The organism is Reyranella sp. CPCC 100927, from assembly GCF_007859315.1.
In the GTDB taxonomy this organism is placed as follows: domain Bacteria; phylum Pseudomonadota; class Alphaproteobacteria; order Reyranellales; family Reyranellaceae; genus Vineibacter.
Window position 1 is genome coordinate 624142 of the sequence record NZ_VOHA01000002.1, and the last position, 57671, is coordinate 681812.

The window sequence follows — 57671 nt, forward strand, 5'->3', positions numbered from 1 at the left end:
ATGCAGGAGCTGGCCTACGCACTGGCCGACGCCATTGCCGTGCTCGATACGGTGAAGGCGCGCGGCCAGCTGGCGCCCGAGGAGTTCCCGCAGGTGGTGGGTCGCATCAGCTTCTTCTGCAATGCCGGTGTGCGCTTCGTCACCGAGCTCTGCAAGATGCGCGCGTTCTGCGAGCTGTGGGATGAACTGACGCGTGACCGCTACGGCGTCGCCGATCCCAAGATGCGGCTGTTCCGCTACGGCGTGCAGGTGAACTCGCTGGGTCTCACCGAACAGCAACCGGAGAACAACGTCTACCGCATCCTGCTGGAGATGCTGGCGGTGGTGTTGTCGAAGAATGCCCGCGCCCGCTCGGTGCAGTTGCCGGCATGGAACGAGGCACTGGGCCTGCCGCGGCCGTGGGACCAGCAATGGTCGCTGCGCCTGCAGCAGATCGTGGCGCACGAGACCGACCTGTTGGAGTTCGGTGACATCTTCGACGGCAGCAAAGAGATCGAGCGCAAGGTCGCCGAGCTGAAGGCCGAGACCACAGCCGAACTGGCCCGCATCGATGACATGGGTGGCGCCATCGCCGCCGTCGAGGCCGGCTACATGAAGCAGCGCCTGGTCGAGTCGAACCTCAAGCGCATCGCGGCGATCGAAAGCGGCGCGCAGACGGTGATCGGCGTCAACGCCTTCACCGAGGGCGAGCCCAGCCCCCTCTCGGCCGGCGAAGCGGCGATCCAGACCGTCGATGCCGACGTCGAGCGCGAACAGATCGAACAGCTGCAGGCGTGGCGCGCCAAACGCGATGCGGCGACGGTCGACGCGGCGCTGGCGGACCTGTGCACCGCGGCCAAGGAAGGCCGCAACATCATGGAACCGTCGATCGCCTGTGCCCATGCCGGCGTGACAACAGGCGAATGGGGCCAGGCCCTGCGCGAGATCTTCGGCGAGTACCGCGCGCCCACGGGTGTCGGTCGCGCCGCCGGCGTCGGCAGCGATCGGCTGGAGCCGGTACGGCGCGAGGTCGAGCGCGTGTCGCGCAAGCTCGGGCGGCGGCTCAAGATGCTGGTCGGCAAGCCCGGGCTCGACGGCCACAGCAACGGCGCCGAGCAGATCGCCGTGCGCGCCCGCGACTGCGGCATGGAAGTCGTCTACGAAGGCATCCGCCTGACACCGGCCCGCATCGTCAATGCCGCACTCGAAGAGGGCGTGCACGTCGTGGGCCTGTCGATCCTGTCGGGCAGCCACGTGCCGCTGGTGACGGAAGTGATGGCCGGCATGCGCAGCGCCGGCATGACCGACGTGCCCGTCGTGGTCGGCGGCATCATCCCGCCTGAGGACGCCGAGATCCTGCTCAAGGCGGGCGTGGCACGTGTCTACACACCCAAGGACTTCGACATCACCGCGATCATGAGCGACGTTGTGACGGTGGTCGACGACGCGTGGAAGGAAGCGGCGTAGTCTTCCGACCGCCACCGTCGCTGCGCTCAGGACGACGAGTCATTCGGCCGCCGGTTACTTGCGGGACGGCGCCTCGCGGTCCCACGCCTCCTGCGATCCCTTCTTGCGCAGGACGGCACGCTGTACCTTGCCGGTCGCCGTCTTCGGCAGTTCGGACACGAACGCGACATACCGCGGCGCGGCATAGCGCGGCAGCACCTTGTCCGCGTGCCGGATCACGGCTTCGGCTGTCAGCGTCGCACCGGCGGCCGGGACGATCGCCAGCATCAGCTCGTCCTCGCCACCAGGTATGCTTGACGGCACGGCAAAGGCAGCGACCTCTTCCGCGCCCGCCAGTTGGCTGATCGCCGATTCGACTTCGGTGGCCGCTATGTTTTCACCGCGGCGCCGGATGGTGTCCTTGATCCGATCGACGAACGTCACCAGTCCGTCGGCATCCATCGTGGCGGCATCGCCGGTGTGAAACCACAGGTTCCGCCATGCCTCGACCGTGCGGTCCGGCATGTTGTGATAGCCGACCATGAAGCAGAACGGGATTTTCGGCCGCACCAGGATCTCGCCGAGCTGGCCCGGCGGCATCGGCTGATCGGTTTCCGTATCCGCCACAATCACCTCGAAGTGCGCGCGATCGACCCAGCCTGCAGCGCCAGGCCGCGACTCCCCGACCCGTCCCCAGACCGGGATGTTCACCTCGGTCATGCCGAAGCCGGAGAACACATCACGGATCCCGAAACGTTCGCGAAAGGCGGCTTCGTGCTCCGGCAGATTGGGGGCGTTGCAGAGCGCCCGCAATCCGTGCTGCGCGTCATCGTCGCGCCGCGGCTGCGCCAGCACGAAAGCGGCCAGTGCACCCAGCGCGTTGGTGACGGTGCAGCGGTGCCGGCGAATGTCGTTCAGCCATTCCGAGGCACTGAAGCGCTGACGGACGACAGCCGGGATGCCGAGCTGGAGCGTGGCCCCCAGTTGCATCAGCAGACCGTTGGCGTGGAACAGCGGCAGCGTGATGTAGAAGCGATCGTCGTGGGTCAGCTGCGTCGCCCGGATCTGGCCCATGCCATAGAGCGCGCAATGGGCATGCGGCATCAGCACGCCCTTGGACGGGCCGCTGGTGCCCGACGTGTACATCACGCAGGCGATGTCCTGGCCGCGCGGCAGTGGTCCGTCGTACGGTGGTGCCGTTCGCCAGCCCTCCCAGCTCAGAAGCTGCGGCCGGGCTGGTGTCGGGCCTGATGCACTGCCAGGAACCAGAAGCCGCTGGAGCGTATCCACGTGCGGCGCCGCCTCCATGATCGCATCCACGAAGGATGCATCGGCGATCACCAGGTCGGCACCGCAATTGCGCAACTGGTGTTGCAGGAACGCGCCCCGCAGTTCCGTGTTCAGCATCACGGCAACTGCGCCCAGCGTGCCGACCCCGAGCCACGCGCGCACGAGGTCGATCCCGTTGGGCATCATCACCCCGACCATGTCGCCGGGCTTGATGCCCAGGCTGGCCAGGTAACTCGCCACCCGGCGAACATCCTCGGCGGCCTCGCCGAATGTCAGGCTGTCGCCGCCCACCACGGTGATCCAGGGTGCCGCTGGCCGCAGCCGCCCCTGCTCGGCCAGGATCTGCGGCAGCACCCAATCGGTGGGGTTCGTCGATCGGTTCTGTGTCATCGCCTGCCTCCCTGGCCGTTCTCCACTGTGTTTACGCGACAAGGGCGGGCACAGCTACTGGTCCGCAGATCGGACGAAGCGTCGTAGACCGTCGCTCCGGGCGCGTTACAGTCGACGCGACCCATCGCATGGACCGCTACGGCTGGAGGTCGAGGCCCTTGTAGAGGGCAGCGGCGTAGTTTCCATGCGCGCGGGCGCCCTTGATGCTCTTCTTGGCCACGAGATACAGCCGGCTATGCACGGTGGGCAGCATCAAGGCCTCGTCGTGCACGAGCTGCTGAACCTTGTAGAAATTGTCGCGCCTGTCGGCGTCGCTGACCGCCGTGCGGCCGGCGTCAAGCAGCTTGTCCGTCACGGGATCGGCCCACATCGTGCGGTTGGGCGCCGGCCGGTTGTTCGAATGGTAGTAGAGGTACATCTGATCGCCCGCCGATGTGTACGGTACCGACAGGGTCCAGATGTCGTAGTCCTGCTGCGCGATCTTTTGGAAGAAGGCGGTCGGATCCCACATCTGGACCTTGATGTCGATGCCGATCTTGCGCGCGGCGCCCTGCAGCACCTCGGAAAGCTTCGGGTTCTCGCCCACTGTATAGGAGTAGAGCAGCAGCTCCAGCTTCTTGCCGTCCTTGTAGCGGAAACCGTCGGACCGCAGTTCCCAGCCCGCCTCGTCCAGCAGCTTGCGCGACGCCGCCGGATCGAACCGGGTCAACCCGTCGAGGGTGGCGGGATTGAAATCCTGCGCTTTCTCGTGAACCAGCGAGCGCGCGGGCTGGGCTTGGCCGAAGAACAGTGCCTTGTTGATCTCGTCGCGGTCCAGCACGTGGCTGAGGGCGGCGCGCACGCGTCGATCGCGCATGTATTCGCGCGTGGACTTCATGCCGAAGTAGTACATCCCGAAATAGGCGTCAGGCTCGTAGACCGCGAGATGCGGCGCCTTTCTGAAGGCATCGATCGCCTGCAGCGGATTCCAATGGCAGAAATCCGCCTGGCCCGCCAGCATCGCTGCCATGCGGGTCGTCTCCTCTGGCACGATACGCCAGATCATGCGCTCGTATTTGACCGGACCGGGATTCTTGTAGACGCCGGTGGGCCCCCATTTGTAGGCGCCATGCCGCTTGAGCACGAGCTCCTTGCGTGGTTCCCACGCCTCCCAGCACAAAGGTCCCGTGCCGTCGAATCCCTTGACGCCGAAATCCGCGCCCAGGGCCTCTACATTCTCCTTGTTGATGATGGTCGCGGCAAAGTTGGTCAGGTCGACCAGCAATTCCGCGTGCGGCCGCTTGAGCTTGTAGATGACTGTGTAGGGATCGGGCGCGGTAAGGGCGTCGATCTCGCCCAGTCGCCAGTGAAACGGATACTTCGCGGCAGGATCGGCCAGACGGGTGAAGGAGTAGATCACATCGTCCGCCGTGAGCTTCTTGCCACTGCAGAACGTGACATCGTCGCGCAGCTTGAACGTATAGGTCAGGCCGTCGGCTGACATCGTCCACGACGTCGCCAGCAGCGGCTTGACGGTCTTCAGGTCCCAGTCGAGCGCCACCAGCGTGTCGCCCATCATGAACATCGGGTGGCCCATGCCGCTCGAGGTGTTGTGGTGCGGGTCGTATCGCGGCGCGTCCTGGGTCCGGATATTGATGAGCGTCTGGGCGCGGATCGGCAGGCTCGCGAGGCCTGCCGCCGCGGCAAGGAGAAAAGCGACGGCGACACGTACAGCGGTCATGTTTCCCTCCCTCGTTCCGTCGATTGCTCACGCGACGGATTTTCCCCAGCCTAGGCGGCGTCAAGCGCCACCGCAATCGGCCGCGCCTCCTTCCGCACACACGGCAGGGACGCCGATTCTTCGATTGAGACTGCCTGTCACGCACCCTAGCCTTGCTGCAACGAAGGAAGGATTCGCCGATGCCCGAAACGTTCGACTACATCATCGTGGGTGCCGGTGCGGCGGGCTGCGTGCTGGCCAACAGGCTGAGCGCCTCGGGCCAGCACCGCGTCGCGGTACTCGAGGCCGGCGGACCGGATCGGCACATCTGGATCAAGGTGCCGGCGGGTTTCAACAAGACGGTCTACGACCCCAAGCTCAACTGGGGCTATGAGACAGCGCCCGGTCCGCACATCGACGGCCGCAAGATCATGTTCCCGCGCGGCAAGGTGCTGGGCGGCTCTGGCTCGATCAACGGCCACCTCTACGTACGCGGCCAGGCCGCCGACTATGACACCTGGGCCCAGCTCGGCTGCCGCGGCTGGTCGTGGACCGACGTGCTGCCCTACTTCAAGCGCGCCGAGCGTCGGGTCGGCGGCGAGGATGCCGTACGCGGTCGCGACGGTCTGCTCTACATCGAAGACCAGCGCGATCCACACCTGTTGAGCGATGCCTATGTCGCGGCCAACGAGGCGCTCGGCCTGAAGCGCACAGCGGACTACAACTGCGGTGACCAGGAAGGTACGTTCCTCTATCAGCAGATGATGCGTGGCGGCCGGCGCTGGAGCCCGGTCGATGCCTATCTGCGCCCGATCCTGTCGCGGCCCAATCTGCGCGTCATTCCGTGGGTACTGGCCGAGCGCGTCGTGTTCGACGGCAAGCGCGCCACCGGTGTCCGCTATCGCCGCCGCGACGGCGGCGCGGAGACACTGAACGCCAGCCGCGACGTGATCCTGTGCGGTGGCAGCATCAACACACCGCATCTGCTGCAGCTGTCCGGCGTCGGCGATCCCGCATGGCTCAACGATCTCGGCGTCGATGTCGTGCACGCCCTGCCCGGCGTCGGCCGCAATTTCCGCGACCACTACGCGGTGCGCGTCTCGGCCCTGGTCAAAGGTGCCGGATCGCTCAACGAGCGCTCGCACGGGCTGCGCCTGGTCGGCGAGGTCATCCGCTACGCCATCAATCGCAAGGGCCTGCTGGCGGCGAGCCCCTCGCATGCCGGCGGCTACGTCAAGACGCGGCCGGGGCTCGAGACGCCAGATATGCAACTCTACTTCGCACCCGCCAGCTATGCCGGTGGTCGCTACGGCACTGCGGTGCTGGACACGCGGCCGGGCATGACCTTGGGCGCCTCGCAGCTGCGCCCGGAGAGCACCGGCCATGTCAAGGCGCTGAGCGCCGACGCCGCCGCCAAGCCGGAGATCCAGCCCAACTACCTCGCCGACCAGATCGACCGCGACGCTCTGCTGGCGGCGATGAAGTACCTACGCAAGCTGCTGGCGACAAAGCCGCTGGTCGACTATGTCGACCACGAGAACTTCCCCGGGCCACAGATCAAGAGCGACGACGAACTGATGGCGCATGCGCGCGCCACCGGCTCGACGACCTATCACCCGGTCGGTACGTGCAAGATCGGCACCGATCCCATGGCGGTGGTCGACCCGCTGTCGATGAAGGTGATCGGATTGCAGGGCCTGCGCGTGGCCGACGCCTCGGTGATGCCGACCATGGTGTCGGGCAACACCTACGCCGCTACCAACATGATCGCCGAAAAGGCGTCGGACCTGATCCCGGCAGGATGACCCTGACAGCGCCACGCTTGCGCGGCGTGGCGTTCCGTGGCATCTGCCTTTGCCATGGCTGACGTCGTTGCCCTGACAATGCTTCGTTGGTGGCGCTCCTCGTAGGAGCGGCACGTCAGCCCTTGTGTGCGACCGTTGCCGCCGTGATCAGGCAGGCACAGGTCGTTTTCCCCGACAGTACTTCCGTTCGCGGCGGCTCCCTTTCCTTGGAGACGTCACGATGTCCTTCAATACCCGACCCGTCATCCTGACCGGCGACCGGACCACCGGTCCGCTGCACCTGGGCCATTACGTCGGCTCGCTGAAGAACCGGGTTGCCCTGCAGGAGTCGCATCGCCAGTTCCTGCTGCTGGCCGACACCCAGGCCCTGACCGACAATGCCCACGACCCCGGCAAGGTGCGCAGCAATGTGCTGGAGGTGGCGCTCGACTATCTTGCTGTCGGCATTGATCCGGCGAAGACGACCATCTGCGTGCAATCCGGCCTGCCGGCGCTGGCCGAGCTCACCACGCTCTACATGAACTTCGTCACCGTGGCGCGCCTGGAGCGCAACCCGACCATCAAGGACGAGATCCACGCCCGCGGCTTTGGCCGCGACATCCCGGCCGGCTTTCTCTGTTATCCCGTCTCCCAGGCTGCGGACATCACGGCCTTCAAGGCCACCGTCGTGCCGGTCGGCGAGGACCAGCTGCCCCTGATCGAGCAGACGAACGAGATCGCGCGCCGCATCAACCGCCAGATCGGTCGCGATGTGCTGCCGGAGGCCTGCGCCTTGATTCCCGAGATCGGCCGACTGCCGGGCATCGACGGCACCGCCAAGATGAGCAAATCGCAAGGCAACGCGATCCCCCTGTCGGCCTCACCCGATCTGATCCGCGAGTCGGTGCGTCGCATGTACACCGATCCCAACCACCTGCGGGTTTCCGATCCGGGGACCGTCGAGGGCAATGTCGTCTTCACCTACCTCGACGCGTTCGATGCCGACCGCTCCGCCGTCGACGCGCTCAAGGCGCACTACCGCCGCGGCGGCTTGGCGGACATGGCGGTGAAGCGGCGGCTGGAGGACATACTGCAGGCTCTCCTCGAGCCGATCCGCGCGCGCCGCGCGGCACTCGCCCGTGAGCCTGGCTACGTGCTGGACGTGCTGCGCCAGGGTACGTCGCGGGCCCGGCAGGCGACGCAGGCGACCCTGGACGAGATCCGGCACGGCCTGGGCCTGTTCACGTTCGAATTCGACGCCGTCCCGCGGAGTGCCGCCGACGGATCGCCCCTCTATCCATCGTCGCGCCCGTGACCGCGATGGATACCCGCCATGTCCCTGTCTCCCTTCCTGCGCCTGCAGGCAGCCACCGTCGGCGTTCACGCCGCCGACCAGCTGGCGCTGGCGGCGCTGCCGCTGACCGCCGTCCTGCTGCTCGACGCCGGGCCGGGGCTCGTCGGCATCCTGGTCGCAATCCAGGGTGCAGCGTGGCTGCTGGCATCGATGCCGGCGGGGATCATCGTCGATCGCCTGACGGCACCCGTGGTGCTGCTCGCCGCACCCGTGCTGTCGCTGGCCGCCGCCGTGGTCGCCCTGACCGCCGCCGTCGCCGATCTGCTGTGGCCGCTGGCTGGTGCCGCCTTCATCGGCGCGGCCGGTACGGTGTCGTTCGTGCTGGCGGCGACCGCCGTGGTCCCGCGCCTGGTGTCACCGCAACAGCTGCCGGCCGGCAACGCACGCCTGGAGCTTGGACGTGCCGCAGCGACCCTGGCGGCCCCCTTCATCGTCGGCGAACTGGCGACGCGCCTGTCGCCGACCTGGGGCTACGCACTCGCCATCGTGGCTGCGCTGTTCGCCGTCGTCTGGCTTGCAGGGCTCGACCGGCGCGCCATCGCCATCCCGCCGTCGACGCGCCAACCGATCCTCGCCGCCATCCGTGAAGGCGCCGCGTTCGTCCTGCGCCAGCGCCTGCTGCGCGGCATCGCGCTCTGCGCCATCTTCTGGAACATGGCGTTCTTCGCGCTGTGGGCCATCTTCGTACCGTTCGCCCTGAAGGTGCTCGCGCTTGACCCGCGCCAGACCGGCGCCGTGCAGATGGCCTACGGCGCCGGCCTGATCGTGGGCGCACTATCGGGTGGTGCGCTGCTGACCCGCCTGCCACCGAACGTGACCCTGCTGTTCGGCCCCGGCGTGTCGGCCATCGCCGGCATCCTGCTTCTGCTGTCGGTCCAGACGCACGGAACGATCCTGCCGGCAATCGCGTACTTCCTGGTCGGCTTCGGTCCCATGCTGTGGCTGATCTGCCAGACCACGGTGCGCCAGCTCGTCACGCCGCCCGAACTGCTGGGCCGCGTCAATGCCACGATCCAGGTCGCGATTTACGGCATGCGTCCGATCGGCGCCCTGTTGGGCGGCTGGCTGAGCGCCACGTTCGGCTACGAGGTGGCACTTTTCACTGTCGCGGTGGGCTTCGCTGCCTCGTTCAGTGTCGTGCTGCTGACACCATTGGTGAGGCTGCGCACCATGCCGACCCAGGTTGCCTCGCCCTGCTAGCACCCGCTATCGATCGAGCGTGACTCGGGAGCGTCATCCCGAGCGCAGCGAGGGATCTTTTGATGCAGGCGCACCCGTGCATCACTTGCAGAAGATCCCTCGCTGTGCTCGGGATGACAGCTGTATCAGTGACGCGTGATTCCGAGTACTAGGTCGCGCGCGGCGTCAGCACCAGGCTGGCCGTGGCGTGCAGCACCGCTTCGACCGGCGTGTGATCGAACAACCAGGCCTCGGCATGGGCCATGCGCTTGCCACGGCGGATGACGCGGGCGATGGCGACCACATCGGTCGCCGGCATGGGGCGCAGGAACGTCGTGGTCATCGTCGCCACCATGCCGAGCGAGCGACCGCTGCTGGCCGCCAGGACCGCGGCGAAGATCGCGGTATCGGCGAAACCCAGCAGTGCCGGACCGGAGAAGATGTCGCCCGGCCCCAGCAGCGCCGGCCGGAACGGAAAGCGCAGCCGCACATCCTGGTCCTGCGCTTCCTCGACAACCACGCCATGCTGGTCGATCGCCGGCAGGATGGCCGCGATCAGTCCCTGAAGCTCGTCCTCCGTCATCGGCTGCGGCCGCGGCCGGCAATGGGCCAGATGTCGACCAGGGTATGGCCCTTCACCACGTGGTAGGCGTCGTAGAGGTTCACCGTCGGATCACAGTGCGGCGGCACCAAAGTGACGACGGCGTCAATGCCCGGCCCCGACGCACCGTCGGGAAAGGTGATGCGGGCGTGCTCATCACCGGCGAAGCGGAAGCTGGTGCCCTCGGGCACGCCGGCCAGGATCGGCGGCGCGCCGGCCTCGGTCGCCATCGACTTCAGGCCGGAGTCGATGGTTGCCATGCCCGGCGTGTTGGCGCTGACCACACGCGCATCGATCTGCAGCGCCTGTTCGAACGGCAAGCCGCCGTCACCACGCAGGTCGCAGACGTTGTACTGATGGTCCATGAAGACGTAGGAGCCGACCTGCAGCTCGGTGAAGACACCCAGCGCCGCGTCGATGGCATGCGTGCCGGTGCCGCCGCCGGTCACGATTCCCGGTTTCAGGCCGGCTGCCGTGAGCTGCTCGACGATGCCCTTGAGGTAGGCCGTGCGCTCGGTGATTTCGTCACGGCGTTGGGCATAGGACTCGATATGCTGATGCCGACCGCAATAGAACTGCACGCCGGCGTAGCGCAGCGACGGCTGCGCCGCGATCTGTCGCGCCAACGCCACGGTCGCTTCCGGCGAGGCGACCCCGGTGCGGTGCAGGCCAGGGTCGATATCGACCACGACCGACAACACCACGCCGGTAGTGGCGGCAGCACGCGCCAATGCGGCGACGTTGTCGGGATGATCGGCCGTCACCATCAGGTCGGGGCTGCGCGCCGCCAGCGCCACCAGGCGCTCGATACCCGGCGCCGAGACGACGGGCGATGTGATCAGCAGCCCGCCGATGCCGGCATCGACCATGGCCTCGGCCTCGCCGAGCTTGGCGCAGCAATTGCCCAGCGCGCCGGCGGCGATCTGGCGCCGCGCGATCTCCGGGCTCTTGTGGGTCTTGGAATGCGGTCGCAGCGATATCCGGCTGTCGCGCGCGAACGATGCCATGGCGGCGATGTTGCGCTCGAGCATCTCCAGGTCAAGCACCAGAGCCGGCGTGTTCAGCAGCCCACGCGACCCCTGGCGGTCGATCAGGTGGGCATGCAGGCGGTGGGAATCGGTGGGATGCACGGCGGACTCGCAAGGATGGTTGCAGGACGAATGCCGCAGTCTAGGCTGATGATGCCGGCTCTCCAACACCTGGGAGTGCGGACGCGCCGTCCGCACCGGCGCGTGGTGCCCGGGCATGAGCGGGCCGGTGGCCCGCGTTCCCAGGTCAATAACCCTGCGCCGGCGGGTGCCCCAGGGCGCGGCGGATCCGTCGCGCCAGTTCTCGGCTGCGGAAAGGCTTCTGCAGCAGCTCGATATCGGGTGGGCGGCCGTAGCGCTCGATCGCGCTCTCGGCGTAGCCTGACGCGCACAATACCTTCAGGTCGGGTCGCAGGCGGCGGCTTTCGTCGGCAAGTTGAAAGCCGTCCATGCCGCCCGGCATCACCACGTCGGTGAACAACAGATCGATCGGCTGCGGGCCGGCGATGATCTGGAGTGCCTCGTGGCCACTGGCGGCTTCGATGACGTGGTATCCCAGATTGCGCAACAAGGTGCTGACGGTGTCGCGCACCGCCCAGTCGTCCTCGACCAGCAGGATCACCTCCGAACCGCGCGGCTGCTCACTGGGCATCGCGCTGTCGTTGTCGATGACACCGCCGCCGCCGACCTGCGGCAACAGCAACCGGACCGTCGTGCCTTCGCCGGGCACGCTGTCGATGGTCATGTGGCCGCCAGACTGCTTGACGAAGCCGAAGACCATGCTCAAGCCGAGGCCGGTTCCCTTGCCGACCGGCTTGGTCGTGAAGAACGGCTCGATGGCACGCGAGGCGGTCTCCGCCGCCATGCCGCGTCCGGTATCGACGACCCGGATCAGGATGTAGCGTCCGGGCCTGACGTCACCGATGTCTGCCGCCTGTCGCTTGTCGATGCGGCCGTTGCCGGTCTCGATCCGCAGGCGTCCGCCGCCGGGCATGGCATCGCGGGCATTGACGGCGAGATTGATGATCGCGTTCTGCAGCTGGTGCGCGTCGATATGGGCGACGGGCGGATCGGCACGCAGGTCGATCCGCAGGTCGATATCCTCGCCGAGCGGGCCTGCCAGCAGCGGCCGCAATTCCTCGATGAGCTGATTGACATCGACGGCGCGCGGCTGCAGCGGCTGCTTGCGCGCGAAGGCCAACAGCTGATGGGTCAGTTCCGAGCCCCGGTTGCTGGCCGTGAGGATGTTACGGACCAGCTCCTTGTTGGCGAGGTCGACCTCGGCCAGCTCCTCGTTCAGCAGTTCGGCGCACCCCATGATGACGGTCAGCAGGTTGTTGAAATCATGCGCCACGCCGCCGGTGAGCTGGCCGATCGCCTCCGTCTTCTGTGCCTGATGCAGTCGCTCCTCGGCCGCCTTGCGGTCGGTGACATCGATGCCGATGCCGTCCCACTGCAGGGCATCGTCGGGCAGTTTCTTGGCCGTCGTATGCAGGCGCAGCCAGCGGATCTCGCCGCCAGGACGCGTGATCAGTCGCACTTCGATCAATGCCGGACCGGGCTGTGCATTCGACGCCAGCAGCGAACGAACCAGGCGCTCGCGGTCGTCGGCGTGGACGTGATCGAGCAGGGTACCGTGGCCGCTGCTGATCTCCTCGGCCGGAACCCCGATCATCTCCTTCAACCGGTCGCTGAAGTAGGCGTTGCCGAACCTGCCGTCGACGGTCACGACCTGCCTGAAGATGAAGCCGGGCAGGTTCCCTGCGATCGCCCGCAGCCGCTCCTCGCGATCCTGCAGGGCAAGCTCGCGTTCGATCAGGTCGGTGACGTCGGTGCGGATGATCACGGTGCTGCCGTCCGGCATGCGATGATCACGGGCTCGGCACCAGCGGTTGCCGATCGCGCGCACCAACCGCGCGCCACGGCCCTCGCGATGCTCGCGCAGCCGCTCGGCGACGAAACTCTCCTCGTTGCCGATCGCCTCGACATAGTGACCGCTGGCGACGCCCGTGCGCAGGATCTCCTCGAAGGTCTGGCCCGGCTGTACCCAGTCGGTATCCGGCGGCAGCGATTCGCGATAGCGGCGGTTCATCAGGACCAGGCGGTCCTCGGCGTCGAACACGGCAAAGCCGTCCGACATGCCCTCGATGGCCATCGTCAGCAGGCCTTCGGTGGCATTGGCCTGGGCGCGCGCCTCGATTTCGGCCGTCTCGTCGCTGGCAACACAGCGATAGCCGATGAAACGCCCTTCATCGTCGAATACCGGCACACCGCTGGCGCGCCTGTAATGCGTGCGTCCCTGCGGATCGACCAGCGTGTAGCGGATGTCACGGAACGGCTGGCGCGCCTGCATCAAGGTCAGGACATCGCGCCACGTGGGATCGAGGTTGGGGTCGCTCACGCCGGCGGCTTGCCACACCGGGCGGCCCACCATCTCGTCCATCGTGCGAACGGATTTGGCGTCGGAGGCCAGAGCGGCCTGAGCGATACGCAGGTCGGCATCGGTCTCGACCCAAAGGCTGCATGCCGCCTCGATGAAATCCCGGAACCGCGCCTCGGCGTTCTGCAAAGCCCGCTCGGTTTCGCGTTGCTGCGTGATGTCATTGACGACCAGGAGGAAGGCCCGTGCCTGGTCCTCGCCATGGCCAATGACCGAAATCGTGTTGCGGACCCAGGCGACGGTGCCGTCCTTGCGCAGATAGCGCTTGTCGACGGTGGCGCTGGTACCGTCCGTTGCCGACAGACGCTCCAGCAGGGCGGGCCCCGGCGCCCGATCCTGCGGGTACGTAATGGCAATCTCGTCACAGTCCCGCAGCTCGTCGGCGCCGTAGCCGACCAGCCGCTGAAAGGCCACGTTGGCTTCCCTGATGCGCCCGTCGCGGTCGAGCACGACGAACCCGATGGCGGCGTGCTCCAGCGCCGTGCGCAGATTGCCGTCCGTCTGGTGAGGCCCCACAGCGCCCGCCGATGCTCCCGATGACTTGGCCAACGGACGATGAAGACTTTGCGTGTTCACCTGCTGAACCTTGGGCAACTGCCCTGTACGCCGTAGACCAAACGCCTGGGCATACCAAACGGCATGCCCAACTCTTACACCATGTCTCGTGACGCCTGACGTCCAACCTACGTTGGGACATCCGACAATCATCCGCGAAACGGTCCAAAGTGAAAGGGATCGGGCCTGACGATCGTGCATTGATCGTCAGACACGCAGTAATTCGTTAGAAATCAGCAGATGGCCGGCATAAACAACCGGTCAGGAACTTTGGCGTGCCCCTGACTCTATTAGACGGGACGTATTTTATACGACTGTCACGACGCCATCGGCGGATGGCTCGGCATAGAGCTTTTCGACCAGTGCGGCCCGACGCGCGAGCGCGGCGCGCTGGTTGATGTAACCCTTGTCCGTCAATTCGTTGCCGTCGACCGACGGCGGCTCGGCCATCAGCAGCACGCGCGCCACCCGCATCGAGGACCCGCGGGTACGGGCGTTCATCGCCGCCAGGCCGTCGCGCAAACGCTCGACCACGGCCTTGTGGGCCAGCAGTTCGGCCAGGCCGAGCGTACCGGCCGTATCGCCCGCCAGCTGACGACAGGCGGAAATGTTGGGAAAGCCGAGCAATCCGACATAGGGCCGGTCCTGACCAGCCACCAGCGCGTCCTGCAGCACCGGCGAGGCGGCGGCTACGGCGGCGGCACGCAGGGTGCCGACCAGGACGAAGGTGCCGCTGGTCAGCTTGAAGTCCTCGACGACGCGACCGTCGAACACCAGGCCCTGGGCCGGATCCGCCGGGTCGACGAAACGGCCGGCGTCGCCGATCTTGTAGAAGCCCTCCTCGTCGAACATCTGGGCCGTGAGCTCGGGCTGCTTGTGGTAGCCCGGTGTCACGATCACGCTGCGCAAGCGCAGCTCGTAGCGACCCTCCTCGCCGGTCGGCACCATCTTGAGTTCAACGCCGGCGTACGGCAGGCCGATCAGGCCGACCCGCTCGCTCGCCCAGTGCACGGTCGTCGCGGTCGGCGCCGTCTCGGTGCTGCCCCAGCCGGTCACGAACGGAATCCGATAGCCGGTGTAGCGCACCGCCAGCGCCTGCATGCGGCTATAGAGATCATCGGGCAAGGTGGCGCCGCCGTAGGCCAGCAGGCCGAGATTGCGGAAAAAGCGCTGCGCCAGCGCCTCGTCCTTCTCCAGCGCCGTGGCCAGCATGGCGTAACCCGCCGGTACGTTGACGAAGTAGGTCGGCGAGATCTCGCGCAGGTTGCGCAGCGTCTCGTCGAACATTCCCGGTAACGGCCGCCCGTCGTCGATGTAGGTCGTGCCGCCCTCGGCCAGATTGCCGTGCAACGTGGCGTTGCCGCCCATGGTGTGGTTCCACGGCAACCAGTCGAGAACGATGGCAGGCGGTTCGCCGTCCCGGCGCTGCCGCGACATCTGGCCCATGGCGACGTTGGCGCACATCATTTCCTGGGTGTTGACCACCGCCTTGGGCATGCCGGTCGACCCTGACGTGAACAGGTACTTGCCCACCGTCTTGCCGTCGATCAGCGCCACCGAGCGCGCCACGGCATCGGTCGGCGTCGTCGCCACCAGGTCGGCGAACGATACCGACGGCAGATCCGGCGGCGGCGCCTCGACGTGAACCAGGGTCACGCCGTCGAGATCGAGCGCGCGCAGCGCCTTGGCGAACATCGGTCCGTTCTGCACCAGCACCAGGCCGGGACGGATCAGATCGTAGACATATTTCAGCTTGGCGTTGTCCTCGCTCATCAGCGCGTAGACGGGCGATACCGGCGCCACCGGTGCGCGCGCCTGCATGGCCGCCATCGTCAGCAGCGCGAACTCGATGGAATTGCCCGACAGGATCATGACCGGCCGCTCCGGTCCGAAGCCGCGATCCAGCAGCGCCTGGGTGATGGCATCGACCTGGGCCTTGGCCGCGGCATAGCTCAGCGTCAGCCACTGGCGCTGCGGACCACGGCGCTGCGCCAGCCAGATGCGGTCGGGAGCCTGTTTCGCCCATTTTTCCAGCAGCGCCGGGATATGGCGCTCGTAGGGCGGCAATGTATGGCGCGAACGCAGCACCATGGTGCCGTCGGCCCGGCGCTCCAGCGCCACATCGCGCGGCAGGAAATCGATCGGCTTGAACGGCACCCGCTCGGGCGACTCTATGGTGATGGTGCTGTCCACGGTGGCGTTCCTCTTGGCGGTGTTTCTCGGTGTTGCCCGCATCTAGCGGGCTCTTTACCTCTCCCGCAAGCGGGAGAGGTCGACGCGCGCGGCGCGCGGTCAGGTGTATCGGCCTTCGGCCGATACACCGAGGTGAGGGCTTAAGGACGAGGCGGTTCGTTCGTAGTCCCTCACCCTCCCATCGCTTCGCGATGGGCCCTCCCTCTCCCGCTTGCGGGAGAGGGACCTCATTTCGCGGCGCGGACGGCAAATCGGCGCAACGAAATAGGGTTTCGCGGGCCGGACGGACGAGCGACGCCACCGAAAATGGTCGTTCATATGCTCGCGCGATCGGCCTACAGTCGCCGCCGGCGAGAAAGAGGCATTGGCCGGGGCCTGTTCATCGGGGACGGGCCGGGCAGCGTCGGGCCAGACGCGCCACATGAGGAGACGAGAACGATGGCGATGGATTTCGAATATTCGGATCGCACCAAGGACCTGCTGGAGAAACTCGGCAAGTTCATGGACGAAGTGATCTACCCCGCCGAGACGGCGTACGAGGAGCAGCTCAACGCCGCCAAGGACCGCTGGTTGCTGCCGCCGGTGATGGAAGAGTGCAAGGCCGAAGCCAAGAAGCGCGGCCTGTGGAACATGTTCCTGCCCAAGGACCGCGACAGCGGCGACACCCACGGCACGATGGGCCTGTCGAACCTCGACTATGCGCCGATCTGCGAGATGCTGGGCCGCTCGTCGATCGCGTCGGAGGCGACCAACTGCTCGGCGCCCGATACCGGCAACATGGAGGTGTTCGCCCGCTACGCCTCGCCGGAGCTGCAGAAGAAGTGGCTCACGCCCCTGCTCAACGGCGAGATCCGCTCGTGCTTCGCCATGACCGAGCCGGCAGTGGCCTCGTCTGATGCCAAGAACATCGAGTCGCGCATCGAGAGCGACGGCGATCATTATGTCATCAACGGCCGCAAGTGGTGGTCGTCGGGCATGGGCGACCCGCGCTGCAAAGTCATCGTCTTCATGGGCAAGAGCGATCCCAGCGCGCCGGCCTACCGCCAGCAGTCGATGATCGTGGTGCCGCGCGACACGCCCGGCATCAAGATCGTGAAGATGCTGCACGTGTTCGGCTATGACGATGCCCCGCACGGCCATGCCGAGGTGATCTACGACAACGTGCGCGTGCCCAAGTCGAACATCCTGCTGGGCGAGGGCCGCGGCTTCGAGATCGCGCAGGGCCGCCTGGGACCGGGCCGTATCCATCACTGCATGCGCGCCATCGGCGTCGCCGAGCGGGCGCTGGAGATGGCGATCAAGCGCGCCAAGAGCCGCGTCGCCTTCGGCCAGCGCGTGTCGGAGATGGGCGTCACCAAGGCCATCATCGCCGACTCGCGCATGGAGATTGACATGGCCCGCCTGCTGGTGCTGAAGGCGGCGTGGGCGATGGACAAGTACGGCAACAAGGAAGCACGCCAGCAGATCGCCATGATCAAGGTGGCGGTGCCCAACATCACCACCAAGATCGTCGACCGCTGCATCCAGCTGCACGGCGCCGGCGGCGTCAGCCAGGTCTTCAAGCTGGCCAGCATGTACGCCCATCAGCGCACCCTGCGCCTGGCCGACGGCCCCGACGAGGTCCATCGCGACCAGGTCGGCCGGCTGGAGATCGCCAAGCACAACTGAGCGACGAGCAAATCGCATCGAGCAAGGGTCGCCCACGGGCGGCCCTTTTTTCGTTTTTGTCATCCTGAGCGAAGCGAAGGATCTTGCGGTGCTTGTTTCAGGATGCCGGCGTCCCTGATGACGGGTCGGACCGCGCCGCTCCAGCGGCGCTCTTTCCGACGTAAGGCCATGAGCGCCGCTGGAGCGGCGCGGTCCCAGCCGCCACCAGGATTGCCACTGACTGAAACCCCGATCGCCGGGTCCTTCGCTTCGCTCAGGACGACACGAAACCACGCCGACAGAAGCGACAGAAAATCGGTTTCGTTGTGATCGCAACACGCTGATCGCCTGTGTTGACCTGACAGAAAAGCGACAGAAAGCGACAGAAAGCCGTGCGCCTATGCCACGGGCGCTGTCGCGAGAGCCGGATTGACGGCCCAGCGCACGCACGGTCGGCCGCGCGGCGGGCCGGCAGCCTCCAGCGACCGCAGCCAGCCGGCCACCACCAGCGCATCGGCCACGCGCTGGGTTTCGGCGGCATCGCAGGCAAGCCCGAGTGCCTTGCGACGCAGCACCGTGCGCGTGATATCGGTCACCTGCGCGCGGTGCATCCAGCGCAACGCCTTCTGCGCGCGGCGATCGCACACGCTGCTGCCCGTGGTGCGAAAGACAGCGCGCGCATGAGGCCACAAATAGTCGTGCCACAACCGGATGGCAGCACCGATCGCCCACCCCGGCACAACCGACGGCTCCGCCGTGCCGGGGGACGCGGCGGCCCAGTCGAGGAACGCCAGCACGCCGGCCAGGCGCAACACCATGCCGCTGCCCTTGCCCCACCAGTCGGCCTCCCGGCCGTCAAGATCATCACCACGGGCATAGTGCATGCGCCTGAAGGCATCGAACGGCGCCAGGGCCTCCGGCGAGAGGCCCAGGTCGCGTCGCACCTTCGGCAGATCGCGCAGCCGCGCCAGCGCTGCGCACGCAGCATCGTCCGGGGGCGGCGTCATCTGCGACAACGTGCGGAACGACGGTCGCAGTGGCCAGGCGAACAGAAAGCGCGCCACCACGTCATCATCCTCGCCGGCCAGGGTCGCCGCCAGGGCATCGGGCCGCAGCGTCCCCAGGATCGACACGGCGGCGGCGTTCGTCCGGGCAACCGACGCGATGCGGACGTTCGGCACTGCCTTGCGATGAACGCTGCAGGCGCGGGCTGCCCACGCCGCCAGCCAGAACGCGCGATTGCTGCCGTCCCTGGCGTCGCGGATCATCTCGTCCAGCCACGCGCCGCGCCCGTCGCGCGCCAGCAATACGCCACCCGGCGCCCCGGTCAACGCGCGCGACAGAGACTCGATGTCGGCATCGTCGAACACGAGCCGGCGCGGCTCGAAGCGTGGCCGGCCCGGCAGCGCCGGCGCCGGGCCGTCGGTGCGTTCGGCCTCGCGCGCCTGTTCCGCCCACCGCTCTGTCGCCGCCCGGTCCTGCTCCAGACGCAGCCGGCGTGCTCCGGTGTTGACGACAGCAAGGTCGGCGTCCACCGCCTGCAACAACCGCAACGCCGTTTCCAGCGCCGGTGACTTGCCGGACGACGGCGCGCCGACCAACGCCGCCCACAGGATGCACGGCTCCGACCACGATGGGGCCGGCGCCACGCGCCGCATGCTGCCCAGGAGGCTCGCCGCCGCCGTGATCAGCGACAGCGCAACATGGCCGACCGATGCACTGGCGCCGATGGCGCTGCGGCACACCCAGTCGCGCCAGAACGCTGGCAGCACGTCGACCGAAAACGCCGGCACGTCGCTGCGTCGATGGTCGAGCAGCGTCAGGTCAGGCTCGGGCCAGGCATCGACGGATGCGGTCACGGACGCGCTGGCAGTCTTCGCCGGACCGCCGCGTCGGGTTGCGGCTGGAACGTCATGCGCACTCATGGCGCCACCCCTCGATGTATGTGAAAGCGGCGTTCGCCTTCGCCGCGCGACAGCGGACGGATGCCTCACGACGACGGCAGCCGGCGATCCAGCCGGCACCCGTGTTCCGGCATCGAATATGCGAACGTGTGGCCAATTACAGCGCAGGGTGCGGCACCGACAAGAGTCCAAAAATCGACACCGAGAATATTTTTTCGCTAGGATTTGGCCGTCCACCTCGGACGGCGACCGGGCGACACCTCAAAACCTTAGGGCTATATGGCGACGCACACCCTCATCCTGAGGAGGCCGGCGCAGCCGGCGTCTCGAAGGATGGGCTATGGTCTCGTTCGATCGCCTCAGCCGTTGTCGAAACGCACGTATGGTAGCCCACCCTTCGAGACGCTCGCTTCGCTCGCTCCTCAGGGTGAGGTCGGCGCCATATGCGATAGCCCTCCCTCGAATCAGGAGCATGGCCCCATGCGCGCCTACGTTCTGAAGCACTACGGCGGCCCCGACGGCGCGCAGCTGATCGATGTCCCTGTGCCGACACCGGGGCCACGCGACGTCCGCGTCGACGTCCGGGCGGCCGGCCTGAACCCCGTCGACTTCAAGTTCCGACAAGGCAAGCTGCGCGCCATCCTGCGGCCGACGCTTCCGCTTGTGCTGGGCAACGAACTGGCGGGCGACGTCGTCGCGATAGGCAGCGACGTCAAACGGTTCCGCATCGGTGATACTGTTTTCGCCCGGGTCGCCAAGGACCGTGCCGGCGCCTTCGCCGAGCAAGCGTGCGTTGACGAGGACGACGCCGCGCGGATTCCGCGGGGCCTGGATTTCGCCACGGCGGCGGCGGTACCGCTGGCCGGTCTGACGGCGCTGCAGGCGTTGCGGGACGAGCTCGGCGTCGAGCCGGGGCAGAAGGTGCTCATCTCCGGCGGCGCCGGAGGGGTCGGCACCTTCGCCATTCAGATCGCCAAATGGCTGGGCGCCCATGTAACGACGACAGCGTCGGCGCGCGGCGAGGCGCTGGTGCGCGCGTTGGGCTGCGATGCGGTGATCGACTACACGGCGCAGGACCTGTCCAAAGTGGATGACCGGTTTGATGCCGGGCTTGATCTTGTCGGCGGCGACACCCTGGCGCAGATGGTCGACGTCATGAAGCCCGGCAGCCGGATCGTCTCGGTCGCCGCTCTGCCGGAGCCGCAGACGGCGATCAAGGACCTCGGCGGCAGCCGCGTCCTTGCCGCTCTGTTCTGGATCATCAGCTACGGCATCAGATCGCGCGCGCGACGCGCCGGGATCGGCTATCGATTTCTTTTCATGCACTCCAGCGGCCGCGACCTTGGCCTGCTCGGCGACCTCATCGAACAGGGTAAACTCCGGGTCATCGTCGACAAGACATATCCGTTTGCACAGATTGCCGAAGCCCTGGCCTACGTCGAAAGCGGGCGCGCCAAGGGAAAGGTGGTCGTTGCCATGCACTGACGCTTGGCTCGATCGGACGATCACCGGCGCCGTCGTTGGCCCATGGCGTACCGGCGGCGCGCGGGCCCGACCGCGTCCCTATGGCGCTGTGGCGGCAACCATCCAGCAGGCTGAGGTGAAGCGGATCTGCGTTCCATCGACGTAGCGATCAAAGGCGGCGCGAACCGTTTGAATGATCCCCGCCTGTGTGGCCGGATCGGTGTCGCGCAGGATCGCTCCGAGCGGGCCCATATGGGTCAGATAGGGGGTCAGGGCCGTCGCGGGCATGACGCACGCGACATCCATCGGGCGGATGTCGATGCTGGTCCAGCCGGCCTGCTCCAGGATGTGCCGGACCCGCCGTCCGTCCGCGAAGCCGAATTGCCCCGGTGCGTCCGGTACGCGGGCGGGCATGGTGGGCACCAGCGGCGCCGCCGCGCGCTCGGCGGTCGTCATGAACGGATTTTCCTCCGGACTGCGCCAGGCGATGAAGCGCAGGGCGGCCCGGCTTTGCGCGGCGTGCCGGAGATTGGCGAAGGCGCGGATCGGATCGTCGAAGAACATGACGCCGAAACGCGAGATGATCATGTCGAATTCCGCAGGCACGAACTCATAGGACTGCGCATCGGCGCGAATGAAGCGCACCGGCAGCCGCTGCCGCGCGGCATGGTCGTGCGCCGCCACCATCATCGGGTCGGAAATGTCGATGCCGGTGTAATGCGCACCCGCGCCGAGCCGCCTTGCCACCGCCAGCGTCGTGCTTCCCGCGCCGCAGCCCACGTCGAGCACGGCGCGCGGTGCGACCGCGACGGCCGCATCGACCAACAATGCCTCGAACGGCGCGAACAACGCGTCGATCATGGCCTGATGCTCGACCCAGGTCCGCCCGGTGGGGCCGTTCCACAGGGTGAACTGGTCGCTGCCGGGACGGCTCGGCACAGTCATCGTCATCTCCTTTTCGATTGCCCCTGGGGCATGGAGACGACACTCTCGCACTTCAAGTCGACTTGAGGTCAAGGAATGCGAGGTCTCGACATTGCGGAAGTCGCCCGGCAGTCCGGCGTCGCCGCGTCAGCGTTGCGCTTCTACGAGCGGAAGGGGCTGATCGCATCGATCGGCCGGCGCGGCCTGAAGCGCCTGTTCGAACCGGCCGTGCTCGAACGGCTGGCCTTGATCACGCTCGGACAGGCCGCGGGCTTCTCGCTCGACGAGATGGCGCTGATGTTCGCCGGCCGCGACGGCCGTCCGGACATCGATCGCCGGCGGCTGACCGAGAAGGCGGACGCGCTCGACGATACCATCCGCCGGCTGACCGCGATGCGCGATGGCCTACGCCACGCCGCCCGCTGCCCCGCGCCCAGCCATTGGGAGTGCCCCACATTCCGCCGCTACCTGAACGCCGCCGCAGCCGGCGCGTTCACCCGCGGGGCGCCGCTATCGACGACGCCGGCCGCAGTTTCCAATCTGCAGCGGAGCCAGACCGCCCCACAAGCTGCCCCAGCTGTCGCAGCACGATCAGGTGCATCATCGACCAACCGGCGTTGACGTGGTCACCTTCCGCGAAAACCAAGCTGGTTCGCAGCAATTGAGCGGACCGCACGTCTCTATCGGGTCTCTCAGCAGGCTTTGAAACAGACCCTCGCGAGCACTAGGCTGGTGGCTATAGGCGCTGTCGGGAACACCGCGCAGGCGCCGGGCGTCGATCCGCCACTCTGGTCCAGCCGCGCGATGAGCCCATCCTTCGCCGAGATTTGCGCCAACATCTTGGCATCGGCCACGATCGTTACCCTGCCTGAGACCGTTCCCGCCCGAAGGAACGCGCGGTGGCGCCCGACTTCTTTCGACCCCCTGGGTGGCACCTTTCGTTGTGCCCTCTGCGCTCCGACACGCCCGCCATGTACTATGCGCGCCGCAGAGATGATGGCACAAATTGTTCAGCGATTGTAGGCGGCAAAGTTATGGTATCTCCAGATCAGCGTGGCAGCGATCCATCGCCACACCGTCGATCGAGCAGGTAGGACCAACGTGGTGCAGTTCAACGACTGGTGCAATACTGCCGAGAGCAATGTCGGAGTTCACCCGCTTCGCATTCTTTCTGGTGACCCCGTACGACTGAACGCCGGTGTCGCTGCGATGGCTGTCATCCTGCCGACTCACTACGCGGCCGAGGAGCGTGTCGGCGCCGTTCTTCGCCGACTCGGCAAGATCGAAGCTGCCAAATTCGTTGAAGGTAAACTGCCAACAAGCAAATCCATCCGTTCAGGCGACCTTGGCGAAATCCTGGCGTCCGAATTTATCGCGACTCAAAGTGGCTTTCAGGTTCCGATCAAGCGGCTACGCTGGAAGGACCACCGCAACATGGCGATGCGTGGCGATGACGTGATCGGCTTTCACCACGACCCGCAGGCCGGCCGTCTTCTGTTCCTCAAGACTGAAGCCAAGAGCCGCGCGGCCTTAACCGCCGCGGTCGTGGCAGAAGCGCGAACGGGCCTCGACAAGGATGGCGGCCTGCCCTCGGCCCACGCCCTGTCGTTTATCGCCGACCGACTGGCAGAGCTGGGCGAAGAGGCACTAGCAGACGCTATCCTCGACGCGCTGCTCAAGCACGGCATCCAACCGCAGAACGTGAGCCACTTGCTCTTCACCTTCTCTGGTAACAACCCCGAGGCCCATCTCACCGGCTCGCTGCAGACCTATGCGGGTGGCATCGCGCAATGGGGCGTAGGGCTGCGGGTCGAAGGCCATGGTGCCTTCGTGGCCGCAGTCTACGACCTAGTGATCGCCAATGCCTACAGTTGAAAGCATCCAGGCCAACATAGATGAAGCGGTTATCCCGGGTTTCCGCGACCGGCTAATCGCGCGTGGCCAAGCCAGGGCTATGATTTGGCGCGATGGCGTGCTGCCGGCCGGTGCTCCCACCTTTTCACCCCAACTCAGCTACGACCTCCATTCCTATGGCTATTCGCTCCTGGAACTCGGCCTGCATCTCCGTGAGCTGGGCGGCGATCCGGCTCGAGCTCGCCTTGCCTTCGAACAGGCAGCGACCGCTCTGGAAGCGGTTATGGCGAAAGGGGCACGTGGCGAAAGCGACCGTGACTTCCATTTTGTCATGGCCGCGGCGGCCTATCACCTGGCCCATCTCTCGGCCCGGGCATATTCGCTGCTGACGATCGTCCAGGCCGAGGACAATTTCTCGCCGATCGAGCGCGTGCTCGCCCAGCTCATGCTTCGAGATCTGGGCGAGCTGCAGACGACCATTCTCAGCTTTCGACTTCAAGGTAACGGTAGCGACGCCACCATCACCGCCGCCTTTCACGTGCAGTGGGATCAGGCTGAGGGCGGTGAGCCGGCGGACGGCGCATCGTCCTTCTTGTTCGAAGGCATCGACCTCGCGCTCACCGACAACTTCTTCGGTGTGCTAGCGGTCTTCCTGCTTGCCGTTGAGCGTGGTGACCGGGAGCTCATGGAGCAAGCTCTCGCACGGCTTCGCGAAGGCCTCAGCATCTGCGCGGAAATCAACCTGCTGCCCCAATGGTGGGCGCACCGTGTCGCACTGCACTTGTTGTCAGATCTCTGGGACTCGACATTTCACGAACGCCTGCCATTGATTCCCGCCGGAGGCGACGCCGCCGACTGGCCATTGTTGCGTGAACTTTTCATTGCCTCGCTGGTTCGTCGACCTAGGGCCGAGATCGACCTCTGGCCCTCACAGATCGCCGCGGCCGCGCGCGCCGTGGACCAAGCCGACGACCTTGTGGTCTCACTGCCGACCAGCGCCGGCAAGACCCGCATCTCCGAGCTATGTATCCTGCGATGCCTAGCGGCGGGCCGTCGAGTCATCTTTGTAACCCCGTTGCGAGCGTTGTCGGCCCAGACCGAAGCTACCCTGCAACGCACCTTCGGACCGCTCGGAAAGACCATCTCAGCGCTCTACGGCAGCATCGGCGTCAGCGGTTTCGACGAAGATGCGATCCGCCAACGTCACATCGTTGTGGCTACCCCTGAGAAGCTCGATTTCGCACTGAGGAACGATTCGAGTCTCCTCGACGACGTTGGCCTGCTCGTTTTCGATGAAGGCCACATGATCGGACTCAGCGAACGAGAGGTCCGCTATGAGGTCCAGATCCAGCGGCTCTTGCGACGCGCAGACGCCGCACAGCGCAGGATCGTGTGCCTGTCGGCCATCCTGCCCGACGGCAACCAGCTCGACGATTTCGCCGGCTGGCTACGCCGCGACCGACCCGGCGGTTTGATCAAGAACGACTGGCGGCCGACGCGGCTGCGCTATGGTGAGGTGGTCTGGAATGGGCAGCACGCACGGCTGAACCTGCGCGTTGGCCAGGAACGCCCCTTCGTTCCGCGTTTCCTCACCGGGTTCGTGCCCCCGGTCGGCAGACGCAAGAAGACGTTTCCTGCCGATCTTGGTGAACTCTGTCTCGCGACCGCTTGGCGTCTCGTGAATGACGGTCAGTCCGTCCTTGTCTTCTGCCCCGTACGTGCCCATGTCGAGCCATTCGCTGATCGAATCCTCGACCTGCACGAGCGTGGCGCACTATCATCGTTGCTTCAGGTAGACCAAGCAGTCCTGAACACTGCGCTTACGCTCGGTGCAGAATGGCTCGGCACCGACCATTCGATCCTCCAGTGCCTGAAACTCGGCGTCGCGATTCACCACGGTGCACTGCCGGCCGCTTTCCGAAAGGAGGTCGAGCGGCTGTTGCGCGAAGGCGTTCTCAAAGTAACGATCTCATCGCCGACACTCGCTCAAGGCCTCAATCTCTCGGCGACTGCCATCATTATCCATTCGCTCTTCCGAAATCGTGAGCGGATCGAGACCTCCGAATTCAAGAATGTGGTTGGGCGTGCTGGCCGCGCCTACGTCGATGTTGAGGGTTTGGTTCTCTATCCGATCTTCGATAATCATGCGCGCCGCACAGCCCAGTGGGAAGCCTTGGTTGCGGATTTGAGCTCCCGGGAAATGGAAAGCGGTCTTGTACGATTGCTCATCACCTTGCTCTTGCGTATGAGCAAGAAGGTCAGTGGGGGGCTTGACCGACTTGTCGAGTATGTCGTCAACAACGCCGAGGCTTGGACCTTTCCGGAAGTCGCCGGCGAAGGCGCCGAGAGTCGGGAGCTGGCCCGGGCCGACTGGGACGTCTATCTCGCGACGCTGGATACCGCGATCCTCAGCTTGATCGGCGAGAACGATATCGCCGACGCGGACATTCCAGCTGCCCTCGACGACATCCTACAATCATCACTATGGGAAAGGCGCCTCAATCGGCGGAAAGACAACGTCAAAGCAGTGCTCAAGGCCGCCCTGATTTCCCGCAGCCGGCAGATCTGGGCGCAATCCACGCCCGTCAGGCGCCGAGGCTACTTCCTGGCCGGTATCGGCCTGAAAACCGGCCATGCGCTCGACGCCATAGCGGCCGACGGCAACGACCTTCTTATCAGCGCCAACGGCGCCCTCCTGAGCGGAGACGCCGACAAAGCCGTCACCGCGATCACCGCTATCGCCGAGCGCGTGTTCGCCATCAGTCCGTTCATACCCGACAAGCTACCGCCGAATTGGCGCGACATCCTTCGCTGTTGGTTGCTCGGTGAACCTCTCGCAGCCGTCGCCATTGACCAGGAAGCCGACACGCTCCAGTTCGTTGAGGGCGGTCTCGTCTATCGTCTTCCCTGGGCGATGGAAGCGATCCGCGTGCGTGGCCTCGCCAACGGCGACGTAGTCGGCGACATGGGCTTGCAGTTGGACGACTTCGAACTCGGGTTTGCCGTACCTGCCGTCGAGACCGGCACGATCCAGAGACCTGCCTCAATCCTCATTCAGGCCGGTTTTTCATCCCGGTTGGCCGCCATCAAGGCAGTGAATGACACGGCCGCGACCTTCTCGAACGCCCCCGAGCTTCAACAATGGCTCGCGTCGGACCGGGTCAAGGCACTGAGCGCCCAACCCGATTGGCCTACCCCTGAAACCAAGGCAATGTGGACCGCATTCGTCACGAACTTTATTCCACAAACGTCGACTACCTGGAAGGACCACCGCTATTGGGCGGATGTGAAGTGGAACCCCACCGCACTCCCGCCGGCTGGAACGCCTGTGCGAGTGCATCACATTCAGGACCGGCCCTTTATCCTATCCGCCGACGGCTCCCCGATTGGCGAAGCCAACATGCCGCTCAACCCCTCGCGACGCGGATTATTGCGTGCCACGGTCAGCGCGAACCCGGGCAAGATTGACCTCAGCTATCTTGGCCCAGATGACCTCTGGCTGGGTTGACCAGCCACCGGTCGGGAGCTGATCTGAAATGGATGACCAAGATGCTCAGAATTTTGGGCACCGACGTCCGCGCTCGTGTGTTGACGGTTTTCACTGCTCCCTGAGAATTGCGCCTGCATGATCACCGAGATCCCAACCGCAGCGGACTTTCACGCCGCAGGCCTCAATCAGCTCTATCTCGCCTGGCAGATCGCAATGCAAGCGACTCAGGATTACGAGGAAGCTCAGCAGCTGGCCGTTGAACTAGACGAAACCGAAGGCGTTACCGCTGCGGCGGCATACTGGCTGAAATCGCAGCCTGCGCTCGCGAACGCGTTCGGATTGGTTCAGCAGGCTATGGAGATGGCCTTGAAAGGACGGATCGCTGCGATCTCCCCCTATCTGCTGATCGCACGCGACCCGAAGGATTGGCCGAGCGGTGTCGAAACACGCTCTGTACCCTTCAGCGAGTTCCGGACGCTCGACGCCGCCGACTTGGCAAAGGTCCACAATACTTTCGCCTCTATTCCACTAGACGATGGATTCCGCGTGTTTTGGGATGGTGTTCGCCGTGACCGGAACAAAGTGATGCACTCCATCTCAACGAAGACTTTCGATCCAGCAATACTCATTCGCAGCATACTCACCGCGACAGAGGCTCTATTTCCTGAAATCCGTTGGCCGCAGCTTCTTTTCACCATGGAAGCCGAAGGAAAGTACGCCGCTTATGGTCTCTCCGTAGACGATCACCACAACATCGTTATGGGCCAAATTGACATTGCCGTTCGGCATCTCACGCCCGCGGAGAGCAAGCGCTTCTTCGGGCTGGTACCCAAACGACGCACCTACATGTGCCCGTTGTGCTGGGGTCACGCGAACCGCGACTGGCAGAATGACTGGCCGGCGCTAGCGCAGCTCAGCTCAAGATCCGCAGGCGAGATACGTCTGCGCTGCATCGTTTGCGGAGAGACAACGGAAGTGGAGCGCCGTGCCTGCATCAACCCCGATTGCAAAGGCACCGTCCTCTATGAGGATACTTGTCTGACTTGCTTATGGTCCCAGGACTCGCCGGACAACTTCCCATCGGGCCTTCAAAACGACAAGCTCACGATCAGCTATGAGTATCACTTCACCTTCAGGCGGCAGGGACTGATACAGTCTAGCTTCGGGCGCTTTACCGATCACGCCGCTGCAATCGAACATGTGCGACGTGCACTGAGCGCGCCGTATTTGCAAGTTTGGCATAGCGCAACGATCAGCCGCCGTCCCATAGGGAATGAGGTACTCGGGACGTGGATCCGGGAGCTATCCGGACTCGTCTGGCACCCCGAGATCAAAACACTCTTTGGTGACATTAGAATCGGCCCTGACAACGGGCCTCCATCATAGGCCCGCAATAATTGTATCTCAGCATCCTTGAGGGTGATGACGCGGCACTTCTTCATGTCGATATCGTCTGGCGTACTCGCGCAGCTTGACCTTCTGGACCTTGCCTGACGGCGTCATGGGAAAGCTGTCGACGATGAACACGTGGCGCGGGATCTTGAAACTCGCCACGCGGCCATAGCAGTGCTCACGGATGGCCGTGACGTCGATCGGTGCCGCTTTGCCGGTCATGATCACGAACGCGGCCGGCACTTCGTTGAGCCGGTCGTCGGGATAGCCGACAACGGAAACATCCAGGACGCCGGGCATCTCCATCAGCAAAGCCTCGACTTCCGCCGGCGCAACGTTTTCGCCGCCCACCTTCAACATGTCCTTGTAGCGCCCGGTGAAGCGCAGATAGCCGTCCGGCCGCAGGTAGCCGGCATCCCCGGTCCGCAGGAACCCGTCCGGCAGCAGCACGGCGGCCGACTCGTCGGGCATGCGGTAGTAGCCCTGCATCAGCGAGAAGCTGCGCACCTGGATCTCGCCCAGTTCGCCCGCCGGCTGGGGCCGGCCGGTTTCCGGATCGACGATGCGGACCTCGACTCCCGGCACGGGGAAGCCGGAGGCTTCGCTCCGCTGCTCCACCGAACTGTCCATGAAGCCGGCGGTGATGCCGCCCCAGGTTTCGGTCATGCCGAAGGACGGATAGATCGGACAGAATTCCTGGTTGGCACGCCGCACGATCGCCACGCAGTTGTCGGGCCCCGACGGAAAGCTTCCCATGCGCAGGCTGCCGAGATCGCGCGGCCGGCGGTGCTGGGCGTCCAGCAGGTCGCGGTAATGGGGGTCAAACCCGTGAACAATGGTGGCCTTTTCGCGCTGGATCAGGTCGAGGGTTTCCTCGGGCTCGAAAGTCTCCATCAGGATCTGCGACGCACCCAGCGCGATCGACGGCACGGTGACGAAGCCTATGGCGTACAGATGAAACAGCGGCAGGTAGTGCATCTGCACGTCGCGGAACGTCGTGCCCCAGATGACGCTGCGCACGACGCACAGACGTACGCCGGCGTGGCTCAGCATGACGCCCTTGGCATCACCGGTGGTGCCTGACGTGTAGACGATCATCGCCAGATCATCGATCGCGATCGCCTCGGCACGCGCTTCGATCGCGGCCGGGTCGACGGGGCCGGCTGCGGCGATCAGGCTGGCCAATGTGTTCGCTGAGGGCAGGCGCTTCTCGTCGACCGCGATCAGGCGACGCAGATGCGGGAACATCTCGCTGCGCAGGCTGCCGTCCGGCAGAGACGCCGCATCCGCCACCACCTCGGCCAGGATTTCGCCGTAGTCGATCGGCCCTGAACGTTCGGCATAGACCAGCGCCGTGCACTGCGACTGGGCGAGGCAATAGGCGACGTCGCGCGAGCGATAACGCGTGTTGAGCGGTACCGCGATCGCCCCGATCCGGCTGATGGCAAACAGCAGAAAGATGTACTCCGGCCGGTTGGTGAACCACAGGCCGATGCGATCGCCCGATTGGAAACCCGCCTGCATCAGCGCCCAGGCATGACGGTCGACCGCCTCATGCAGGGCCGAAAACGTCCAGCGCCGGTCGCCGAACACCAAGGCCTCGCGGCTGCCCCAGTTTCGCGCGGCACGTGCCGGCAGGTCACCGAGCCGCTGCGTCCCGAACAGGTCGATCAACGGAGTCTCCCGTCATGTGCAGTTCCCGGGAGCGCGGGCCTCTGGCCTGCATCGCCGGCAATGGCTTTGCTCTCGCCTACGTGAGAAGCATCGACCGTCGTGGTTCGCCCTTCGGGCGATAGCGGGCGGGGCGCCCGCGCTCCCAGGCTTACTTGGCCAGTCCCGGGCATTTCGACTCGGCAAGCGGTGCGTAGCCCACATCGGCGGGAATGCGGCGCACCAGTTTCAGGATATCCCACTTGGACTTCGACTCGGACGGCGCCTTGACCTCCATGAGGAAGGTGTCGTGCTGCATCAGGCCATCGGGGCGCAGCTTGCCGTTGCGCGCGAAGAAATCGTTGACCGGCATGGCCCGCATCTGCGGCAGGACCTTGTCCGGCTCGACGCTGCCGGTGGCCTTGGCGGCTGCCAGGTAGTGCGCCACGGATGAATAGATGCTGGCCTGGATCATGTTCGGCATGGCACCGCGGCGCTTGAAGAAGCGCTCGGCGAAGGCTCGCGTGCCGTCGTCGAGATCCCAATAGAAGGCGGTTGTCAGGTAGAGGCCGCGCGCCTTGTCGAGACCCAGCGAGATGATGTCGCTGTCGTAGACGATCATGCTGGCGAGCCGCTGGCCGCCACTCAACAGGCCGAAGTCGGCAGCGCCCGTCACGATATTGCGGAAGTCCTGACCGACATTGGCGACACCGATGATCTTGGCCTTGCTGGCCTGGGCCTGCAGGAGAAACGACGACATATCGGGCGTGTTGAGCGGATTCTTCACGCTGCCCAGGAACGTGCCGCCGCTCGCGGTGATCATGTCGCGGCTGATCTTTTCCATCGAATGGCCGAAGGCATAGTCGGCGGTGAGGAAGAACCAGCTGTTGCCGCCCTCCTCCAGGATCGACTTCACCGTGCCGCGCGCCAGCACGTTCGTATCGAGCATCCACTGCACGCTGTAGGGCGCACAATCCTCGTTGCTGAGACGATCGGTCAGTCCACTCGAGAACAGCACAACCTTTTTCTTCTCGCGGGCGACCGCCTGCACAGCCAGCGCCACCGAGGACACCGGCACGTCGACGATCACCTCGACATTCTCGGTGTCGAACCAGCGGCGCGCGATGTTGGCGCCAATATCCGCCTTGTTCTGATGATCGGCGGCGACGATCTCGATCTTGCGGCCGGCGACCGTGCCGCCGGCATCCTCCGCCGCCATGCGCGCGGCCTCGACCGAGTTCTCGCCGACGATCGTGGAGAACGGACCGCTGATATCGGTCAGCACGCCGATCTTGAGCGGTTTGTCCTGCGCCGTGACGGCCGCCGGCGACACGCCCAGCAGACAAAGGCTCAAGCCGACCGCAAGCCACCGCTTGACCATCGCATCCTCCCGACAGCTGCCCGCCGTTGTTTGTCGCGGCTCGGCGGTGCACGGGCGACGGTATGAAGGTCGTTCGCTTATGTCAAACGGATTCTACAATAGCGAAATCAATCTGGCGGTCTGAAACCGAGCCGCTGCGAGATGCGCATGGCACTCTGCTTGGCGGCGCGCGCGGTGGCGCCCTTGGGATCGGCGTCGGCAGGCAGGCCTGGTTTCATGACGCTGATCGCCATCACGAGCTCGCCGCGGTCATTGAAGACGGGCGCGCTGATCGAGTTCACGCCGGGAACCACGGTGCCGATGCTGCGTGCAATCCCGAGCTTGCGGACCTCGGCGACAATCTCGTCCAGTGCCGCCACGGAGATGGGTTCGGATCGGCCGGCAAAGCGGCTGCGCTCGTGCTTGAGCGCGCCGACAACCACAGGGCGCGGCATGAACGCGGCGAACACCTGACCGGCGGCTGTGTTGGCGAGCGAAAGCACCGTGCCGCTTCGGATGTAGACCTGCAGCGGGTAGTCCGCCTCGGTGAACTGCACGATGGTGGGCCCCTGATTGCCCCACACCGACACCGCCGTCGAATACTGGGAATCGACCTCGATGTGCTTGAGCTCCTCCTGGGCGATGCGCAGGGGCGACAGGCGCTGGAATGATGCCAGCCCGATCTGCAGGGCTTCCTCGCCGAGATCGTACTGGCCGGTGGCCGGATCCTGCGCGATCAGCTTCAGCTTGCCGAAGCTGACGAGATAGGGATGCGCCTTGGAGGGCGTCATATCCGCCGCCTTGGCCAGATCGCGCAACTGCATCGGGGATCGACTGCGTGCCAGTGCCAGGAGAAGCGCGCAGCCGAGTTCCACCGACTGGATGCCGCGTTGCTGGCTTTTCATGGACTGCCCTCTCTCATCTCTCATCTGCCGTTGCGACTAGTATCTGGAATCGCTGGTCGCTGACACCTGTCATCCCGAGCGTCGCGGGGGATCTCCTGCGAGCGACGCATCGTGCGCCATTCGCGGGAGATCCCTCGCGACGCTCGGGATGACAGCTCACCGCGAGATAATCATCATTCGTTATTAACGAATAAATTCGCTATTGACAAATATGACATGAGTCCGATGCTGCTGCGCAACGACGGGAGGATCAATTGGCCGAAGACGTACGACCAGCCGCGCCCAGCCTCGGGCTGACGGGAAAGCGGGTGCTGCTCACGGGCGCCGCCAGCGGCATCGGCCGTGCCACCGCGGGGCTGCTCGCCCGGCTGGGCGCCGAGTTGGTCCTGGCCGATGTCTCCCCTCTCGACGAGGTGGCGCAAGACGCGCGGCGCGCCGGCGCCACGGTCACCACGCGGGTCGGCGACCTCGCGAGTGACGACTTTCTGCAGGCGCTTGCCCGCGAGGACGCGATCTTCGCCTTCGCCAACTGTGCTGCCGTCTTCAGCCGCGACGGCTGGCGCAGCGACCTGTCCGACGCGGACCGCTTCAGCCTTCTGATGCGCATCAACGTTCGGGCGCCCATGGTCCTGGGCAACGCGTTCATCGACCGCCTGGGCTCACGCGGCGGCGGCTTCATCGTCCTGGTCGGCTCGGCCGCCGGCCGCAACGGTGGCGGCGTCGCCGGCGGTACGCCGATGGACTACGCCGCGTCGAAAGGCGCGGTCCACACGCTGGTGCGCAGCCTCTCGCGGCGCGGCGTCGGCCAGAATGTGCTTGTGAACGGCGTGGCACCGGGGCCGGTCGATACGCCGCTGGCCCAGGGGCTTCCCTTCGCGTCGTCCGCCCTGCCCCTGGGCCGCATGGGCCGCGCCGAGGAGATCGCCTGGCCGATCGCCTTCCTGTGCTCACCGGCCGCGTCCTATATCTCCGGCGCGGTGCTCGACGTGAACGGTGGCGCCTTTGTGGGCTGACGCCCGCGGCCACAGCGCAACAGCAACAACCTGACGATGGAGGTCGGCATGGACGTCGGTATGCAGATGGTGTTCACCAGCCACGGCTGGGACGGCATTTCGGACGGCCAGGTCTACGACGAAGAAATTCGCCTGGCCCTGCTCGCCGACGAGCTCGGCTTCGACGTCATCTGGTCGGTCGAACACCACTTCTTCGACTACTCGTTCTGTCCGGACAACGCGCAGCTGCTGTCCTATCTCGCCGCCCGGCTGGTGAACGCGGAAGTGGGCACCGCGGCCGTCATCCTGCCGTGGAACGACCCGCTGCGGGTCGCCGAAAAGATCGCGCTGCTGGATCATTTGGCCGGCGGACGGCTGCGGTTCGGCATCGGCCGCGGCCTGTCGCGCCGGGAGTTCGCTGCCTTTCGCGGCATCGGGATGGACGAATCGCGCGAGCGGTTCGACGAGTCGGCGGATCTGATCCTGAATGCCCTCGACACCGGCATCATGGAGGGAAACGGCAAGTTCTATCCTCAGCCGCGCACCGCCATCCGACCCAAGCCGGCACGGCCATTCGGCGATCGCCTCTACACGGTGGCGTCCAGCGACGACTCCATCGAATCCGCTGCCCGGCTGCGCGGCCGCATGGTGATGTTCGCCGATCGTACGTGGGAGCATCGTTTGCCGTCGGTCGAGAAGCATCGCCGCCGATACCGCGAACTCCATGGCACGGCGGCGCCGCCGCCGATGACCTGCGATTTCTGCTTCTGCACGGCCAATCGCGACCAGGCCGAGGACCGGGCGACGCAGTACCTGGGCACCTACCTCGACAGCATCCTCGAGCACTACGAAATCATGGGCGACCATTTCAAGACGACGAAAGGCTACGCCGCCTATGCCGACGCCGCGAAAGGCCTGAACAAGATGGGCAAGGAAGGCTTCGTCAAATCGTTCATGGGCGCCACATCGTGGGGCACGCCGGATCGCATCCTGCAGACCCTCGACGCCCGCCGGGCCCTGCTCGGCAACTTCGAACTCGCGACATCCTTCCGCTTCGGCGGCATCCCTTACGACGAGGCGGAAGCCTCGCTGCGCCTGTTCGCGGCGGAGGTCATGCCGGTGGTGAAGGCATGGCAGTGATCGCCGTGCCCTGATCGCACTCAGGCTCGGGCGCGGCGCGATGTCTTGCCGTCACGCACGGTGGAAAATGCGCCGCGGATGATCTCCACCAGGGGCGCCGCCAGATCGCGCGGCGCCTGGCGCCCGCAGAAGACGGCGATCTCCGTTGCCGGCAGGCGCGGCAACGAAAGACTGGGCGGTGCGCGCTTCAGTTCGGGCGTGATGGTGCTGTCGGCCAGCACAGTGATGCCGAACCCGGCGCCGACGGCGGCGCAAACGCCCGACAGGCTGGTGCTGGTGCACGCGATCGTCCATGGAATGTGGCGGGCATCGAGGGCTTCGATCACCAGCGGTCGGTAGAAGCAACCGTGCGCGAACAGCACCAGCGGCAGCGGACCATCCAGCGCAGCCGGATGATGATCGCGCGCAACGACCCAGCTTAGCGGCTCACGCCAGATCACGTCGCCGCGGCGCTGGCGCTGGGCGCGGCGCGCCAGCACGACATCCAGGCGACCATCGTCCAGGGCGCTCATGAGATCGGCGCTGACGGCGGTGAGCAACTCCAGCTCGACATTGGGATGACTGACCGCGAATTGGCGCAGGATGTGCGGCAGTTGGCGGACAGCGAAGTCCTCCATGATCCCCACACGCAGCGCGCCCGACAATGTCCGCCCGTGAAGCTGCGTCGCGGCGGCCTGGTGCAGCTGGATCATGCGCCGCGCGTAGCTGAGCAGGATCTCGCCTTCCGGCGTCAGCACCACGGCCTTGGTGCTGCGCTGGAACACGCGGCAGCGGTAGAGTTCCTCGACGCGGCTGATATGGAGACTGACCGTCGACTGCGACCGGTTCAACAGCCGCGCCGCCTTTGTGAAATTGGCCACGTCAGCCACGCGCACGAAGCTGACGAGGATCTCGAGGTCGGGCGCGTGGATCATTGATCTGAAATCCCGATGGGTGCGCTCGGAAAATCTCATTTCCGGCCGAACACTATCATCATTATCTTCGATAATTATACTGTCTCAATCGGCATTCATGATGACACCGCTGCCGTTGGCCCAGCGCCTCGCCGCCTTTCCGCGGCAGCGCCTGGGTCACAGCCCGACACCGATCGACGCCCTGCCCCGCCTCGGCGCTCGGCTCGGCATCGATCTGTCGATCAAGCGCGACGACGCCACCGGGTTGGGCGGTGGCGGCAACAAGGTGCGCAAGCTCGAGTTCCTGTTCGCCGACGCGCTGGCGGCGGGCAGCAACGTCGTGCTGACCGCGGGCGCCGTGCAATCCAACCATGCCCGGCTCACCGCCGCGGCCGCGGCGTCCCTGGGCCTCGACTGCGAGCTGATCCTGACCACGCCACAAACTGCGATGGACCCGGCCTACGCGTATAACGGCAACCGGCTGCTGGACGAGACCTTTGGTGCGCGCGTCCATGTCCTGCCGCCGGGCGCCGACAGCATGCCGGCGCTGGAGCATCGCGCGGCCGCCCTCCGGGCCGTCGGTGCCCTGCCCTACATCATCCCGATCGGTGGCTCCAATGCGCTCGGCACATTGGGCTATGTCAGCGCGGTTCTGGAGGTCCTGGCGCAGCAATCCGCCCATGGAACGTTCGACGCCGTCGTTGTGCCGAGCGGCAGTGGCGGGACGCAGGCGGGCGTCGCCCTGGGTGCGGCGTTGACGGGCCAGCCCTGGCGGGTGATCGGCATCAGCGTCGGGCGCGCGGCATCGGCGCAGCGCGCGCGAGTCACCGCGATTGTCGCGCAGTGCTGCGCGTTGCTGAAACTGCCGGTGCTCGAGGCCCTGCGGATCGAGGTGTTCGACGGCGCCCGTGGTCCTGGCTACGGCCTGTTCGACTCCGATACGCGCGCGGCCATTCTGGACGCAGCGCGCCTGGAAGGCCAGTTGCTGGATCCCGTCTACACCGGCAAGGCCATGGCTGGACTGCGCATGCTGGCGGCGCGTGGCGACATCGTCGCCGGCACGCGCGTGCTGTTCTGGCACACCGGCGGCATGCCGGCGCTGTTCGGATACCCGGACCTGCTCACGCCATCGGGAGGAACCGCATGACAGACGACGCGAGTCTCACGCCCGGCACGCCGCATGCCGTGCCCACCGGCACGATCAACCACCTGCGCCTGACCGTCTCCGACATTGCCCGGGCCAAGGCATTCTATGCGCCTCTGATGGCACGACTGGGTTACCGATTGGTGGAAGAGAGCGCCACGCGGCTGGCGTGGGCGGGCTGGGCCCCGCACGGCACGCTGCACTGGTTCATCATGGGCGTGTCCAATCCCGACAGCTGCAACAAGAGCCATGATCGCTATTCACCAGGCCTGCATCATCTGGCCTGGAACGTCGCCAGCCGCGCCGACGTGGATGCCTGCTACGCCCTGCTGTCGGCATGCGGCGTGCCGATCCTCGATCCGCCCGCCGCGTACGACTACGAGCCCGGCTACTATGCGTTCTTTTTTGCCGATCCCGATGGCATGAAACTCGAGATCATGCACGTCGCGCCCGAAGGCAGCCTTGCCTACTGGCGGCGCGTCACCGAGGCCAGCGCGCCGCTCACGCCGCTTGCCATCGCCGAGTCAGCCTTTACGCGCGACAAGGACCGGTAGACCGGGCGGCACCGAACATCAGACCAGCCACCAAGTGTGATTCTGATCCTGCCACACTTGAAATTATTACCATTAGTAATTTACTGAGGGTGACAAGATGCCCTGTCCGGCAATCGACCGAAAAAAGGATCTGCTCTCATGCATGCGCTTATCGTTGCCGCGCACCCCAACCCCGGCTCGTTGACGCACAACCTGGCCCGGCGCGTCGCCGCCGGCATTGCCGAGGCGGGACCGGAACACACTGTCGAAATCGCCGACCTGGCGGCGGAGGACTTCGATCCACGCTTCACCGCGACCGATGTCGCGAGCCACCTCCGACAGGTACCGGCCCCGGTGGACGTCGCCGCCGAACAGGCGCGCCTGGATCGAACCGATGCACTGGTTCTGGTCTACCCTGTCTATTGGTGGTCGATGCCGGCCCTCCTGAAGGGTTGGATCGAACGCGTGTTCGCCAACGGCTGGGCCTACGACGACGGCGATGGCAAACTCGAGAAAAAGCTTCGCCGCCTGCGGGTTCACCTCATCGCCAGCGCCGGCGCCAACCTGAGAACCTATGCCCGCCATGGCTATTTCGGCGCCATGAAAACGCAGATCGACCATGGCATCTTCGGCTATTGCGGCGCACCCGTCGTGACGTCGGAGCTTCTGATCCAGCCTGACGCTCCGGACATGACCGTGCTGCTCGACACGGCGCAGGCCATCGGGCGCCAGGTTTTCGGCGAATCCCGTCGGACGACCGCGGTGCAAGCGGCGTAGCCATCCGGCGTGTTTTCACGCGTCAGTCATCCCGAACGCAGCGAGGGATCTTCTGAAGATGGCGTGCAATGCATCAAAGATCCCTCGCTGCGCTCGGGATGACAGCGGGCAGCGAATCACCTCAATGATCGGTCGGCACTATATCTCGGCGAAGATCTCCAGCACGTTGCCGTCGGGGTCGCGGAAGAAGATCGTGCGATGCCCCCAGGGCTGGTCGGTCAGCGGCGCGACGAGCTTGACGCCCTTGGCCTCGAGCGCCGCGGCACAGTCGGCCACGACCGGGGGTGCGACGCGGAAGGCCATCTGCAGCGACAGCGCACCGGGCGCCGGCGGCGGATCGTTGAAAACCGGACCATAGGCCCGCAAGGCCAAGGTGGTCGATCCGACCTGGTACTCGAACCAGCGGTCGCCCAAGGTCCGCACCAGCGGGAACGCCATGACGGTTTCGTAGAAGTGCCGCATCGCGTCCATGTCGCGGACAAAGATGACGGTGTAGTCGATCTGGCGAATCTGGCTGAGCGCCTGCATGGTGAATCCCTGTGAAAACGGTTTGCGTTCCGCGCGCGCCGCGCCGGCGGACACTGTCAGCAGCGCGGCGCCGCGGACGAGCACATCGCGTCGATGCATCGGCACGTCCTCCGGTTGGAGGACGCAACCCTAAGCGGCGTATTAAACTGGTAAAAGATAGGATCTTATCCTAGTACAAGACTTACCATGCCCTTTGACCAGACACGGCGCGACGCGCTCGCGCAGTTCCTGCGGGGCCGGCGGGAGCGGCTGGACCCGGCGGATTTCGGCATCACCGTCGGCGGCCGCCGTCGCGCCGCGGGCCTTCGGCGCGAAGAGGTTGCCGATGCCGCCGGTATCAGCACGACCTGGTACGTCTGGCTCGAGCAGGGGCGCAACGTCAACGCATCGCCGCATGCGCTACGGTCGCTCGGCAAGGCGCTCCGGCTGAGCCCGTCGGAACAGACGTACCTGTTCCACCTCGCGCGACCGGATCTCGACTGGCAACGGGGCGCCGTCTCGCCGGGCTTGCCGACGGCCGACCTGCTGGCCCTGCTCAAGGGCCTGGCGCCGCACCCGGCCTACATCACCAATCGCTATCGGCAGGTCGTGGCCTCGAACCAGCCGGCGCGGGTATTGCTGGGCGATTTCGCCGAGGACGAATGGTCGGGCAATCTGATCGCGCGCATGTTCCTGGATCCGCTCTGGCGCGAGCGCTTCGTCGACTGGCCGACGGTGGCGCGCTCGGTGGTGGCCCAGTTCAGGCTGGCGACGGCGACGATGGCGGACGATCCCGTCATGACGTCCCTGGTGTCGCGCCTGATGGCATCGAGCGAGACCTTCGCTCAGTGGTGGCGCGATCGCGAGCTCGCGGATCCGCCGATCTGGCGCAAGACCGTACGGCATCCGCGGGTCGGCGACATGAGCTTCGATTTTGCCACCCTGCAGCCGAGTGGCCGCGACCGTGACTTCTTCGTCTCCCTCTATACGCCGGCCGACAACAAGAGCCGCGATCGCCTGGCACGCCTGCTGGCCGCCGAGACCGCCGCGCGAAAGCCCGTGACAATCGCCCGGCCGCGGCGGCGATGACATCCCGTGTTCACCCGCGATCCGCTCCGGTACAAGAAGAGTCCGAGGCGGGCGACCGCTCCTGCAGAGGATCCAGCCATGACGACCGATAGCAAGATTGTCGACGTTCTTTCCCAGGTCACGACGGCGACCATCACGACGATCCTCCTGAAGAAGGGTCTGCGCAATGTCTGGATCCGCGGCACGCGGCCGTTGCGGCCCGGCCTGCCCCGGCTCGTCGGACGCGCCTTCACGCTGCGCTTCGTGCCGGCGCGCGAGGACCTCGCAACGCCGGAGTCCTGGTCGTCACCGAAATCGACCCGCGCCGCCATCGAAGCGATGCCCGAAGGCTGCATCGCGGTCGTCGATGCGATGGGTGTCACCGATGCCGGCATCTTCGGCGACATTCTGTGTGCCCGCATGGCGCAGAGAGGCGTCGCCGCGCTGATCACCGATGGCGTGGTGCGCGACGTCGCCGGCGTCCTGACCACCGGCCTGCCCGTCTGGTGCCAGGGGGCAGCAGCGCCGCCGTCGGTCGCCGGCCTCACCTTCGTCAACTGGCAGGAGCCGATCGCCTGCGGCGGGGTCGCCGTGTTTCCCGACGACATCATCGTCGTCGATGACGACGGTGCCGTGCTGATCCCTGCCGCACTTGTCGAGGCGGTGCTGGAACTGGCACCCGAGCAGGAGCGGTTCGAAGGCTGGATCATGCAGGAGGTCAAATCAGGCGCTTCGCTGCCGGGCCTCTATCCGCCCAACGCGGAGAACAAGGCACGCTACGAGGCGACCAAGAACGGCTGAGTGATTCAGGTCCACCGCCGTCGCCGGCAGTTGGTGGCGTGCTCAGTGGTCGCCCAGTTCAGGCTGGCGACGGCGACGATGGAACCGGCGGCTCGGTGGACCAAGTGTCTACAGGGCTAAAGACCGTACTCCTGCCACACGTAGTAGTCCGTGTACTTCGGCGCAAACTCATCCCTCAGCTCATGATACATCGGCCGGGCAAGGGGAGCATTGAGGTGGTTCCGCAGTATGACCTCTGCCGCCTGCGTAAACCCGCAGGTGATGTACCACGCGCCTCGAAACGTCAACGCGCCCTCGACCATGGGGTTGGTGGAGGTCGTCACGGTCATCATGATCAATCCACCACAGGCAAAGGCCGAAGGACACGGTCGCTTCTGACGCTCCTCGTTGAGGCACCAATCCTCAATGGATTTGTTGACAGGGTCGCACAGATCGCGGAGGGCATTGTCTGCCGCCTTGGTGCAAGCGGCTACGTTTGCCAGGCTGATCGCTTTCTTGAAGAGAAGAGTGGCCGCTCTATTTGATGCAAGCGACCGGCCGCTTGCCGCCGCCAGAGAGGCCTCTCTGCTTCCTGGAAACGTCCGTGTCACTCCCGATGGCGCGGCGGCAGCAACCTGCTGTTTGGAAATGGTGTAGTCACTGCCAATGCGACGAAAGTTCTTGTTGCCATTAATCGGCACTGACGTTTCCAATATGATGTAGCTGGGCACGGGACGCTCCTGCTGATTGTCGGAGCATCAACAACACAGCCAGGCCGTCATTCCTCACTGCTTCATTTTTCCTGCGAACCGCAACGCCCCCGGATTGCTTTCGACAACCTCACCCGCTCTCCATTGGCAAAGACGCCATCGGGTTGTTGCAGCCGTCGATGGATCGCAGGAAGGTTCTAATTCTGCGCCAGCAGCGTACGCCAGCATCGGCCGGCCGGATCGCTCATCGGCGCGATGTAGCGGTCGAGCGTGATGGTCTGGCGATCCGGTTCCACGTACCGCGGCCAGGCCAGCAGGCCGCCGGCATTGGGATCGCCGGCGCGCACGAAATGGGTCCAATAGCCGCGCATCGCACCGCCGATGTGATGGTAATCGGCATCGCTGGCGCCGCGGAACATCGGGGCCTGTGCCCACGCCACGCGATCACCGAACAGGAACGGCAGCTCGATGCAGTGACATGCGCCGAAGTCTGTCGTCGGCGATGGCCAGTTGAACTGATAGACGAAGGCCGCGCGGCCGGCCTGCGCCTGGTGCCGCGCCAGCGCCAACGCGGGCGCAATGAAGCGGCGGTCGCTTGCCGCATCGGCATGCAACGCGCCGGCGTTGCGATAGCCGCGCAGCGCCGTGTACTCGGCCATGAGGGCATCAGCCTTGGCACCGAACTCGGCGCCCAGTACCGCATGCAGCTGCTCGCGGGTCATGGCCTTGAAGGCCGGATCGATGGCCGAGAAAACACTGCATTCCTCGCGCGTGTAGCCCACGATCATCTCGCACCACGACGCCGCGCCGGCCGCCGTCGATGCCAGCAGTGGCGCCAGCAGCAGATCGCCATCCAGGCAGGGCACAAAAGGCGGCGTCGAATCGCCGGGGCCGCGCGAAAAGCGCTGTGCGACGGTGCGCGCCGATGTCAGCAACGCATCGACCGGTACGCGGCGCATGGACTCGGCATCCGGCCGCACATCAAGCGCGTCGGCAAAGATCCGGCCGCGTTCCTCGGCGCGCGCCAGCGGTTCGGGTTCGAGCCCGAAGGGGCCGCTTTGCAGGATGGCGCGCCGGAACAGCGAACGCCCCTCCGCCATCACGGCCAGCGCCAGCACCGCGAAGGCACCAGCCGACTGGCCCGCGATGCAGACGTTCGCCGGGTCGCCACCGAACCCGTCGATGCATTGCTGTACCCAGCGCAGGCTGGCGCGCTGGTCGTGCAGGCCGAGATTGCCGTCGCTGACGCCGGACAGCCGCAGATAGCCCAGCGCGCCCAGCCGGCTGTTAACCGACACCACGACGATGCGGCCGGCACGCGCCAGCGCCGCGCCGGCATACCACGGCAGCGACCCGGCACCGCTCATGAAGGCGCCGCCATGGAACCACACAAGCACCGGCACCTTTTCGGTGCCGAGATCGGCCGGCGTCCAGATGGTGAGGCTGAGGCAATCCTCGCCCGGATTGCCGGCGCTCGGACCCATGGCGATTTCCAGGCGCGACGGCAGCTGCGGCGGAGTCGGCCCGTCGGCGCCGGCGTCGAGCGTTTCATCGGATCGCGGCAGCGGCTCGGGCTTGCTGAAGCGACGCGGGCCGACCGGCGGCTGCGCATAGCGCACGCCCCGAAACACATTGAGATCGCCGTCGCGACGCCCGACCAGACGGCCGAACGGCGTCGGTGCAACGGGGTTGGCCTGTGTCATGTCTTGTACCCTTCCTCGTTACGATAGGCGATGGCGGCACGTAGGTTAATCTACGGATACAACCACATGACCCATCGCAGCGGCTCTCGGTAAGAGTCGGATCGCGACCGTACTGCATGGAGCCAACATTATGACATCGACGGCTGCCCGACACCTCAAACACTCATTGACATCCATCTTCCGCCGGAAAGGGGGCGATGGCGCCTACACCCGCTTGTTCGACAACTTGGAGCCATCTCAACAAGGCGTACTGCTTTCCGCGATCTCACTCCGCCCATCGGAGCTGCCTGTCATCGGCAGCTTGCAGACATCGAATGACTGGCTCGTTCTGACAACGGAGCGGCTGGTCTGGTGCCTTGGCGGCAACCGCCTGGAGCTTGCGGTAGAGATGATTGGCGACGCGACCGTTGACCTCGCGTCGCTGCAGCGCAGGGGCATCGGTAAGATGGAGATGCGGGAGCTTCACGTCATGACAACGACTGACGAAAGACATGTCGTTGAACTGGAAGCCGGTGCCCCATTCTTCGGCGCTTGGAATGTTCTGAAGAACCTCGGCGTTCGAAATCGCAATGCGACTGGTCGCGGCTAAACGAGCCTCTCCTCGGAGCCTGCGGTCATCGGCCCTGGCCAAGTCTCAATTGCCGCCAGGTCCGAACGGATGCCGCCGCAGGCCGGCGACGATGGCAAAATAGTCGGGATGGTCGGCGGCGATCAGGCCGTGGCGCACGAAAAAGTCGATCAGCACCAGGTTGCAGTTGTACTTGAAATCGACCGTGTCGCGCACGCGGGCCACGACATCGGCCACCGGCCACAGCTCGAAGGACTCGGCCTCGCCGTCATTGCTGCGACACTCGAAGCCGTCGGGCAGCTCCAGGTCGAAGACGTACTGCACGTCGGGCTTCAGTTCCATGCCCGACTGATAGCAGTACGTGATGGCGCCGACCGCCTGGGCCTGGCGCGCGATCTCAGCGGGAATCGACGCTTCCTCGAGGCATTCCTTGATGACGTTCTCCAGCAGGCCGAGCTTCTCGGGCTGGCCGCCCGCCACCGTGTTGTCGAGCATGCCGGGATAGGTCGACTTGGTGCGCGAGCGGCGCGGCACCCAGATGTGAAGACCATCGCGGCGACGCACATAGCCGGTCAGATGCACGCCGAAGGCGCGGATGCCGAAGAACGGCACCGCGGCGCGCTCCATCGCCATCAGGGCCGGCTGTTGGAAGTCCGAGGTCACCGGGTAGCGTTCATCGCGCCAGGCCGAGAACCAGCCCTCGCGCGCGAGATCACGCAGGAACGCCTCGACCGCTTGCGTGCGGGCATCGGGCGTCGCCAGGTGGTCCGACAGCCGCCAACCGACATCAGCGGACACGAAAAGGTCCGGCCGCCGCGCCAGGACCGGCGCGAAATCACGGTGCACCCAGCCGGTGCGCGTAGCGCCAATGAACCACGGCCGAAACGGCGCCAGGTCATGCGCGTTGCAGCGCTCGATATGATCCAGGAACGACATGGCAAGCTTATAGCAGCAGAAACTGCCACGGTGACCAAGCCTGTCACGGGAGCGCATCTCGCCCGCTCATGTCAGGTGAAAGCAAAGCTTTCGCCTTGTGTCGGCGCTACGTGCCGAGGTGGGCGGGCCCCTTCGGCGCGCTCAGGGCAGGCTGCCCACGCTCCCAGGAAAGACTTTCGGTGCGCTCGAGGCGCGGGATGGAGCGGGACTCGGGAAAATCCAGCGTGATCGTGGCGCCGCCACCGGGCGTGTCACTCACATGCACCGCGCCGCCATGCATGGTCATCACCTGCGCCACAATGGCGAGACCCAGGCCGACGCCATCGTCGTCGGTCGTGGCGCCACGCGCGAACGGTTGGAACAGCCGCTCGCGGCCTTCGACCGGAATCCCCGGCCCGTGGTCGATGACCCGCACCTCGCCCGGCACGACGACCACGACGGCCACATGCCGGCACGTCCCGGCGTGGCGTACGGCATTGCGCACGAGGTTGGCGACAGCGGAGCGGATCGCGGTTTCGACGCCGCGCACCACGACCGGTCCGTCCGGCGCTGTGACTTCGATGTCGATGGCCGCGGCCAGGGCCTGCGGCACCAGCTCGGCGACGGTCGTGCGGCAAAGCAGGACCAGATCCACCGGCTGGAAGGCGTGCGGCTGGCCGGACAGGCGCGCCAGATGCAGCAACGTCGTCACGATGGACGACAGGTTCTGCACGTCGGTGGTCAGGTCCTGGCGCTGCGCCGGATCGGGCACCGCTTCGAGCTTGGTGCGCAGCCGCGTCAGCGGCGTGCGCAGTTCGTGCGCCGCGTTCGACAGGAAGCTGCGCTGTGAGAGCGCCGCATCGTCGATGCGCTGCAGGGCGCGATTGAAGGCATCGACCAGCGGCACGAGTTCCTTGGGTGCCGACGCATCGGGCAGCCGGCGGCCGGCCGGCAGGCCGTCGATCGCCTCGGCGGCGCGCGCCACGCGACTCACCGGCCGCGCGATCAGGCGCGGCAGGACGACCAGGTGCGCCACGGCCATGGCGAACAGGATGAACGCCAGCATGGAATAGAGGTTGGACGCGTCGCCGATGGTGAACAGGATCATCTCGAGAAACGGCAACTGCGAGATGCCGCCCACCTCCAGCGACACCGGGCCGACGCGCGTCGGGGTGATGACAGCCACGCTGACGGCGCCATCGGCTTCCACGGACTTGTTGCCGGCGGCTTTGAACTCCGCCAGGCGCAGGCGTCCCTGCCAGGCACCGTCATGCCCGGGGTTGGCCAGCATCACGCCGTGGGTCAGCGTCGTATCGCCATCGCTGATCACGTACCAGAGCTTGGGGTGGGCAGCGATGAACGCGGCGAGCTCGCCGTTGGGCTCCAGCGTCAGCTGGCCGGCGGCGTTGCGCGACGTCGCCGCCTGCAACAGTGATGCCGCCTTCAACGGCCCCATCATCTCCCGGTCTTCGCCGAAGTTCAGCAGGTAGGACACGACGATCAGGAAGCCGCCGGCCATGACCGCGACCAGCGAGCCGGCGAACGTCGTCGCTGCCCTGACGGTGATCGAGTGACGGCGGCTCATTGGGCGTTCAACACGTAGCCGACGCCGCGCACCGTCGTGATCTTGGCGGTGCAGCCGAACTCGCGCAGCCGCCGGCGCAGGCGCGAGACGTGGGAGTCGAGCGCATTGGACTGGATCTCGTCGTCGAAGCCGTAGACCGTGGCCTCCAGCGCCTCGCGCAGCACGACCCGATCGACCCGGCGGATCAGGATCTCGAGAATCGCGAGCTCCCGCCGCGGCAGCGGCAAGCGGACCTCGCCCTGGAAGGCGGACCGGTGCGCGATGTCGAAGCGCAGGTTGCCGACCTGCAGCAGGCCGCCCCGATCCAGGAAGTAGCGCCGCAATAGCGCCCGCACGCGGGCGAACAGCTCGACCGGTTCGAACGGCTTGCCGATATACTCATCGGCGCCGCCGTCGAGCGCGGTGGCGATGTCCTGCGGATCATCGAGCGCCGTGAGCATCAGCGTGGCCGGCCGCGGATCGTGCGCCCGCAGATCGGTCAGCAAGGTCACGCCATCGCCGTCCGGCAACCGCCGATCGACGACCACGAGCTCGAAGCGGCTGGCCGACAGCGCCGCCCGCGCGGCATCGAGGCAATCGACCCTGTCGGCCGTGCCGATCTCGCGCTCGAAGGCCGTCTGCAACCAGGCCGCCAGGTCGCGATCATCCTCTACGATCAAGACACGCATGCATCATTCCCAAGACGACGACGCCCGACGATCAGTCGATCACATCGGCGGTCACATCCAGCGGGGCAGCCACCACGTCGCCAGCCACCGGTACGACTTTCACCACCGCGCTGGTGGCGCGGAACGGCAATGCCACGACACCGCAACCGCTGAGTGCAGCCGCGGCGGCAACGATGGCCAGCAGCGCCAGCGGGCGGCTGTGGCGGCGAACAAGTGCTACAATCATGGCTCGTTCTCCAAGGCTGTCGCCGATGGGTCGGCACGATCGACAAGTGGCGTTCAAGGCCCCGTTTGCGTCGTTTGTAAGGTGACGGCGCTCACGGCTTGGCAGGCCGGCCACCGGCGCGGCCGCCGCGCACCGCGACAAGCGTCGGCCCTGCTTCCGAGCGGCGCGGCCGGCGCGCCGGCTCGGACAGTCGGCCGCCAGGCCGGACAATGCCGACAACGGCCGGGCGATCAACCTCCGGCTGCGATTGCCGATGACGCTCCGCCATGCGGCGCAGCGCGAGATGGAAAAAGATCAGCATGGGACAGCCTGCCTTGTTGTCTTGTGCCGGGGGCTCGGCGCGATGGTTCGTGGCCATCATGGTGTCGCGCGGCCGGGTTGCCGGAACGTTACCTGGGCCGGCACGAAACACTTCTAAATATTTCTGTTGCCTGCAAATTGATCGCAGCCGCAGCGGCGCATGTCAGGATGACGCCGGCTCATCAATCAAGGGGCTGCCCGCCCATCGCCGCGACAACGCGATAGCCGCCACCAGACCAACCGCCGTCAGCAATGCCATCGCATAGTAGGCCTGCGTGCCGATCCGGTCATAGAGGACGCCCGCGACCTGATAGACCAGCGCGACCGGCAGACCGTTGGCCAGGCCGTAATACAGGCTCTGCGCCAGGGTCATGGCGCTGCCCGGCACGGCGCGCTGCAGGAACGTCATCGCCGCCAGATGGGTGGCACCGAACGTGAGTGCATGCAGCGCCTGCAGGACCAACAGCGCCGGCAGCGAGTCGCCCAGCGCCGGCATGAGAGCCCAGCGCACGACGCTGCCGCCGGCGCCCAGGATCATCAGCCGCACCGGTCCCAACCGCGCCGACACGGCCCCGGCGAAGAAGAACAGGACGATTTCGGCAAGGATGCCCTCGGCCCACAGGAAGCTGATGGTGCCATCGCCGATGCCGGCGGCACGCCAGCCGATGGTGCCGAAGCTGTAGATCACGGCATGGCCGGCCTGGGTGCAGCCCACGGCCACGAGAAACAGCACGAAGGCCGGCTGGCGCAGCAGATCGCGCGCCGTCACCCGACGCGGTGCCGCGCCGGGTGATGCCGCCGGCGCACGCTGCGGCATCGGCAGCCACAGGATGCAGGGCACCAGCAACACCGCGCCGATGATCGACAGATAGAGCACCCACGGCACGCCGACATGGGCCACCGCCAGGCCGGCCGCGACGGCGCCGCCAATGAAAGTGACCGATCCCCACACGCGCACGCGACCGTAGTCGAGGCCGCGCTGGCGCGTCACGTTCACCGCCACGCCCTCGCCCAGCGACAGCAGGGGATGCCACGATGCGCCCCATACCAGGGTGGTGAACCACAGCGGCCAGAAGCCGTAGGCGAATTCCTGTGTCGACAGGGTCGCAATCGCGACGGCGACCAGCGCCAGCATCAGGAAACGCTGCTGCTGTACCAGGCGATGCGCCAGCCAGCCGATCGTCAGGGTCGCGGCGACGGTGACGAACTGCCGGCTCATGTAGAGCGTGCCGATTTCGGCCGGATCGGCGCCATGCGACTGCAGCCAGACCGACCAGTAGCTCAAGCCGACGCCGCCGACGAAGAAGTATGCAGCACCAAACGAGGCGAGGCGCAGCGGGATCATGTATCCCCCTCCCCCCTTGTGGGGGAGGGTTGGGGAGGGGGCCCTTCACACGCGATGACTCGTCCGTAGCCCCCCCACCCGTCGGCGCTACGCGCCGCCGACCTCCCCCACAAGGGGGGAGGTGAAGACGGCCCACGCATGTCGTCACTCACACACTGAACTCGGCCCGCACCTTGTCGGTGTGCTCGCCCAGCGCCGGGACCTTGCCCAACGGCTGCACGGCGCCATCGACGGTGGCGGCTGGCGCCGGCACCGAGATCTCGCCCGTGCCGGTGGCAATGGTGGTGCGCCGGACCTGCGGGTGGCTGGCGAGATCGCGCAGGGCGCTCACACGCGCGTAGGCGATCTGCGCCGCATCGAGCTTGGCCGTGACAGCGTCCCATGTGTGGCGGCGGAAGACTTCACCGACGATGGCATTGGTCTCGTCGCGAATGGCGTTGCGCGCGGCGTTGGTGGCAAAGCGCGGGTCCTTCGCCATGTCGGGCCGGTCGAGCACGCCGGTGCACAGCCGCACCCATTCCTTGTCGTTCTGGATCGAGATCAGGATCGGCACTTCGTCGCCAGTGGGATAGACACCGTAGGGTGCAATGAACGGATGCGTCAGACCCAGCCTCGGCCAGTCATAGGAGTCGTACTCCCACGACATCAGCGGGATCGCCATCCACTCGGCCATCGACGAGAACAGCGACACGTCGATGTGGCGCCCCTGGCCGGTGTTGGCACGCGCCAGCAGCGCCTCGAGGATGGCGGCATGGGCATACATGCCGGTGCCGATGTCGGTGGCCGAAATGCCGACACGGCCCGGCGCATGCGCGGATCCGGTGATCGAGGCGAGACCCGACTCAGCCTGCACCAGCAGGTCGTAGGCGCGGCGCTCGCGATAGGGGCCGAAATCGCCATAACCCGAGACATCGACCGTGATCAGCCGCGGATGCTGCGCTCGCATCTCGGCGGCGCCGAAGCCGGCCCGCGCCGCAGCACCTGGCGCCAGGTTCTGGATCAGCACGTCGGCCTTGGCGATCATGCGGTGCAGCAGCGCCAGGTCCTCGGCTTGCTTGAAGTCGAGGCAGACCGACTCCTTGCCGCGATTGAGGAAGACGAAATAGGCACTCTCGCCGCGCACGTGATGATCGTAGCCGCGGGCGAAATCGCCTTCCGGACGCTCGATCTTGATCACGCGCGCACCGGCGTCGGCCAGGCGCGCCGCGCAATAGGGCGCCGCCACCGCCTGCTCGACCGAAATCACCAGGACGCCATCGAGCGCACCGGACATGCATCTACCTCCTCATCGCCGCTGTCATGTCGAGCGCAGCGAGACATCTTTGCCACACGCCAAGATTCCTCGCTGCGCTCGGAATGACAGGGAAGCCGCACCATGCCGACCGCGCGGCGGTTTGACAATTGCCGGCGGCGCATGGCCATAGTGGCCGCATGGTGCAGCTGACGGTCGAGGAGTGCGCCCGGCGCGACGGCAGCGACGGGCCTGCGGCGGCGCTGGCGCTGCGGGTGGTGGTCGAAACCGCACGCATGCTGGGCGCCGCGCGCCTGGTGCCGATCGAGTCGGCGCATATTGACGGCTGCCTCTACCATGGTGATTCGGGCACGCTGTTCGCCGAGCAGCTCGTGGCCGGCCACGGCCGCGTGCGCGTGCCCACCACGCTCAATGTCGGGGCACTCGACCTGCTGCACGCCGACCGCGCGCGGCTGGCGCCGCAGCCGGCCGCGATGGCACGGCGCCTGATGCAGGCCTACCTCGATCTCGATTGCCGGCCGACCTGGACCTGCGCACCCTACCAGGCCGGGCACCGGCCGGCACCCGGCACGCATGTCGCGTGGGGCGAGAGCAACGCGGTGGCGTTCTGCAATTCGGTGCTGGGCGCACGCAGCGAGCGCTACGGCGACTATCTCGACATCTGCGCCGCGCTCGCGGCGCGGGCTCCCGATGTCGGCCTGCATCGCGACGAGAACCGGCGTGCCACCGTGCTGATCGACGGCAGCGGCCTCGATCCGCGGTTGCTGGCGGAAGATGCGTTCTACCCCGTGCTCGGCGCCTGGCTGGGCGCCTCGGTGGGCAGCCGTATCGCCGCCATCGATGGCCTGCCGTTGAGTTTATCGGATGATCGCCTGAAGGCTTTGTGCGCCGCCGCCGCCTCGACCGGCGCTGTCGGCCTGTTCCATATCATCGGCGTCACGCCGGAAGCGCCCGATCGCGCAACCGCGTTTGCCGGTGTCCCGCCAATGGAGACCATCCGGCTGACGGGCGCCCTCCTGCATGCGGCACGTGATCGGCTGTCGACGACGGCGGCACTGCCGGACACCGCGATCGATGCCATCGCCATCGGCAGCCCGCATCTGTCGATCGACGAATTCCAGCGGTTGCTCGGCTTGCTGCGCGGCCGCCGCAGTCGCCTGCCGTTCTACGCCTGCACCGGCCGGCACACATTGGACAAGCTGCAGGCACTGGGGCTGACGGAGGCGGTAGCAGCCGCCAACATCACGGTGGTGGCCGACACCTGCGTGGTGGTGACACCGATCCTGCCGGCGGGCGGCGGCGTGCTGCTCACCAACTCCGGCAAGTTCGCGCACTACACGCGGCCCAACACAGGCTACGACGTCGTCTACGGCTCGCTGTCGGATGTCGCCGAAACGGCGGCGGCGGGGCGCCTGGTACGGGACGAGGCGCTGTGGCGATGAGCGTCGTTGCGCGTGCCCATGTCGTGCAGCCTGGAACCGCGCATGGCCGCGTGGTGAAGATCGCGACCTTGAGCTTCTGGGGCGGCGTCGATCCGGCAAGCGGCCGGCTGCTCGATCCGGCCGCCGCGCATTGCGGCGAGAGTATCGCCGGTCGCATCCTGCTGGTGGGCGAGCCTCGTGGATCCTCGTCGTCCAGCGCCGTGATGCTGGAGCTGCTGCACAACGGCCACGCGCCGGGCGCCGTCGTGTTGGGGCGCATCGATGCGATCCTGGGATTGAGCATCGTCGTGGCGCGCGAGATGGGCTGGCCGACGATCCCGCTGTACCAGTTGCCGGCTGAAGAGCACGACACGATTCCCGACGGCGCTGAGATCGCTATCGATGAAGGTGGTGTAATTCGGGTGTCGTGACCGAATCCCCTCTCCCGCAAGCGGGAGAGGGAGGGGCCCATTGTGCGCAGCACGATGGGAGGGTGAGGGCCTCAGGACTCGACGTCGTGTCCTTGGCCCCTCACCCGCCGAGCGCTTCGCGCTCGTCGACCTCTCCCGCTTGCGGGAGAGGTGAAGAAGATGCCTTCTCCCGCTCACGGGAGAAGGATCAAGGATTCAAGGCCGTACCGCGGTCACCTCGATCTCGACCAGCCAGCCGGGATTGACCAGGCCGGCGACCTGCATCACCGAGCGGGCCGGCAGGTTGGGCTGTTCGGCGGTGCCGAAGAACTGCTTGTAGCCGTCCATGAAGCCCGCGAAGTCCATGCCGCTCTTGGTCGGATCGCCGACCAGGAACACCTGCATCTTCACCACGTCGCCCATCGAAAGATTGACGCTCTTCAGGGCACGCTCGATCGCCTTCAGTACGCTGACGGTCTGCGTCTTGGTATCGCCGAACGCCGCGACGGTGTTCTTCGCCGCCTTGTCGTCAGTGACCGCCGGCACCTGGCCGCTGACGTACACCGTGGTCTTGCCGGCCGGGATCTCGACGGCCAGCGCGATCGGGAAATCCGAGTTGGGAATCTTATGGCGCTTGACGTCCTGCGCCAGCGCCGGCGCGCTCGCCGCACCGGCCAGCGCCGCGGCCAGGAAACCGGCCTTGATCATCGATCGTCCGAACATGGCAGTCCTCATCTGCTTTCGTCACACCACACTGTCATTCCGAGCGAAGCGAGGAATCTCCCAGCTATGGAGTTCCCGTTCGCAGAAGATCCCTCGCTGCGCGCTCGGGATGACGGCTCGGACTGACAGTGTCATCGCACGGCTTTTACATCGTCGGCGGTGATCTTGTCCTTGTAGTCGTTGCCAAAATGCGTGCGCACATAGTTGATCACGGCGGCCACCTGCTCGTCGTCAAGATACATGCCGAAACCCGGCATGCCCTGCAGGCCGTTCAGCACGATGAAGACCGGATAGCCGCTGGCCTCGAGCTTCTCGTTCTTGGCCAGCGCCGGATATTTGCCGGCACCGACGGCGCCCTTGGCGTCCGGCATGTGGCAGCCCTGGCAGATGCTGCGAAACAGCACCTCGCCGTCTTTCGGCACGAAGCGCTGATTGCTGGAGAACGTGCCGTCGGACGACTGCGCCACGGCGCCGGAGGCGGCCAGCGCGGCGACGAGGAAAGACGCCGATGAGATGATCCGCAACATGATGGCGACCTCCCCAACCTAGCGGCTGGCCACGACGCGCTGGTGCAGGCGCGAGATCGTGTCCAGCGCCGACAGCACCGCACCCTCCTGCCAGGCCGGCAGGTACGAGGCATGTTCGCCGGCCAGCGCAATGCGACCGTCGATCTGGCACAGGTTCTTGTAATGCGTCTTGCGGCTCTCCTCGGTCCACATGCCGTAGCAGCCGTTGACGCCGGGCACGCGGTGCCAGCCGACGGAGATGCCGTTCTCGAACTCGGCGTTGTACTGCGGGTGGATCTGCGCCCCCCACTCCACCGCCTTCTTCACACGCTCCGCCGGTGGCAACGACGTGAACTCGTAGGCATAGGGCCCGAAGGCATAGGTGCCCAGCAGCACCGCCTTGCCGGCGTCGTTGTAGCCGTTGTTGGGATAACCGATCAGCGAGATCGGCAGGTCGGTGTAGCTGATGCCGCCATAGATCGCATCGTCCTGTTCCCAGAAGCGGCGCTTGAACTGCAGGCCGACCTTGATCGAGGCATCATAGGGCACGGCGCTGATGGCGCTCGCCATCTCGGTGCCCACATTGATCTCCATCTGGCTCAGGATCGACAGCGGGATGGTGCAGATGCACCAGTCGGCGCTGGCCGTGCGCTGCGCGCCGCCGGGCTTGGTGTTCTGGTAGGTGACGGTGACGCGCTGCGCGTCCTGCTTGATCGACGTGACCTTGGCGTCGAGCTGAATCATGCCTTGCAGCTCGCGTGCCATCGCCTTGACGATCATGTCCATGCCGCCGACCGGCTGGAACAGCGTCGTGTGATACTCATAGGTGTTGCCGACCGATAGATGGCGCCACAGACCCGACTTCAGCAAATCGCTCAGCCCCACCGGCTGCGAGACCGTCGGCGCACCGGTGAGGCCGCCGCCGGGGTCGCGCTCATAGCCGCGGCGGTCGCTGGTCATGTCGCTGGCGCCATAGGTGTAGTTCTTGTCCAGCGCACCCCAGCGGCGCAGGGCAGCGAGCAGAATCTCCTTGTCCTCCTTGGTCACCATCTCATCGAGCTTGTTCTGGCTCACGGCCTTGCCCAACAGCTCGGCGACATTGCCGTTGAAATCCGACAGCACGTGACGCAGGCGCTGCGGTTTGCCACCGAAGGCGCGGCGGCTATGCAAGAGGGCGTTGTAGTTGACCTGCACGAACGGCTCCAACGCGACGCCGAAACGCTTGCAGTAGTCGAGCATCGCGTGGTGGTGATAGGGGATGCGCCACGGACCGGGATTGAAGTACAGGCCCTTGTCGAATTCGCAGTGCTGCTCGAAGCCGCCCATCTCGGTGTAGCGATCGCCGCCGCGCAAGGTCCAGCAGCGCCCGCCGATATGGTCGGCGTACTCCAGGATCTGGACCTTGTAGCCGGCCTTGCGCAATTCCAGCCCCGCCACGAGGCCGGCGAGGCCAGCGCCCAGGATCAGGACCGAGGCTCCCTTGGGATCGCCTTCCAGCTTGATCGGTCCGCTATAGGGCGAGTCGGCGGCGAAGCCGAGACTGGTCATCGCCTGGTACATCACGGCGCTGCCGGCCATGGTACCGATCAACGTCAACAGGTCACGCCGGCTGACGGCCGGCTGCTCCGTATCGCTCATCTTATTGCTCCCTCTCCCGGACGACAGAAACGTGGAAGGACAGAAGGAACGAACACCGTTGCCCCGACCGCCTTCCGCCTCTGTCCCAGATTCTCAGTGCCGCCACTGCGGATCGGTCTTGTCGAGCTTGCGCAGCAGAGCCGCGAACTCGAGATCGCCAATACCCACCTTCGATTCCTTTTCGGAGAACGAGTCGATGCCGGCGCCCGACTTGCGCGCCACGGCATCATCCAGCACGCGCAATCGGCCGGCCGCCGCGGCATCGACCTGGATCTGGCAGGCACGCTCCAGTCGCCACAGCCGCAGGAACGCCTCGGGCACGCTGCGGCCGGTCGCCAGCAGGCCGTGATTGCGCAGCAGCATGGCCTGGTTGTCACCCAGGTTCGCCTGCAGGCGCTGGCGCTCGTCGAGATCGAGGCTGGGCCCCTCGTAATCGTGATGCGACAGGCGGCCGGTGAAGCCGGTCGACACCATCGAGATCGGCAGCAATCCTTCCTCCAGCGCGCACACCGCCATGCCGGCGCGCGTGTGCGTGTGCATCACCACCTTGTGACGCGCCGAGTTGGCCATGTGGATTGCCGAATGGATCACGAAGCCGGCGTGGTTCACGGGATAGTTGGTGGGCTCGACGATCCTGCCGTCGACGTCGATCTTCACCAGGTTCGAGGCGGTAACCTCATCATAGTTCAGACCGTAGGGATTGATCAGGAAATGCAGTGCCTCGCCAGGCACGCGTGCCGTGAGGTGGCCGTAGATCAATTCCGTCCAGCCGAAGTGATCGACCAGGCGGTAGGCAGCCGCGAGTTGCCGGCGCAGGACCCACTCGCCTTGGTCGGGCGGCAATGCATAGACATCGATTCCGGTCAGCGGCAGGTTCATTGTTGTCCCCCAGTGCCGTCATGCCGGGCGCGATCGTACGCCGATTGCGCCGCACCGCAAGACACGCGCGCGTGGTGACACCCAGACATGCAACGCCGCGCGGCAGTGGCTGCAGTGGTGTGAAGGCATCGTCGGGTCTAACGTGCGCGCGCAGGAACATGAGGTGAGGCAATGCCCAAAGGAAATGGATCGTCCGAAATCCTCGACCAGCCAGCACCCGCGATCGCCGCCGCCATCCGCCACGGCAAGGCGACGGCGCGCGACGTGGCGGAGCAAGCCATCGCGCGGGTCGAGGCGCGCAATGCGACGCTCAACGCCATCGTCGACTTCGATCCCGCCGAAGCCCGGCGCGACGCCGACCGCATCGATGCGCAGCGCCGTGACGGGTTCGACGGCGCGCTGCTGGGCGTACCCTTTACCGTGAAGGACACGACCTGGGTCGCCGGACGGCGGGTGACCAACGGCTCGCTGGTGTTCAAGGATTTCATCCCGCCGCGCGATGCGCTCGCCGTCGAGCGCCTGAAGGCGGCCGGCGGCGTGTTCCTCGGCATGACCAACACACCGGAGTTCGCCGCCAAAGGCCACACCGAGAACAAGGTGTATGGACCCACGCGCCATCCGATGAATCCGGCCCTGACGCCCGGCGGGTCATCCGGTGGCGCCGCCGCGGCACTGGGCGCCGGCTTTGCGCCGATCGCGCTCGGCACCGACGGCGGCGGCTCGGGGCGGCGGCCGGCCGCACATGTCGGCGCCGTCGGCCTCAAGACGTCGGCCGGCGCCATTCCGTCGCCATTCGGTTTCGGCGGCTTCTATGGCCCGCTGCACGGCGTCATCGCGCCGATGGGCCGTACGGTGGCCGACGTGCGGCTGATGTTCGACGTGATGGCCGGCCCCGACCGCCGCGATCCGGTGTCCGTGGCGATGCTTGACGGGCCGCCGCCGGCGCGGCCCCGCATCGCCTACAGTCCGCGCCTGGGTCTGGACGTCGCCGTCGACCCCGACGTGCGCGCCGCCGTCGATGGCGCCATCGAGCGGCTGCGCGCGGCGGGCTGGGCGATCGAGCCGGCGGATATCGCCTGGCCTGATGGCACCAACGAGCTGGCGTTCGCGCCCATCACCATGGCTGCCGCGGTGCATATGTACGGCGATCTCCACAAGCGCCACCCGGGGCTGTTCGGCGACAACATCGCGGCGATGATCGACAATGGCCGCACGGTCACCGGCGCGGACGTGGCCGCCGCCATCAAGCTCGCCGACAAGGTGGCGCGAACGGTGGCCGAATTCTTCACCGACTACGACTACCTGCTGACCCCGACCACGGCCTGCGTGTCCTGGCCGGTCGAGCAGGTCTATCCGCCCGCCATCGAGGGCAAGCCCGCCTCGCCGCGCGGGCATGCCGCCTTCACGCCGCTGTTCAACCAGGCACTGGTGCCGGCGATCTCGGTACCTTGCGGCACAGGGCGTGACGGCCTGCCGGTCGGCCTGCAGATCGTGGCGCCACGGCTGCACGACCGGCCGCTGCTGGAGATGGCAGCACGGGCGGAAGCGGCGCTCGATGCGGGCTGATGTGCGGCCGTGCACCGGGTGCACAGTGCATTCCCTATAGTCCAAGATCGGTGAACGCGCGCGGCCTAGACCTTCGGTCCGGCCGCTGCGTGTCGAGCGTGAGGGGCCCTTCCAGCGGAATGGCCCATGAAGCGCTTCGAACCGTATCCGATCCACATCAACCATCCAGGCACGTATGAGCTGGTCCGCCAGAAGCAGCTGCGGCGGTTCGCGGCCAAGGGCGACAAGCAGATGGTCGCCTGGCTGAAACGGGCCGCTAAGCCCCTGTACGCGACCATCAACGACAAGACGCCGGACCTGGTGGTACGAAAGTACGAGGAAGACGTCCTCAGGCTGCTGAGACTCATCCTGGGAACCAAGGTCGGAAAGTTTCTCCTCGATTCGTTGGACAAGCGGCAGCAATACTGGATCGTGCCGTTGGATGCCGAGGACAAGGCCATGTGCAACGGCTGTGCCGCCTACACGTTCCCGGAGCAGGCCAAGCACGGCGGCGGCATCCGCGTCTATTTCAACCCCGCCGATTTCAAGGACAACAAATGGGAGACGGCCGACGACATCCTGTTCCACGAGCTGGTTCACGCCTACCGTTTCGGCCGCGTGGGTTACGATGGCATGAACCGTAAGACCGTCAGCAACTACGACGACGCCGAGGAGTTCCTGGCCCTGCAGATGCAGAACGTCTACCTCGCCCATCGCGGCAGCGCGTCTTTCTACCGGTCCTATCGCCAGCACGAGCCCATCAGCAAGGCGAAGGCGTATGAGTCGTTCGTTCTCGATCCTGATATCCTGAGCGCATTCCGCCACTTCGTCGACCGTGACCCCCTGGCCGCGACGGTGGCGACATGGCGCGACCAGCCGAACGCATTCAACCCATGGCGCGACCAGCCCGCCCTC

At 66.1% G+C, this 57671-nt stretch carries 48 protein-coding genes (2 of these 48 only partly in view); 22 read left to right on the plus strand and 26 right to left on the minus strand.

The features are described 5' to 3' along the window. Positions 1–1446: the 3' portion of a protein meaA gene (locus FQU96_RS09005; protein ID WP_146540521.1), read on the plus strand. It extends 570 nt beyond the left edge of the window; only the last 1446 of its 2016 coding nucleotides appear in the window; its start codon lies off the left edge, out of view; the stop codon is at positions 1444–1446. A gap of 54 nt (positions 1447–1500) precedes the next feature. On the opposite strand, the gene FQU96_RS09010 is transcribed toward FQU96_RS09005, so the two are convergent. After that, the gene (locus FQU96_RS09010) at positions 1501–3105 is read right to left on the minus strand and encodes an AMP-binding protein (protein ID WP_146540522.1); all 1605 of its coding nucleotides are present in this window, start codon (positions 3103–3105) and stop codon (positions 1501–1503) included. Between the two features lie 136 nt (positions 3106–3241). After that, entirely contained in the window at positions 3242–4825 is a 1584-nt protein-coding gene (locus FQU96_RS09015) for an ABC transporter substrate-binding protein (RefSeq protein ID WP_146540523.1), read from the minus strand. Positions 4826–5004: 179 nt separating this feature from the next. Here FQU96_RS09015 and FQU96_RS09020 point away from each other — a divergent pair, with 179 nt between their 5' ends. From FQU96_RS09020 to FQU96_RS09030, 3 genes are all read left to right on the plus strand, one after another. Then, positions 5005–6609, plus strand: coding sequence for a GMC family oxidoreductase (locus tag FQU96_RS09020; RefSeq protein WP_146540524.1), 1605 nt, complete (start codon positions 5005–5007; stop codon positions 6607–6609). A 220-nt stretch (positions 6610–6829) separates the two neighbouring features. Further along, on the plus strand, positions 6830–7903 hold the full coding sequence (trpS, locus tag FQU96_RS09025; RefSeq protein ID WP_146540525.1) for a tryptophan--tRNA ligase: 1074 nt from the start codon (positions 6830–6832) through the stop codon (positions 7901–7903). An 18-nt stretch (positions 7904–7921) separates the two neighbouring features. After that, positions 7922–9142 (plus strand): MFS transporter, encoded by a 1221-nt coding sequence (locus tag FQU96_RS09030; RefSeq protein WP_146540526.1) that lies wholly within the window; start codon positions 7922–7924, stop codon positions 9140–9142. 148 nt (positions 9143–9290) lie between these two features. On the opposite strand, the gene FQU96_RS09035 is transcribed toward FQU96_RS09030, so the two are convergent. The 4 genes from FQU96_RS09035 to FQU96_RS09050 all read right to left on the minus strand — a co-directional run bounded on the left by FQU96_RS09035 (position 9291) and on the right by FQU96_RS09050 (position 15980). Continuing rightward, positions 9291–9704, minus strand: coding sequence for a PaaI family thioesterase (locus FQU96_RS09035; protein WP_146540527.1), 414 nt, complete (start codon positions 9702–9704; stop codon positions 9291–9293). Further along, complete coding sequence (locus tag FQU96_RS09040; RefSeq protein WP_255467908.1) at positions 9701–10852, minus strand: DSD1 family PLP-dependent enzyme; 1152 nt, start codon at positions 10850–10852, stop codon at positions 9701–9703. The genes FQU96_RS09035 and FQU96_RS09040 overlap by 4 nt, the downstream gene beginning before the upstream one ends. A gap of 145 nt (positions 10853–10997) precedes the next feature. Beyond that, positions 10998–13706, minus strand: coding sequence for a PAS domain S-box protein (locus FQU96_RS09045; RefSeq protein ID WP_178130397.1), 2709 nt, complete (start codon positions 13704–13706; stop codon positions 10998–11000). A 345-nt stretch (positions 13707–14051) separates the two neighbouring features. Then, positions 14052–15980 (minus strand): AMP-binding protein, encoded by a 1929-nt coding sequence (locus FQU96_RS09050; RefSeq protein WP_146540530.1) that lies wholly within the window; start codon positions 15978–15980, stop codon positions 14052–14054. A 402-nt stretch (positions 15981–16382) separates the two neighbouring features. Between FQU96_RS09050 and FQU96_RS09055 the strand changes: the two genes are divergently transcribed. After that, complete coding sequence (locus FQU96_RS09055; protein WP_146540687.1) at positions 16383–17606, plus strand: acyl-CoA dehydrogenase family protein; 1224 nt, start codon at positions 16383–16385, stop codon at positions 17604–17606. A 377-nt stretch (positions 17607–17983) separates the two neighbouring features. Here FQU96_RS09055 and FQU96_RS09060 read toward each other — a convergent pair whose 3' ends face one another. Continuing rightward, positions 17984–19510 carry a DUF3987 domain-containing protein gene (locus FQU96_RS09060; RefSeq protein WP_146540531.1) on the minus strand — a complete coding sequence of 509 codons (1527 nt, stop codon included), beginning with the start codon at positions 19508–19510 and terminating at the stop codon, positions 17984–17986. 459 nt (positions 19511–19969) lie between these two features. Here FQU96_RS09060 and FQU96_RS09065 point away from each other — a divergent pair, with 459 nt between their 5' ends. Continuing rightward, positions 19970–20974 (plus strand): NADP-dependent oxidoreductase, encoded by a 1005-nt coding sequence (locus FQU96_RS09065; protein WP_146540532.1) that lies wholly within the window; start codon positions 19970–19972, stop codon positions 20972–20974. 78 nt (positions 20975–21052) lie between these two features. On the opposite strand, the gene FQU96_RS09070 is transcribed toward FQU96_RS09065, so the two are convergent. Next, positions 21053–21898, minus strand: coding sequence for a class I SAM-dependent methyltransferase (locus tag FQU96_RS09070; protein ID WP_146540533.1), 846 nt, complete (start codon positions 21896–21898; stop codon positions 21053–21055). A gap of 75 nt (positions 21899–21973) precedes the next feature. On the opposite strand from FQU96_RS09070, the gene FQU96_RS09075 reads away from it, so the two are divergent. The 4 genes from FQU96_RS09075 (at position 21974) to FQU96_RS09095 (ending at position 28607) form a co-directional block, all read left to right on the plus strand. Further along, positions 21974–22498 carry a helix-turn-helix domain-containing protein gene (locus FQU96_RS09075; RefSeq protein ID WP_146540534.1) on the plus strand — a complete coding sequence of 175 codons (525 nt, stop codon included), beginning with the start codon at positions 21974–21976 and terminating at the stop codon, positions 22496–22498. A 483-nt stretch (positions 22499–22981) separates the two neighbouring features. After that, on the plus strand, positions 22982–23752 hold the full coding sequence (locus tag FQU96_RS09085) for a Hachiman antiphage defense system protein HamA (protein WP_255467909.1): 771 nt from the start codon (positions 22982–22984) through the stop codon (positions 23750–23752). Beyond that, the gene (locus FQU96_RS09090; RefSeq protein ID WP_146540536.1) at positions 23739–27239 is read left to right on the plus strand and encodes a DEAD/DEAH box helicase; all 3501 of its coding nucleotides are present in this window, start codon (positions 23739–23741) and stop codon (positions 27237–27239) included. The genes FQU96_RS09085 and FQU96_RS09090 overlap by 14 nt, the downstream gene beginning before the upstream one ends. 117 nt (positions 27240–27356) lie before the next feature. Continuing rightward, the gene (locus FQU96_RS09095) at positions 27357–28607 is read left to right on the plus strand and encodes a hypothetical protein (protein ID WP_146540537.1); all 1251 of its coding nucleotides are present in this window, start codon (positions 27357–27359) and stop codon (positions 28605–28607) included. Positions 28608–28625: 18 nt separating this feature from the next. Here FQU96_RS09095 and FQU96_RS09100 read toward each other — a convergent pair whose 3' ends face one another. The 3 genes from FQU96_RS09100 to FQU96_RS09110 all read right to left on the minus strand — a co-directional run bounded on the left by FQU96_RS09100 (position 28626) and on the right by FQU96_RS09110 (position 32528). After that, the gene (locus FQU96_RS09100) at positions 28626–30287 is read right to left on the minus strand and encodes a class I adenylate-forming enzyme family protein (protein ID WP_146540538.1); all 1662 of its coding nucleotides are present in this window, start codon (positions 30285–30287) and stop codon (positions 28626–28628) included. A 148-nt stretch (positions 30288–30435) separates the two neighbouring features. Continuing rightward, entirely contained in the window at positions 30436–31644 is a 1209-nt protein-coding gene (locus FQU96_RS09105; protein WP_146540539.1) for an ABC transporter substrate-binding protein, read from the minus strand. A gap of 107 nt (positions 31645–31751) precedes the next feature. Next, positions 31752–32528, minus strand: coding sequence for an IclR family transcriptional regulator (locus FQU96_RS09110; protein WP_178130398.1), 777 nt, complete (start codon positions 32526–32528; stop codon positions 31752–31754). A 254-nt stretch (positions 32529–32782) separates the two neighbouring features. On the opposite strand from FQU96_RS09110, the gene FQU96_RS09115 reads away from it, so the two are divergent. Both FQU96_RS09115 and FQU96_RS09120 read left to right on the plus strand, forming a co-directional pair. Next, positions 32783–33541 carry an SDR family NAD(P)-dependent oxidoreductase gene (locus tag FQU96_RS09115; RefSeq protein WP_146540541.1) on the plus strand — a complete coding sequence of 253 codons (759 nt, stop codon included), beginning with the start codon at positions 32783–32785 and terminating at the stop codon, positions 33539–33541. Positions 33542–33589: 48 nt separating this feature from the next. Beyond that, the gene (locus FQU96_RS09120) at positions 33590–34660 is read left to right on the plus strand and encodes an LLM class flavin-dependent oxidoreductase (protein WP_178130399.1); all 1071 of its coding nucleotides are present in this window, start codon (positions 33590–33592) and stop codon (positions 34658–34660) included. 20 nt (positions 34661–34680) lie between these two features. Here FQU96_RS09120 and FQU96_RS09125 read toward each other — a convergent pair whose 3' ends face one another. Beyond that, positions 34681–35574: a LysR substrate-binding domain-containing protein gene (locus tag FQU96_RS09125; protein ID WP_178130400.1), complete on the minus strand. Its 894-nt coding sequence runs from the start codon at positions 35572–35574 to the stop codon at positions 34681–34683. A 97-nt stretch (positions 35575–35671) separates the two neighbouring features. Here FQU96_RS09125 and FQU96_RS09130 point away from each other — a divergent pair, with 97 nt between their 5' ends. The 3 genes from FQU96_RS09130 (at position 35672) to FQU96_RS09140 (ending at position 38007) form a co-directional block, all read left to right on the plus strand. After that, a complete protein-coding gene (locus tag FQU96_RS09130; RefSeq protein ID WP_146540544.1) occupies positions 35672–36700 on the plus strand; it encodes a D-cysteine desulfhydrase family protein in 1029 nt (342 codons plus the stop codon). Next, positions 36697–37251 (plus strand): VOC family protein, encoded by a 555-nt coding sequence (locus FQU96_RS09135; RefSeq protein WP_178130401.1) that lies wholly within the window; start codon positions 36697–36699, stop codon positions 37249–37251. Before FQU96_RS09130 ends, FQU96_RS09135 begins: the two co-directional genes overlap by 4 nt. A 138-nt stretch (positions 37252–37389) precedes the next feature. Beyond that, a complete protein-coding gene (locus FQU96_RS09140; RefSeq protein ID WP_146540545.1) occupies positions 37390–38007 on the plus strand; it encodes an NAD(P)H-dependent oxidoreductase in 618 nt (205 codons plus the stop codon). Between the two features lie 138 nt (positions 38008–38145). On the opposite strand, the gene FQU96_RS09145 is transcribed toward FQU96_RS09140, so the two are convergent. Then, positions 38146–38634 carry a VOC family protein gene (locus FQU96_RS09145; RefSeq protein ID WP_255467910.1) on the minus strand — a complete coding sequence of 163 codons (489 nt, stop codon included), beginning with the start codon at positions 38632–38634 and terminating at the stop codon, positions 38146–38148. Positions 38635–38721: 87 nt separating this feature from the next. Here FQU96_RS09145 and FQU96_RS09150 point away from each other — a divergent pair, with 87 nt between their 5' ends. Next, entirely contained in the window at positions 38722–39603 is an 882-nt protein-coding gene (locus tag FQU96_RS09150; protein ID WP_146540546.1) for a helix-turn-helix domain-containing protein, read from the plus strand. Between the two features lie 78 nt (positions 39604–39681). Next, positions 39682–40383, plus strand: coding sequence for a ribonuclease activity regulator RraA (locus tag FQU96_RS09155; RefSeq protein WP_146540547.1), 702 nt, complete (start codon positions 39682–39684; stop codon positions 40381–40383). A gap of 116 nt (positions 40384–40499) precedes the next feature. Here the strand turns inward: FQU96_RS09155 and FQU96_RS09160 are convergent, their stop codons facing one another. Further along, positions 40500–41093 (minus strand): hypothetical protein, encoded by a 594-nt coding sequence (locus FQU96_RS09160; RefSeq protein WP_146540548.1) that lies wholly within the window; start codon positions 41091–41093, stop codon positions 40500–40502. Between the two features lie 176 nt (positions 41094–41269). Beyond that, entirely contained in the window at positions 41270–42775 is a 1506-nt protein-coding gene (locus tag FQU96_RS09165) for a carboxylesterase/lipase family protein (RefSeq protein ID WP_146540549.1), read from the minus strand. 130 nt (positions 42776–42905) lie between these two features. On the opposite strand from FQU96_RS09165, the gene FQU96_RS09170 reads away from it, so the two are divergent. Further along, the gene (locus FQU96_RS09170; protein WP_146540550.1) at positions 42906–43364 is read left to right on the plus strand and encodes a hypothetical protein; all 459 of its coding nucleotides are present in this window, start codon (positions 42906–42908) and stop codon (positions 43362–43364) included. A gap of 45 nt (positions 43365–43409) precedes the next feature. Here the strand turns inward: FQU96_RS09170 and FQU96_RS09175 are convergent, their stop codons facing one another. The 7 genes from FQU96_RS09175 to FQU96_RS09205 all read right to left on the minus strand — a co-directional run bounded on the left by FQU96_RS09175 (position 43410) and on the right by FQU96_RS09205 (position 49655). Beyond that, a complete protein-coding gene (locus FQU96_RS09175; protein WP_178130402.1) occupies positions 43410–44279 on the minus strand; it encodes an NUDIX hydrolase family protein in 870 nt (289 codons plus the stop codon). A 106-nt stretch (positions 44280–44385) separates the two neighbouring features. Beyond that, positions 44386–45843: a HAMP domain-containing sensor histidine kinase gene (locus FQU96_RS09180; protein ID WP_146540552.1), complete on the minus strand. Its 1458-nt coding sequence runs from the start codon at positions 45841–45843 to the stop codon at positions 44386–44388. Continuing rightward, a complete protein-coding gene (locus FQU96_RS09185; RefSeq protein ID WP_146540553.1) occupies positions 45840–46511 on the minus strand; it encodes a response regulator transcription factor in 672 nt (223 codons plus the stop codon). Before FQU96_RS09185 ends, FQU96_RS09180 begins: the two co-directional genes overlap by 4 nt. 31 nt (positions 46512–46542) lie before the next feature. After that, positions 46543–46737, minus strand: a complete 195-nt coding sequence (locus FQU96_RS09190) for a DUF6726 family protein (protein WP_146540554.1) — start codon at positions 46735–46737, stop codon at positions 46543–46545. A gap of 91 nt (positions 46738–46828) precedes the next feature. After that, positions 46829–47038 (minus strand): hypothetical protein, encoded by a 210-nt coding sequence (locus FQU96_RS09195; RefSeq protein ID WP_146540555.1) that lies wholly within the window; start codon positions 47036–47038, stop codon positions 46829–46831. A gap of 162 nt (positions 47039–47200) precedes the next feature. After that, entirely contained in the window at positions 47201–48382 is a 1182-nt protein-coding gene (locus tag FQU96_RS09200; RefSeq protein ID WP_146540556.1) for an MFS transporter, read from the minus strand. 148 nt (positions 48383–48530) lie between these two features. Then, on the minus strand, positions 48531–49655 hold the full coding sequence (locus FQU96_RS09205) for a CaiB/BaiF CoA-transferase family protein (protein WP_146540557.1): 1125 nt from the start codon (positions 49653–49655) through the stop codon (positions 48531–48533). Positions 49656–49813: 158 nt separating this feature from the next. Between FQU96_RS09205 and FQU96_RS09210 the strand changes: the two genes are divergently transcribed. Further along, on the plus strand, positions 49814–51076 hold the full coding sequence (locus FQU96_RS09210; RefSeq protein ID WP_146540558.1) for an aconitase X catalytic domain-containing protein: 1263 nt from the start codon (positions 49814–49816) through the stop codon (positions 51074–51076). Continuing rightward, a complete protein-coding gene (locus FQU96_RS09215; protein ID WP_146540559.1) occupies positions 51073–51486 on the plus strand; it encodes an aconitase X swivel domain-containing protein in 414 nt (137 codons plus the stop codon). Before FQU96_RS09210 ends, FQU96_RS09215 begins: the two co-directional genes overlap by 4 nt. Positions 51487–51681: 195 nt before the next feature. Here the strand turns inward: FQU96_RS09215 and FQU96_RS09220 are convergent, their stop codons facing one another. The 4 genes from FQU96_RS09220 to FQU96_RS09235 form a co-directional block, all read right to left on the minus strand. Then, complete coding sequence (locus FQU96_RS09220; protein ID WP_146540560.1) at positions 51682–52188, minus strand: RidA family protein; 507 nt, start codon at positions 52186–52188, stop codon at positions 51682–51684. A gap of 131 nt (positions 52189–52319) precedes the next feature. Next, positions 52320–52715: a cytochrome c gene (locus FQU96_RS09225; protein ID WP_146540561.1), complete on the minus strand. Its 396-nt coding sequence runs from the start codon at positions 52713–52715 to the stop codon at positions 52320–52322. An 18-nt stretch (positions 52716–52733) separates the two neighbouring features. Next, positions 52734–54332, minus strand: a complete 1599-nt coding sequence (locus FQU96_RS09230) for a flavin monoamine oxidase family protein (RefSeq protein ID WP_146540562.1) — start codon at positions 54330–54332, stop codon at positions 52734–52736. A gap of 93 nt (positions 54333–54425) precedes the next feature. Next, entirely contained in the window at positions 54426–55211 is a 786-nt protein-coding gene (locus FQU96_RS09235; protein WP_146540563.1) for a class II aldolase/adducin family protein, read from the minus strand. A gap of 171 nt (positions 55212–55382) precedes the next feature. On the opposite strand from FQU96_RS09235, the gene FQU96_RS09240 reads away from it, so the two are divergent. Together FQU96_RS09240 and FQU96_RS09245 are read left to right on the plus strand one after the other, a co-directional pair. After that, positions 55383–56777 (plus strand): amidase, encoded by a 1395-nt coding sequence (locus FQU96_RS09240; RefSeq protein WP_146540564.1) that lies wholly within the window; start codon positions 55383–55385, stop codon positions 56775–56777. 126 nt (positions 56778–56903) lie between these two features. Beyond that, a protein-coding gene (locus FQU96_RS09245) for a hypothetical protein (RefSeq protein WP_146540565.1) crosses the window boundary here: on the plus strand, positions 56904–57671 show its 5' portion. 57 nt of this gene lie beyond the right edge of the window; 768 of the gene's 825 nt are visible here — the first part of the coding sequence; its start codon is at positions 56904–56906; its stop codon lies off the right edge, out of view.

What these genes read in the sequence shown, in the direction of transcription:
- FQU96_RS09010 (WP_146540522.1), bottom strand. Translation starts at nt 3,105, where the DNA reads ATGACACAGAACCGATCGACGAACCCCACCGATTGGGTGCTGCCGCAG.
- FQU96_RS09015 (WP_146540523.1), bottom strand. Translation starts at nt 4,825, where the DNA reads ATGACCGCTGTACGTGTCGCCGTCGCTTTTCTCCTTGCCGCGGCGGCA.
- FQU96_RS09020 (WP_146540524.1), top strand. Translation starts at nt 5,005, where the DNA reads ATGCCCGAAACGTTCGACTACATCATCGTGGGTGCCGGTGCGGCGGGC.
- trpS (WP_146540525.1), top strand. Translation starts at nt 6,830, where the DNA reads ATGTCCTTCAATACCCGACCCGTCATCCTGACCGGCGACCGGACCACC.
- FQU96_RS09030 (WP_146540526.1), top strand. Translation starts at nt 7,922, where the DNA reads ATGTCCCTGTCTCCCTTCCTGCGCCTGCAGGCAGCCACCGTCGGCGTT.
- FQU96_RS09035 (WP_146540527.1), bottom strand. Translation starts at nt 9,704, where the DNA reads ATGACGGAGGACGAGCTTCAGGGACTGATCGCGGCCATCCTGCCGGCG.
- FQU96_RS09050 (WP_146540530.1), bottom strand. Translation starts at nt 15,980, where the DNA reads ATGCGGGCAACACCGAGAAACACCGCCAAGAGGAACGCCACCGTGGAC.
- FQU96_RS09055 (WP_146540687.1), top strand. Translation starts at nt 16,383, where the DNA reads ATGGATTTCGAATATTCGGATCGCACCAAGGACCTGCTGGAGAAACTC.
- FQU96_RS09060 (WP_146540531.1), bottom strand. Translation starts at nt 19,510, where the DNA reads ATGAGTGCGCATGACGTTCCAGCCGCAACCCGACGCGGCGGTCCGGCG.
- FQU96_RS09065 (WP_146540532.1), top strand. Translation starts at nt 19,970, where the DNA reads ATGCGCGCCTACGTTCTGAAGCACTACGGCGGCCCCGACGGCGCGCAG.
- FQU96_RS09070 (WP_146540533.1), bottom strand. Translation starts at nt 21,898, where the DNA reads ATGACTGTGCCGAGCCGTCCCGGCAGCGACCAGTTCACCCTGTGGAAC.
- FQU96_RS09075 (WP_146540534.1), top strand. Translation starts at nt 21,974, where the DNA reads ATGCGAGGTCTCGACATTGCGGAAGTCGCCCGGCAGTCCGGCGTCGCC.
- FQU96_RS09090 (WP_146540536.1), top strand. Translation starts at nt 23,739, where the DNA reads ATGCCTACAGTTGAAAGCATCCAGGCCAACATAGATGAAGCGGTTATC.
- FQU96_RS09095 (WP_146540537.1), top strand. Translation starts at nt 27,357, where the DNA reads ATGATCACCGAGATCCCAACCGCAGCGGACTTTCACGCCGCAGGCCTC.
- FQU96_RS09105 (WP_146540539.1), bottom strand. Translation starts at nt 31,644, where the DNA reads ATGGTCAAGCGGTGGCTTGCGGTCGGCTTGAGCCTTTGTCTGCTGGGC.
- FQU96_RS09110 (WP_178130398.1), bottom strand. Translation starts at nt 32,528, where the DNA reads ATGAAAAGCCAGCAACGCGGCATCCAGTCGGTGGAACTCGGCTGCGCG.
- FQU96_RS09120 (WP_178130399.1), top strand. Translation starts at nt 33,590, where the DNA reads ATGGACGTCGGTATGCAGATGGTGTTCACCAGCCACGGCTGGGACGGC.
- FQU96_RS09125 (WP_178130400.1), bottom strand. Translation starts at nt 35,574, where the DNA reads ATGATCCACGCGCCCGACCTCGAGATCCTCGTCAGCTTCGTGCGCGTG.
- FQU96_RS09130 (WP_146540544.1), top strand. Translation starts at nt 35,672, where the DNA reads ATGATGACACCGCTGCCGTTGGCCCAGCGCCTCGCCGCCTTTCCGCGG.
- FQU96_RS09135 (WP_178130401.1), top strand. Translation starts at nt 36,697, where the DNA reads ATGACAGACGACGCGAGTCTCACGCCCGGCACGCCGCATGCCGTGCCC.
- FQU96_RS09140 (WP_146540545.1), top strand. Translation starts at nt 37,390, where the DNA reads ATGCATGCGCTTATCGTTGCCGCGCACCCCAACCCCGGCTCGTTGACG.
- FQU96_RS09145 (WP_255467910.1), bottom strand. Translation starts at nt 38,634, where the DNA reads ATGCATCGACGCGATGTGCTCGTCCGCGGCGCCGCGCTGCTGACAGTG.
- FQU96_RS09150 (WP_146540546.1), top strand. Translation starts at nt 38,722, where the DNA reads ATGCCCTTTGACCAGACACGGCGCGACGCGCTCGCGCAGTTCCTGCGG.
- FQU96_RS09155 (WP_146540547.1), top strand. Translation starts at nt 39,682, where the DNA reads ATGACGACCGATAGCAAGATTGTCGACGTTCTTTCCCAGGTCACGACG.
- FQU96_RS09165 (WP_146540549.1), bottom strand. Translation starts at nt 42,775, where the DNA reads ATGACACAGGCCAACCCCGTTGCACCGACGCCGTTCGGCCGTCTGGTC.
- FQU96_RS09170 (WP_146540550.1), top strand. Translation starts at nt 42,906, where the DNA reads ATGACATCGACGGCTGCCCGACACCTCAAACACTCATTGACATCCATC.
- FQU96_RS09175 (WP_178130402.1), bottom strand. Translation starts at nt 44,279, where the DNA reads ATGTCGTTCCTGGATCATATCGAGCGCTGCAACGCGCATGACCTGGCG.
- FQU96_RS09180 (WP_146540552.1), bottom strand. Translation starts at nt 45,843, where the DNA reads ATGAGCCGCCGTCACTCGATCACCGTCAGGGCAGCGACGACGTTCGCC.
- FQU96_RS09185 (WP_146540553.1), bottom strand. Translation starts at nt 46,511, where the DNA reads ATGCGTGTCTTGATCGTAGAGGATGATCGCGACCTGGCGGCCTGGTTG.
- FQU96_RS09190 (WP_146540554.1), bottom strand. Translation starts at nt 46,737, where the DNA reads ATGATTGTAGCACTTGTTCGCCGCCACAGCCGCCCGCTGGCGCTGCTG.
- FQU96_RS09195 (WP_146540555.1), bottom strand. Translation starts at nt 47,038, where the DNA reads ATGCTGATCTTTTTCCATCTCGCGCTGCGCCGCATGGCGGAGCGTCAT.
- FQU96_RS09200 (WP_146540556.1), bottom strand. Translation starts at nt 48,382, where the DNA reads ATGATCCCGCTGCGCCTCGCCTCGTTTGGTGCTGCATACTTCTTCGTC.
- FQU96_RS09205 (WP_146540557.1), bottom strand. Translation starts at nt 49,655, where the DNA reads ATGTCCGGTGCGCTCGATGGCGTCCTGGTGATTTCGGTCGAGCAGGCG.
- FQU96_RS09210 (WP_146540558.1), top strand. Translation starts at nt 49,814, where the DNA reads ATGGTGCAGCTGACGGTCGAGGAGTGCGCCCGGCGCGACGGCAGCGAC.
- FQU96_RS09215 (WP_146540559.1), top strand. Translation starts at nt 51,073, where the DNA reads ATGAGCGTCGTTGCGCGTGCCCATGTCGTGCAGCCTGGAACCGCGCAT.
- FQU96_RS09220 (WP_146540560.1), bottom strand. Translation starts at nt 52,188, where the DNA reads ATGTTCGGACGATCGATGATCAAGGCCGGTTTCCTGGCCGCGGCGCTG.
- FQU96_RS09225 (WP_146540561.1), bottom strand. Translation starts at nt 52,715, where the DNA reads ATGTTGCGGATCATCTCATCGGCGTCTTTCCTCGTCGCCGCGCTGGCC.
- FQU96_RS09230 (WP_146540562.1), bottom strand. Translation starts at nt 54,332, where the DNA reads ATGAGCGATACGGAGCAGCCGGCCGTCAGCCGGCGTGACCTGTTGACG.
- FQU96_RS09235 (WP_146540563.1), bottom strand. Translation starts at nt 55,211, where the DNA reads ATGAACCTGCCGCTGACCGGAATCGATGTCTATGCATTGCCGCCCGAC.
- FQU96_RS09240 (WP_146540564.1), top strand. Translation starts at nt 55,383, where the DNA reads ATGCCCAAAGGAAATGGATCGTCCGAAATCCTCGACCAGCCAGCACCC.